At 69.3% G+C, this 55,202-nt stretch carries 56 protein-coding genes and 8 pseudogenes (2 of these 64 cut by a window edge); 41 read left to right on the forward strand and 23 right to left on the reverse strand.

Annotated elements, in window-relative coordinates:
- From KHP12_RS40745 to KHP12_RS51745, 8 genes are all read left to right on the forward strand, one after another.
- Positions 1-1,510, forward strand: partial view of a glycoside hydrolase family 27 protein gene (locus KHP12_RS40745; RefSeq protein ID WP_211834978.1) — the 3' portion only. It extends 92 nt beyond the left edge of the window; 1,510 of the gene's 1,602 nt are visible here — the last part of the coding sequence; its start codon lies beyond the left edge, outside the window; its stop codon occupies positions 1,508-1,510.
- A gap of 139 nt (positions 1,511-1,649) precedes the next feature.
- Positions 1,650-3,182 carry an arabinofuranosidase catalytic domain-containing protein gene (locus KHP12_RS40750; RefSeq protein WP_211834299.1) on the forward strand — a complete coding sequence of 511 codons (1,533 nt, stop codon included), beginning with the start codon at positions 1,650-1,652 and terminating at the stop codon, positions 3,180-3,182.
- 146 nt (positions 3,183-3,328) lie between these two features.
- On the forward strand, positions 3,329-4,918 hold the full coding sequence (locus KHP12_RS40755) for an RICIN domain-containing protein (protein ID WP_086883024.1): 1,590 nt from the start codon (positions 3,329-3,331) through the stop codon (positions 4,916-4,918).
- Between the two features lie 57 nt (positions 4,919-4,975).
- Entirely contained in the window at positions 4,976-6,286 is a 1,311-nt protein-coding gene (locus tag KHP12_RS40765; protein ID WP_211834979.1) for a ricin-type beta-trefoil lectin domain protein, read from the forward strand.
- A 1,076-nt stretch (positions 6,287-7,362) separates the two neighbouring features.
- Complete coding sequence (locus tag KHP12_RS40770) at positions 7,363-8,289, forward strand: hypothetical protein (RefSeq protein WP_308016995.1); 927 nt, start codon at positions 7,363-7,365, stop codon at positions 8,287-8,289.
- Complete coding sequence (locus KHP12_RS40775) at positions 8,226-10,685, forward strand: beta-glucosidase family protein (RefSeq protein WP_211834300.1); 2,460 nt, start codon at positions 8,226-8,228, stop codon at positions 10,683-10,685. Before KHP12_RS40770 ends, KHP12_RS40775 begins: the two co-directional genes overlap by 64 nt.
- A 263-nt stretch (positions 10,686-10,948) precedes the next feature.
- Positions 10,949-11,131 carry a carboxylesterase family protein gene (locus KHP12_RS53020; RefSeq protein WP_244202969.1) on the forward strand — a complete coding sequence of 61 codons (183 nt, stop codon included), beginning with the start codon at positions 10,949-10,951 and terminating at the stop codon, positions 11,129-11,131.
- A complete protein-coding gene (locus tag KHP12_RS51745) occupies positions 11,100-11,615 on the forward strand; it encodes a carboxylesterase family protein (protein WP_244202965.1) in 516 nt (171 codons plus the stop codon). Before KHP12_RS53020 ends, KHP12_RS51745 begins: the two co-directional genes overlap by 32 nt.
- Positions 11,616-12,150: 535 nt before the next feature.
- Here the strand turns inward: KHP12_RS51745 and KHP12_RS51755 are convergent.
- Together KHP12_RS51755 and KHP12_RS51760 are read right to left on the reverse strand one after the other, a co-directional pair.
- Positions 12,151-12,558: pseudogene (locus tag KHP12_RS51755) on the reverse strand (integrase); the annotation flags it as partial.
- Between the two features lie 172 nt (positions 12,559-12,730).
- Positions 12,731-12,876: pseudogene (locus KHP12_RS51760) on the reverse strand (phosphotyrosine protein phosphatase); the annotation flags it as partial.
- Between the two features lie 216 nt (positions 12,877-13,092).
- Between KHP12_RS51760 and KHP12_RS40790 the strand changes: the two are divergent.
- The 13 genes and pseudogenes from KHP12_RS40790 to KHP12_RS40850 all read left to right on the forward strand — a co-directional run.
- Positions 13,093-13,860 (forward strand): IclR family transcriptional regulator, encoded by a 768-nt coding sequence (locus tag KHP12_RS40790; protein WP_086883022.1) that lies wholly within the window; start codon positions 13,093-13,095, stop codon positions 13,858-13,860.
- A 100-nt stretch (positions 13,861-13,960) separates the two neighbouring features.
- Positions 13,961-14,410, forward strand: a complete 450-nt coding sequence (locus KHP12_RS40795) for a carboxymuconolactone decarboxylase family protein (protein WP_050800077.1) — start codon at positions 13,961-13,963, stop codon at positions 14,408-14,410.
- Positions 14,407-15,375, forward strand: coding sequence for a VOC family protein (locus tag KHP12_RS40800; RefSeq protein WP_086883021.1), 969 nt, complete (start codon positions 14,407-14,409; stop codon positions 15,373-15,375). The genes KHP12_RS40795 and KHP12_RS40800 overlap by 4 nt, the downstream gene beginning before the upstream one ends.
- Positions 15,372-16,196 carry a sugar phosphate isomerase/epimerase family protein gene (locus KHP12_RS40805; RefSeq protein WP_167442581.1) on the forward strand — a complete coding sequence of 275 codons (825 nt, stop codon included), beginning with the start codon at positions 15,372-15,374 and terminating at the stop codon, positions 16,194-16,196. The genes KHP12_RS40800 and KHP12_RS40805 overlap by 4 nt, the downstream gene beginning before the upstream one ends.
- A gap of 75 nt (positions 16,197-16,271) precedes the next feature.
- Positions 16,272-17,618 carry an MFS transporter gene (locus KHP12_RS40810; RefSeq protein ID WP_086883019.1) on the forward strand — a complete coding sequence of 449 codons (1,347 nt, stop codon included), beginning with the start codon at positions 16,272-16,274 and terminating at the stop codon, positions 17,616-17,618.
- 9 nt (positions 17,619-17,627) lie between these two features.
- Entirely contained in the window at positions 17,628-18,083 is a 456-nt protein-coding gene (gene aroQ / locus KHP12_RS40815) for a type II 3-dehydroquinate dehydratase (RefSeq protein WP_086883018.1), read from the forward strand.
- The gene (locus KHP12_RS40820; protein WP_086883017.1) at positions 18,080-18,493 is read left to right on the forward strand and encodes a Gfo/Idh/MocA family oxidoreductase; all 414 of its coding nucleotides are present in this window, start codon (positions 18,080-18,082) and stop codon (positions 18,491-18,493) included. Before aroQ ends, KHP12_RS40820 begins: the two co-directional genes overlap by 4 nt.
- The gene (locus tag KHP12_RS40825) at positions 18,490-19,389 is read left to right on the forward strand and encodes a shikimate dehydrogenase (RefSeq protein ID WP_208653087.1); all 900 of its coding nucleotides are present in this window, start codon (positions 18,490-18,492) and stop codon (positions 19,387-19,389) included. Before KHP12_RS40820 ends, KHP12_RS40825 begins: the two co-directional genes overlap by 4 nt.
- 10 nt (positions 19,390-19,399) lie before the next feature.
- Positions 19,400-20,305, forward strand: coding sequence for an acetaldehyde dehydrogenase (acetylating) (locus KHP12_RS40830; protein ID WP_086883016.1), 906 nt, complete (start codon positions 19,400-19,402; stop codon positions 20,303-20,305).
- Positions 20,302-21,333 (forward strand): 4-hydroxy-2-oxovalerate aldolase, encoded by a 1,032-nt coding sequence (gene dmpG / locus KHP12_RS40835; RefSeq protein WP_086883015.1) that lies wholly within the window; start codon positions 20,302-20,304, stop codon positions 21,331-21,333. Before KHP12_RS40830 ends, dmpG begins: the two co-directional genes overlap by 4 nt.
- Entirely contained in the window at positions 21,330-22,118 is a 789-nt protein-coding gene (locus KHP12_RS40840; protein WP_086883014.1) for a 2-keto-4-pentenoate hydratase, read from the forward strand. The genes dmpG and KHP12_RS40840 overlap by 4 nt, the downstream gene beginning before the upstream one ends.
- Complete coding sequence (locus KHP12_RS40845; RefSeq protein ID WP_086883013.1) at positions 22,115-22,879, forward strand: 2-keto-4-pentenoate hydratase; 765 nt, start codon at positions 22,115-22,117, stop codon at positions 22,877-22,879. Before KHP12_RS40840 ends, KHP12_RS40845 begins: the two co-directional genes overlap by 4 nt.
- 338 nt (positions 22,880-23,217) lie before the next feature.
- Positions 23,218-23,577: pseudogene (locus KHP12_RS40850) on the forward strand (cytosine permease); the annotation flags it as partial.
- 163 nt (positions 23,578-23,740) lie between these two features.
- On the opposite strand, the pseudogene KHP12_RS40855 reads toward KHP12_RS40850, so the two are convergent.
- The 3 genes and pseudogenes from KHP12_RS40855 to rpmF all read right to left on the reverse strand — a co-directional run.
- Positions 23,741-23,860: pseudogene (locus tag KHP12_RS40855) on the reverse strand (integrase); the annotation flags it as partial.
- 201 nt (positions 23,861-24,061) lie between these two features.
- On the reverse strand, positions 24,062-25,282 hold the full coding sequence (locus KHP12_RS40860) for a GTP-binding protein (RefSeq protein ID WP_086883011.1): 1,221 nt from the start codon (positions 25,280-25,282) through the stop codon (positions 24,062-24,064).
- 7 nt (positions 25,283-25,289) lie between these two features.
- On the reverse strand, positions 25,290-25,460 hold the full coding sequence (gene rpmF / locus KHP12_RS40865) for a 50S ribosomal protein L32 (protein WP_086883010.1): 171 nt from the start codon (positions 25,458-25,460) through the stop codon (positions 25,290-25,292).
- A 481-nt stretch (positions 25,461-25,941) separates the two neighbouring features.
- On the opposite strand from rpmF, the gene KHP12_RS51765 reads away from it, so the two are divergent.
- The gene (locus tag KHP12_RS51765; protein ID WP_244202964.1) at positions 25,942-26,862 is read left to right on the forward strand and encodes a GTP-binding protein; all 921 of its coding nucleotides are present in this window, start codon (positions 25,942-25,944) and stop codon (positions 26,860-26,862) included.
- A gap of 170 nt (positions 26,863-27,032) precedes the next feature.
- Here KHP12_RS51765 and rpsN read toward each other — a convergent pair whose 3' ends face one another.
- Positions 27,033-27,338: a 30S ribosomal protein S14 gene (rpsN, locus tag KHP12_RS40875; protein WP_086883009.1), complete on the reverse strand. Its 306-nt coding sequence runs from the start codon at positions 27,336-27,338 to the stop codon at positions 27,033-27,035.
- The gene (gene rpmB / locus KHP12_RS40880) at positions 27,338-27,574 is read right to left on the reverse strand and encodes a 50S ribosomal protein L28 (protein ID WP_086883008.1); all 237 of its coding nucleotides are present in this window, start codon (positions 27,572-27,574) and stop codon (positions 27,338-27,340) included. Before rpmB ends, rpsN begins: the two co-directional genes overlap by 1 nt.
- Positions 27,575-27,662: 88 nt before the next feature.
- Between rpmB and rpmG the strand changes: the two genes are divergently transcribed.
- From rpmG to rpsR, 4 genes are read left to right on the forward strand one after another with little or no spacing between them, the layout of a single operon-like run.
- On the forward strand, positions 27,663-27,827 hold the full coding sequence (gene rpmG / locus KHP12_RS40885; protein ID WP_026252351.1) for a 50S ribosomal protein L33: 165 nt from the start codon (positions 27,663-27,665) through the stop codon (positions 27,825-27,827).
- Positions 27,828-27,832: 5 nt separating this feature from the next.
- Entirely contained in the window at positions 27,833-28,090 is a 258-nt protein-coding gene (locus KHP12_RS40890; RefSeq protein WP_086883007.1) for a type B 50S ribosomal protein L31, read from the forward strand.
- The gene (locus KHP12_RS40895) at positions 28,087-29,253 is read left to right on the forward strand and encodes a GTP-binding protein (protein WP_211834301.1); all 1,167 of its coding nucleotides are present in this window, start codon (positions 28,087-28,089) and stop codon (positions 29,251-29,253) included. The genes KHP12_RS40890 and KHP12_RS40895 overlap by 4 nt, the downstream gene beginning before the upstream one ends.
- Before the next feature lie 33 nt (positions 29,254-29,286).
- A complete protein-coding gene (rpsR, locus tag KHP12_RS40900) occupies positions 29,287-29,532 on the forward strand; it encodes a 30S ribosomal protein S18 (RefSeq protein WP_086883005.1) in 246 nt (81 codons plus the stop codon).
- Positions 29,533-30,050: 518 nt separating this feature from the next.
- On the opposite strand, the gene KHP12_RS40905 is transcribed toward rpsR, so the two are convergent.
- The 3 genes from KHP12_RS40905 to KHP12_RS40915 are packed head-to-tail and all read right to left on the reverse strand — an operon-like array spanning position 30,051 to position 31,783.
- Positions 30,051-31,103, reverse strand: a complete 1,053-nt coding sequence (locus KHP12_RS40905) for a GTP-binding protein (protein WP_167442580.1) — start codon at positions 31,101-31,103, stop codon at positions 30,051-30,053.
- Positions 31,104-31,373 carry a hypothetical protein gene (locus KHP12_RS40910; RefSeq protein ID WP_086883004.1) on the reverse strand — a complete coding sequence of 90 codons (270 nt, stop codon included), beginning with the start codon at positions 31,371-31,373 and terminating at the stop codon, positions 31,104-31,106.
- Positions 31,325-31,783: a Fur family transcriptional regulator gene (locus tag KHP12_RS40915; protein WP_211834302.1), complete on the reverse strand. Its 459-nt coding sequence runs from the start codon at positions 31,781-31,783 to the stop codon at positions 31,325-31,327. Before KHP12_RS40915 ends, KHP12_RS40910 begins: the two co-directional genes overlap by 49 nt.
- Before the next feature lie 173 nt (positions 31,784-31,956).
- Between KHP12_RS40915 and KHP12_RS40920 the strand changes: the two genes are divergently transcribed.
- Together KHP12_RS40920 and KHP12_RS40925 are read left to right on the forward strand one after the other, a co-directional pair.
- The gene (locus KHP12_RS40920) at positions 31,957-33,039 is read left to right on the forward strand and encodes a permease (RefSeq protein WP_086883002.1); all 1,083 of its coding nucleotides are present in this window, start codon (positions 31,957-31,959) and stop codon (positions 33,037-33,039) included.
- A complete protein-coding gene (locus tag KHP12_RS40925) occupies positions 33,036-33,836 on the forward strand; it encodes a TIGR03943 family putative permease subunit (protein WP_086883001.1) in 801 nt (266 codons plus the stop codon). Before KHP12_RS40920 ends, KHP12_RS40925 begins: the two co-directional genes overlap by 4 nt.
- Before the next feature lie 61 nt (positions 33,837-33,897).
- Here KHP12_RS40925 and KHP12_RS40930 read toward each other — a convergent pair whose 3' ends face one another.
- Complete coding sequence (locus KHP12_RS40930) at positions 33,898-34,290, reverse strand: SCO5389 family protein (RefSeq protein ID WP_086883000.1); 393 nt, start codon at positions 34,288-34,290, stop codon at positions 33,898-33,900.
- Between the two features lie 53 nt (positions 34,291-34,343).
- Positions 34,344-35,327, reverse strand: coding sequence for an ATP-binding protein (locus KHP12_RS40935; protein ID WP_086882999.1), 984 nt, complete (start codon positions 35,325-35,327; stop codon positions 34,344-34,346).
- Positions 35,328-35,572: 245 nt separating this feature from the next.
- On the opposite strand from KHP12_RS40935, the gene KHP12_RS40940 reads away from it, so the two are divergent.
- The 4 genes from KHP12_RS40940 (at position 35,573) to KHP12_RS40955 (ending at position 39,240) form a co-directional block, all read left to right on the forward strand.
- The gene (locus KHP12_RS40940; RefSeq protein ID WP_086882998.1) at positions 35,573-36,541 is read left to right on the forward strand and encodes a metal ABC transporter solute-binding protein, Zn/Mn family; all 969 of its coding nucleotides are present in this window, start codon (positions 35,573-35,575) and stop codon (positions 36,539-36,541) included.
- Between the two features lie 98 nt (positions 36,542-36,639).
- The gene (locus KHP12_RS40945) at positions 36,640-37,464 is read left to right on the forward strand and encodes a metal ABC transporter ATP-binding protein (RefSeq protein WP_211834303.1); all 825 of its coding nucleotides are present in this window, start codon (positions 36,640-36,642) and stop codon (positions 37,462-37,464) included.
- Positions 37,451-38,365, forward strand: coding sequence for a metal ABC transporter permease (locus tag KHP12_RS40950; protein ID WP_246643258.1), 915 nt, complete (start codon positions 37,451-37,453; stop codon positions 38,363-38,365). Before KHP12_RS40945 ends, KHP12_RS40950 begins: the two co-directional genes overlap by 14 nt.
- Positions 38,362-39,240: a metal ABC transporter permease gene (locus KHP12_RS40955; protein ID WP_211834305.1), complete on the forward strand. Its 879-nt coding sequence runs from the start codon at positions 38,362-38,364 to the stop codon at positions 39,238-39,240. Before KHP12_RS40950 ends, KHP12_RS40955 begins: the two co-directional genes overlap by 4 nt.
- A 20-nt stretch (positions 39,241-39,260) precedes the next feature.
- On the opposite strand, the gene KHP12_RS40960 is transcribed toward KHP12_RS40955, so the two are convergent.
- The 3 genes and pseudogenes from KHP12_RS40960 to KHP12_RS40970 form a co-directional block, all read right to left on the reverse strand.
- Positions 39,261-39,560 carry a hypothetical protein gene (locus KHP12_RS40960; RefSeq protein ID WP_086879199.1) on the reverse strand — a complete coding sequence of 100 codons (300 nt, stop codon included), beginning with the start codon at positions 39,558-39,560 and terminating at the stop codon, positions 39,261-39,263.
- Between the two features lie 109 nt (positions 39,561-39,669).
- Positions 39,670-40,441, reverse strand: a pseudogene (locus tag KHP12_RS40965) (class I SAM-dependent methyltransferase).
- 726 nt (positions 40,442-41,167) lie between these two features.
- Complete coding sequence (locus KHP12_RS40970; protein WP_244202449.1) at positions 41,168-41,737, reverse strand: TetR/AcrR family transcriptional regulator; 570 nt, start codon at positions 41,735-41,737, stop codon at positions 41,168-41,170.
- Positions 41,738-41,869: 132 nt separating this feature from the next.
- Between KHP12_RS40970 and KHP12_RS40975 the strand changes: the two genes are divergently transcribed.
- On the forward strand, positions 41,870-43,033 hold the full coding sequence (locus KHP12_RS40975; protein WP_086879201.1) for an epoxide hydrolase family protein: 1,164 nt from the start codon (positions 41,870-41,872) through the stop codon (positions 43,031-43,033).
- A 407-nt stretch (positions 43,034-43,440) separates the two neighbouring features.
- Here the strand turns inward: KHP12_RS40975 and KHP12_RS40980 are convergent.
- Positions 43,441-44,023 (reverse strand): annotated as a pseudogene (locus KHP12_RS40980) (integrase core domain-containing protein).
- Between KHP12_RS40980 and KHP12_RS53025 the strand changes: the two are divergent.
- Both KHP12_RS53025 and KHP12_RS40985 read left to right on the forward strand, forming a co-directional pair.
- Positions 43,931-44,155, forward strand: a complete 225-nt coding sequence (locus KHP12_RS53025) for a hypothetical protein (protein ID WP_244202450.1) — start codon at positions 43,931-43,933, stop codon at positions 44,153-44,155. The pseudogene KHP12_RS40980 and the gene KHP12_RS53025 overlap by 93 nt on opposite strands.
- A gap of 801 nt (positions 44,156-44,956) precedes the next feature.
- Positions 44,957-46,300: an endonuclease domain-containing protein gene (locus KHP12_RS40985; RefSeq protein WP_210609070.1), complete on the forward strand. Its 1,344-nt coding sequence runs from the start codon at positions 44,957-44,959 to the stop codon at positions 46,298-46,300.
- A gap of 613 nt (positions 46,301-46,913) precedes the next feature.
- On the opposite strand, the gene KHP12_RS40990 is transcribed toward KHP12_RS40985, so the two are convergent.
- Positions 46,914-47,318: a winged helix-turn-helix transcriptional regulator gene (locus KHP12_RS40990; RefSeq protein ID WP_086879203.1), complete on the reverse strand. Its 405-nt coding sequence runs from the start codon at positions 47,316-47,318 to the stop codon at positions 46,914-46,916.
- 144 nt (positions 47,319-47,462) lie between these two features.
- Between KHP12_RS40990 and KHP12_RS40995 the strand changes: the two genes are divergently transcribed.
- Positions 47,463-48,338 (forward strand): SDR family oxidoreductase, encoded by an 876-nt coding sequence (locus KHP12_RS40995; RefSeq protein ID WP_211834306.1) that lies wholly within the window; start codon positions 47,463-47,465, stop codon positions 48,336-48,338.
- A 93-nt stretch (positions 48,339-48,431) separates the two neighbouring features.
- Here the strand turns inward: KHP12_RS40995 and KHP12_RS53865 are convergent.
- Positions 48,432-48,509 (reverse strand): annotated as a pseudogene (locus KHP12_RS53865) (integrase core domain-containing protein); the annotation flags it as partial.
- Between the two features lie 77 nt (positions 48,510-48,586).
- Between KHP12_RS53865 and KHP12_RS53870 the strand changes: the two are divergent.
- From KHP12_RS53870 to KHP12_RS41010, 3 genes are all read left to right on the forward strand, one after another.
- On the forward strand, positions 48,587-48,853 hold the full coding sequence (locus KHP12_RS53870; RefSeq protein ID WP_425573812.1) for a hypothetical protein: 267 nt from the start codon (positions 48,587-48,589) through the stop codon (positions 48,851-48,853).
- Positions 48,854-49,372: 519 nt separating this feature from the next.
- Positions 49,373-50,212, forward strand: a complete 840-nt coding sequence (locus KHP12_RS41005; RefSeq protein WP_211834307.1) for a COG4705 family protein — start codon at positions 49,373-49,375, stop codon at positions 50,210-50,212.
- Positions 50,213-50,367: 155 nt separating this feature from the next.
- A complete protein-coding gene (locus KHP12_RS41010) occupies positions 50,368-51,279 on the forward strand; it encodes a COG4705 family protein (RefSeq protein ID WP_086879206.1) in 912 nt (303 codons plus the stop codon).
- Here the strand turns inward: KHP12_RS41010 and KHP12_RS41015 are convergent.
- The 5 genes and pseudogenes from KHP12_RS41015 to KHP12_RS41035 all read right to left on the reverse strand — a co-directional run bounded on the left by KHP12_RS41015 (position 51,260) and on the right by KHP12_RS41035 (position 54,535).
- Positions 51,260-51,922, reverse strand: coding sequence for a sensor histidine kinase (locus KHP12_RS41015; RefSeq protein ID WP_211834308.1), 663 nt, complete (start codon positions 51,920-51,922; stop codon positions 51,260-51,262). The two genes, KHP12_RS41010 and KHP12_RS41015, sit on opposite strands and share 20 nt — an antisense overlap.
- A pseudogene (locus KHP12_RS41020) lies at positions 51,919-52,580 on the reverse strand (response regulator transcription factor). The gene KHP12_RS41015 and the pseudogene KHP12_RS41020 overlap by 4 nt, the downstream one beginning before the upstream one ends.
- Positions 52,534-53,268, reverse strand: a complete 735-nt coding sequence (locus tag KHP12_RS41025) for a phosphatase PAP2 family protein (protein WP_211834309.1) — start codon at positions 53,266-53,268, stop codon at positions 52,534-52,536. Before KHP12_RS41025 ends, KHP12_RS41020 begins: the two are co-directional and overlap by 47 nt.
- A complete protein-coding gene (locus KHP12_RS41030) occupies positions 53,265-53,870 on the reverse strand; it encodes a phosphatase PAP2 family protein (RefSeq protein ID WP_086879209.1) in 606 nt (201 codons plus the stop codon). The genes KHP12_RS41025 and KHP12_RS41030 overlap by 4 nt, the downstream gene beginning before the upstream one ends.
- Positions 53,867-54,535, reverse strand: a complete 669-nt coding sequence (locus KHP12_RS41035) for a DedA family protein (RefSeq protein WP_211834310.1) — start codon at positions 54,533-54,535, stop codon at positions 53,867-53,869. Before KHP12_RS41035 ends, KHP12_RS41030 begins: the two co-directional genes overlap by 4 nt.
- A gap of 107 nt (positions 54,536-54,642) precedes the next feature.
- Here KHP12_RS41035 and KHP12_RS41040 point away from each other — a divergent pair, with 107 nt between their 5' ends.
- Together KHP12_RS41040 and KHP12_RS41045 are read left to right on the forward strand one after the other, a co-directional pair.
- Complete coding sequence (locus KHP12_RS41040) at positions 54,643-55,011, forward strand: BlaI/MecI/CopY family transcriptional regulator (RefSeq protein ID WP_086879210.1); 369 nt, start codon at positions 54,643-54,645, stop codon at positions 55,009-55,011.
- Positions 55,008-55,202, forward strand: the start of a protein-coding gene (locus KHP12_RS41045) for a M48 family metalloprotease (protein ID WP_086879211.1). 738 nt of this gene lie beyond the right edge of the window; only the first 195 of its 933 coding nucleotides appear in the window; the start codon lies at positions 55,008-55,010; the stop codon falls past the right edge of the window. The genes KHP12_RS41040 and KHP12_RS41045 overlap by 4 nt, the downstream gene beginning before the upstream one ends.

The raw sequence follows: 55,202 nt of genomic DNA on the forward strand, positions 1-55,202 counted from the left end.
CGCCGCACTCGGCAACGGGCTCGCGCTGACCCCGCAGATGGGTTTCAACGACTGGAACGCGTACGGCTGCAATGTCTCCGAGTCGCTCATCAAGTCCACCGCGCAGGCGATGCACACCAACGGCATGCAGGCGGCGGGCTACTCGTACGTCAACATCGACGACTGCTGGATGACCCACAGCCGCGACTCCGGCGGCCGCCTGGTGCCGGACCCGGCCAAGTTCCCGGACGGCATCAAGGGCACCGCGGACTACGTGCACTCGCTGGGGCTGAAGCTGGGGATCTACGAGGACGCGGGCACCGCGACCTGCGCCGGGTATCCGGGCAGCCTGGGGCACGAGACCACGGACGCGCAGTCGTTCGCTTCCTGGGGCGTGGACTATCTGAAGTACGACAACTGCAACAACACAGGGGCGCCCGCGCGGACCCGGTACACCGTGATGCGTGACGCCCTGGCGGCCACCGGCCGGCCGATCCTGTTCAGCCTGTGCAACTGGGGCCAGGAGAACGTGTGGACCTGGGGCGCGGGGGTGGGCAACAGCTGGCGCACCACCGGGGACATCAACGCCAGCTTCTCCAGCATGCTGTCGATCTTCCACAGCAACGTGGGGCTGGCCTCCTACGCCGGTCCCGGCCACTGGAACGATCCGGACATGCTGGAGGTCGGCAACGGCTCACTGACGGCCACCGAGAGCCGCAGCGAGTTCAGCCTGTGGGCGGAGATGGCCGCGCCGCTGATCGCGGGCACCAACATCCCCTCGGCCAGTGCGGACACCCTGTCCACGCTGACCAACTCCCGGGTGATCGCGGTGGACCAGGATCCCCTGGGCAAGCAGGGCACCATGGTCTCCTCCTCGGGCGGCCTGGACGTGCTGGCCAAGCCGCTGGCCAATGGGGACGTGTCGGTCGCGCTGTTCAACGAGACGGGCTCGACGGCGACCATCACCACCACCGCGGCCGCGATCGGGAAGTCCGGCGCGTCCGCCTACGCGCTGACCGACCTGTGGTCGGGAGCGTCCTCGACCACCTCCGGCTCGATCAGCGCCTCGGTGCCGGCACACGGCACGGTGATGTACCGGGTCGCGGGCGGCACCAGTAGCGGCGGCGGCACCAGCGTGACCGGCGCGCTGCACGCGGTGGGTGCCGGCAAGTGCCTGGACGTACCGGACTCGACCACGACCGCCGGCACCCAGGTGGAGATCTGGAGCTGCCACGGCGGGGACAACCAGATCTGGACGCACTCCACCTCCGACCAGCTCACCGTCTACTCCGGCAGCCGCCAGATGTGCCTGGACGCCTACGACAACCGGACCAGCCCCGGGACGAAGGTGGAGATCTGGTCGTGCAACGGCCAGACCAACCAGCAGTGGACGCTGAACTCGAACGGCACGATCACCGGAGTCCAGTCCGGTCTGTGCCTGGACGTCGCCGGAGGGGCCACGGCTGACGGCACCCTCGCCGAGCTGTGGACCTGCAACGGCAGCAGCAGCCAGCGCTGGACGCTGGGATGAGTCCCCCTCCGGCGCCTCGGCCCAGCACCGGCCGGGCCCTCCCGCGGGGCCTGCCCGCCACGGACAGCCGGGGCCTCCGCACCGACCACTGGCAGCTTCGGCGCCGCCGTGGGGCGGCACCGCCACAGAGGAGGTCGCCATGATCGAACCAGCCGCCCATCCCCGGCGAAGGAGAGGGAAAGCCGTACTCCTTGTCGCCCTGGCGATGGCCCTGGCCGCGTTCGGCGCGCCAGCGTTCGCCACATCATCGCACCCCCGGACCACCGCCACCATCCACCCGGCGGCCCACCGCGCGGCGGACGCGTCGCTTCCGTGTGACATCTACGCCGCGGGCGGTACGCCGTGTGTGACGGCGCACTCCACCACCAGGGCCCTCTTCGCGTCGTACAACGGGCCGCTGTACCAGATCCAGCGGTCCTCCGATCACAGCTACCGCGACATCGCGGTGCTCGGCGCGGGCGGATACGCCGACGCGGCTTCACAGGTCTCGTTCTGCTCGGGCACGTCGTGCACGATCACCAAGATCTACGACCAGACCACCGAGCACAACGACCTGCCCATCTCCTGGGGCGGCTTCTGGAAGGGCCCTGGCCCGGGCGGATCCGACGTCGGGGCGGACGCCATGGCCCTGCCGGTGACCGCGGCCGGCCACCAGGTCTTCGGCGTCAAGGTCAAGCAAGGTGTCGGCTACCGGATCGACCACGCGAAGGGTGTGGCCACCGGTTCCCAGCCCGAAGGCATCTACATGGTGACGTCGTCGAACTACACCAACCAGTGGTGCTGCTTCGACTACGGCAGCGGGGAGAACTCCCACACCGACACCGGCAACGCCACCATGAACGCCATCTACTGGGGCAACGCCTGCTGGTTCAACGGGTGCACCGGCAACGGCCCGTGGGTCGAAGCCGATCTGGAGAACGGCATGTACCACACCAACACCGGCTCCAACAAAGACCCCAACAACACCGGTGTGCACTACCCGTTTGTCAGCGCGTGGCTGAAGAACAACGGCACCAGCAACTTCACCCTCAAATACGGCAACGGCAGTAGCGGCGGCCTGACCACCACCTTCTCCGGTCCCCTGCCGGGCGGTTACTCACCGATGAAGCTCGACAGTTCGGTCCTGCTCGGCACCGGGGGCGACAACAGTGTCTCGGGTACCGGCGAGTTCTTCGAAGGCGCGATGACGGCGGGCTACCCCTCCGACGCCACCGAGAACGCCGTGCAGGCCGCCATCACCGCCGCCGGCTACGGGGTGGGCGGCGGCGGTGGCAACACGACGGGTGCGCTGCGCGCGGTGGGTGCGGACAGGTGCCTGGAGGTGCCGGGCGCGTCCACGACGCCGGGTACGCAGACCCAGATCCGCGACTGCGCCGGCGCGGCGAACCAGACCTGGTCGAAGACGGCCTCCCAGGAGCTCACCGTGTACTCCGGCGGCAGCCGGCTGTGCCTGGATGCCTCCGGCCGGGGGACCGGCCCCGGCACCAAGGTCATCACCTGGGCCTGCAACGGCCAGACCAACCAGCAGTGGAACCTCAACGCGGACGGCACCGTCACCAACGCCCAGTCCGGCCTGTGCCTGGACGTGACCGGCGCCGCCACCGCGAACGGCACCCCCGTCGAACTGTGGACCTGCAATGGGGGATCCAACCAGCAATGGTCACTGAGCTGACCTTGTGAGAGAGCCGCGCTCGACACCGGGGCGGCATCCGACCGCCGCCCCGGCGGGCCACCGCGCCGCACCGCCCGAGCAGGGGAGCGGGACCCGTCCATGACGCGCGCCGCAGCCCAGCGGTGCCGAACCGGGAGGAGGATCGGATGAGGACGAGAGCGAGGCCCGGTCGTCTGGCACTGACGGTCGGCATCGTCCTGGCGTTCGTGCTGTCATTGCTGTCGACGACCGCGAGCCGGGCCGCCGCGGGCGAGTCGCTGAGCGTGAATCTGGCATCGACGCGGGGACCGTCGACCGGCGTGGGGGAGGGGTTCCTCTACGGCTTCAGCGAAGACGGCAGCCGGCCGGCGGACCAGTTCCTCCAGCCGCTGGGGATCAACGCCTTCCGCGGCGGCGGATGGTTCTCCGGCGGCTGGATCAGGGACGGCTACCAGTACGGCTCGGCCACCCGGGCCGACGTCGACTCGATCGTCGCGCAGGCGAAACGGCTCACCCGGCCGCCCTACCACGCGCAGTACCAGGTGCTGGTGAGCGACATCTACGGCGCGAACGGCGGCCAGCCGTCGAACACGAGGTACCCGTGCGACAACGGCGACTGCTCCAACTGGGTTGGCTTCATCGACTCCACGGTGGGAGCGCTGCGGGCTTCGGGGCTCACGTTCTCCTACGACATCTGGAACGAGCCGGACATCTCCGCGTTCTGGACGCGGGGGGTCAACAGCGCCCAGTACTTCCAGATGTGGGACACCGCCTACCGGGAGATCCGGCGCACCGCCCCCGGGGCGCAGATCGTAGGGCCGTCCTTCGCGTTCACCCCGGAGCGCAACCCGGCTGAGTGGCGGACCGCCGGGGTGACCGCCTGGTACCTGGCGCGGTTCGCGCAGTCCGGGTACACCAACGCGATGCGCGGCAACTGGGTGTGCTGCGTCACCCCGAACCTGACCGGAGTCCTGACCCAGAGCGGGGGCAGCTGGCAGCCGACCGGCAACTGGTGGGCACTTCGGGACTACGCCGACATGACCGGCACCGTGCACCGCATCCCCGACCAGGCGCCGCTCAGTGCGCCACAGACCGTATACGACCAGAATATGGGCACCTCGGGCGGCTCGATCACCGTGCCGTTCACGTTCCAGGGCGAGCATGACGCGTTCTCCGTCTACCTGACACCGGCCTCTTCCGGCGGTGGCGCGGTCTACGCCACCCGCCCCTGGGCCAGTTATGGCGAGGGCCCCACCAAGATGGGCGGAGGCTCGTTCAGCGGACCGGTGGCCGGCAAACCACAGGACGTCCGGTTCACCCGCAGCCGGGACAACAAGGGCCTCTACGCCACCGCGCTGGGCTGGCAGGGCGGCACCATGACCATCGCGACGCTGAACTCGAACCAGATCAACCTCAGCAGCCTGACAGGCGCCACACTGCTCGACAACACCGCCGGCTCCTCCATAGACCTCGACCTCGGCAACGGCTACTACCGCATCATGAACCGCACCAACGGCATGGCCGCCGACAGTTGGGGCGATTCCGACAACGGCGCTCCTGCCCGGCAGGAGGCATGGAACGGAGGGGACAACCAGCAGTGGCAGCTGGGCAGCCTCGGCGGCAACCGCTACCAGATCGTCAATCGGGGCACCGGCACCGCCCTCGACGGCAGCGGCAGTACCACGGTCGGCTCGACCACGGTGATGTGGACACCGAACTCCAGCACCAACAACGAATGGACCATCACCGGGGCCTGAGCGGCCACAGCGGCAAGCTTCCGGAAGAAGGAGTACATGAAACCCAAACGCCTCTTCATGTCCATCGCGGCTGCCGTACTTCTCGTCCTGGCAGCCCCGGGCACCTCGTTCAGCAGCGGCCTCGGCGCGCCCGCGTCGGCCACGACCACCGGCGCCGTCCGGGCGACCGCCGGGTGCGGCAAGGCCCCAGAGCTGACGAGTGGTACGCACACGATGCAGGTCGGCGGCCAGACCCGCAGTTACATACTGCGGATCCCTGCCGGCTACGACAGCAACCACCCCTACCGACTGATCTTCGGTTTCCACTGGCGGGGCGGCACGGCGGGCGACGTCGACTCGGGCGGAAGCGACGGGTACAACTGGTCCTACTACGGTCTGCGGCGCCTGGCGGACGCGAACAACAGCACGATCTTCGTCGCGCCCCAGGGCAATGGCAACGGCTGGGCCAACCCCGGCGGCCAGGACGTGGACTTCGTCGACGCCATGGTCAGCCAGATCGAAGCAGGTCTGTGCGTCGACACCACCCAGGTGTTCTCCGCCGGATTCAGCTATGGCGCTGCGATGTCGTACGCCCTGGCCTGCTCGCGGGCGACGGTCTTCCGCGCGGTCGCGGTCTACTCCGGCGCGAACCTCAGCGGGTGCAACGGGGGCAACCAGCCCATCGCCTACATGGGTCTGCACGGCCTCAGGGACAACGTGCTGCCCATCGCGTCGGGACGGCAACTGCGCGACACCTTCGTCCGGACGAACGGCTGTACCCCGCAGAACCCGCCCGAGCCGTCCTACGGAAGCCTGACCCACATCATCACCACCTACTCCGGATGCAGGTCCGGATATCCCGTCGTCTGGGCCGCGTTCGACGGAGCGGGCCACGACCCCGGTCCCATAGACGGTTCCACCGGTGGCGGCTGGCGCACCTGGACGTCGGCAGCGGTATGGCAGTTCTTCACACAGTTCGGCTCGAATCCGCCGGCGCCCTCCGGCGACCAGGAGATCGTCGGCCAGCAGTCGGGGCGCTGCCTCGACATCAACAACTCCACCACGGCCAACGGCACGCAGGCACAACTGTGGGACTGCAACGGCGGCTCCAACCAACGGTGGACCCACACCGACGGGAAGCAGCTGGTGGTCTACGGCAACAAGTGCCTGGGCAGCTCCGGCCAGACGGGCAACGGCACCCCGGCGACGATCTGGGACTGTAGCGGGCAGGCAGATCAGCAGTGGAACATCAATTTCGACGGCACGATCACAGCGGTGCAGTCGGGGCTCTGCCTGGACGCCAACGGCCAGGGGACCGCCAACGGGACGAAAGTACAGCTGTGGAGTTGCACGGGCGGTACGAACCAGCGCTGGCACCTGGAGAACTGACACGCCGGGCCGGGCAGGGGCATCGTGCGGGCCTGGCGCCGCCCTCGAGCCTGAGGTTGCTTGGAGGGGACTGAACTCCCTCCAGGCAACCCACGTGGCCCCTCCGGAAGAGGCCCAGCTTCTTCGGCGAGTAGCTCACCAGCAGGTCCTTCGTCTGCTGGTGGTACACGTGCTACGGGCCCGGATCATGAAAGTGGACGAATGCGCCGGTGTGGCGTCGTGTCGTTCAGGGTCTGCTGTTCGGCGCGGCCGTCGCTCATCACTTCGATGAAGCCGGGGGGCGGCTCTGCCCGTAGAGACTGGAAGAACACCGGCTTGCGGCGCAGTGAGGCGGACAGGGCCTGCGCCGGGGGCCGCCGCGGCCCTTGCCGCTCAGGTGTGCTCGGGAGCGGTGGCGGTGGCTGTATCGGTGGCGGAGAGGCCGTCGGGGCTCCCACGATCCCCGGAAGTCGCCTGCACTCCGGCAGATGCTCTGGCCACCATTACGCCAGCCTTCGTCGAACCGGGGGCTGTGTACTCGGCTCCCGGCGTGCTGCGTCCCGAACCCCGCTCAGGTCGCCCGGCTGCTTGCCGCGGTCGAGGTCGCGGCCCGGGCGACGGCCGTGTAACGCCGCCAGTTGACGCAAGGTGGTCCACGGCCCACGAGTACAGGGCGCACCTGTGTGAATTGGTGCGCTTATCGCATGAACAGATCTCGGTTTGATGCTGGACACGGATCCGTTGGTGCTTCGACACTCTCGCGTAACACCTCGGTCTGTCCCAACCAGCCCCGCCCACCGCCGCCGAGGGCCGTCCCCGAGAAAGCGAGCGCCGCCATGCTGGCAGCCCTGGGCTCAGCCACCACCCTCGTCATGACCGTCGGTGCACTGGTGGCCGGTGCTTTCTCCTTGTGACCGGCGTCCCGGGCCCGAGCGGAGCCTCCGTCGGCCGCGGACACCGCACGTGCCGTTCGGGCCCACAACGTGCCGCCTGCTTCCGGGAGTCCGGAGTCGGGCGCCGGGGCCACACAGAGGCACTTGGTCCGGGTGCCCCACCGACTGAGACGAGGACCCATGAGAGGGATCACCAGAAGCACGGTGCTCACCGTCACGGCAGGTGCGGTCACGGCGCCGGCCGTGAGCACGGCGAACGCCTCGGCCGCCGACACCACGGCAGCGACATCCGAAGGACGGCGGGCGGCCTCCGGACCCCATCCGGTCTCGCGAACGGACCTCGTCACGCGGGTGACGCCGAGGAACAATTGGCTGGTGACAGCCGTCGCCATCCAGTACTCGCATCGCATCGACTTACGCGGCGGGGTGACCCCGCCCACCGAGGCTGGTCCGTTCGCGAGCCGGAACAACGAGATCATCGCTCCCGTGGTCGACGAATTCGCCGCCGGTTCCTTCACCGACTCCGCGGGTTTGGAACCGGACTTCCGGCTGTACCGGCCCGAGGGATTCGTACGCAATCCTCAGACGCGCACGCGGTACCCGCTTGTCGTCACCCTGTACGGCGGTGGCGAAGTCGCGGACAACAACATGACCCAGCCCACTTCCAACCGGATCGCGGTCACGTTCGCCAAGGGCGAAGCGACCCGAGGTGTTCGCGGCTGCCATGCCCACGGCCGGCTGGGGCGACGCGGCCGCCATGGAGAGGATCACGCAACGCGCTCGAGGCCGCCGGTGCACCGGTCAGCCGCGGAGAGTGGTAGCCGGCCGCACGCGGCGGTCACCCACGGCCCCGGCAACTCCGGCAGCGTCGGCGCAGTCTCAGCCCCCGGCAATCCCCTATCAGGCAGGAATTCCGGTCGTTTCTTTTTCCTCCCGCGTAGTGAGAGTTCGCCGCCTGCTCTCGATGTATCTCCCGGAAGCCCGATTCGCCATCTCAATTCCGTCCATCAGAGACATGAATTGTTCAGACTCAAATCGTCGAATACTTTCGTTGGTGAGGAGTCCGCATGGAGTTCAATCGGACATCGGTACGACGTCGCAGCAGAGGCCGGTTGCGCCGCACGGCCCTGATCGCGGGAGCGAGCGCGATGCTCCTTGCCGCGGGCACGGCCGTGGCCCCTGGCGCCTCGGGCGTGGGCGCGGGTGACGCTCGGGGCACCGTCAGCGTGTCTCCCCGCGTCGCTGCCCTCATCGCCCGGATGTCGCTGGACGAGAAGTTGTCCTTCGTCCATGGAGGCACCGATCCCCGTGCCCTCGGCCAGGCCGGATACATCCCCGGGGTTCCCCGCCTGGGCATCCCCGAACTGCGGCTCACCGACGGTCCGGCGGGCGTCCGGGTCAACGCGCACGCCACCGCGATGCCGGCGCCGGTCGCGCTCGCCTCGTCCTTCGACGACCGACTGGCCCGTACGTTCGGCCAGGTCATCGGACGCGACGGTCGTGCGCTCGGCCAGGACGTCCTGCTCTCACCGATGACGAACATCATCCGCGTGCCGTACGCGGGGCGGAACTTCGAGACCTTCAGCGAGGACCCGCTGCTCAGCTCCCGCATGGTGTCCGGCGAGATCGGTGGCGTTCAGAGCCAGGGCCTGATCGCCACCGTCAAGCACTACGCGGAGAACAACCAGGAGGACAACCGCATGGGGGTGAACGTCAACGTCGACGAGCAGACCCTGCGGCAGATCGAGCTGCCCGCCTTCGAGGCCGCCGTCAAGGCCGGCGCCGGTGCGGTGATGTGCTCATACAACTCGGTGAACGGCAGTCACGGCTGCGGCAGCGACGAACTGCTCAACTCGATCCTCAAGGAGCAGTGGGGCTTCCAGGGCTGGGTCATGTCGGACTGGAGCGCGGCCCACGCGACGACCGACATCGTGAACGGCCTCGACCAGGAGATGCCGAGCGGCGTCTTTCTGGGCGACAAACTGAAGACTGCGATAACGAACGGCACCATTCCGGTCTCGGAGCTCAACGACTCGGTCGCCCGCATCCTGGGTCAGATGAACACATTCGGTCTCCTCGACGGGACCGCGGGCCGGCGGCCCGCACGCGACCCGCAGGGCGGCGCCAAGGTCGCGCAGAAGGTGGCCGAGTCCGGCTCGGTCCTGCTGAAGAACACCGGCAAGGCGCTTCCGCTGACCGGCGAGGACACCGACATCGGACTCATCGGCCCGACCGCGAAGACACCGAAGGTCACCGGCGGCGGCAGCTCCAACGTCGTACCGGACTCCGCTGCCTCGCCGCTGGCCACCATCACGCAGCGGGCCGGCCGGAATGCCACGGTGCGCTACGCGGCCGGCGTCGACAACACCGGCGCCCCCATTCCCGCGACGGCCCTCAGCCCCGCCCTGCCGGTCGGCTCGGACGGCACGATCACCGTCACCCCGGCCGCCCCCTTCGACTACAGCGGCACCCTCACGGTGCCGGCCGACGGCGACTACTCCTTCGTCTACGACCTTCCCGCCGCGTACGGCGCGCTGAAGATCGATGGCAAGAGCGTCATCACCGGCTTCCTGGGCTCCAGCAGCGCCACGGTGCACCTCACGGCGGGAACGCACCGTTTCGCGGCCAACGCCCAAGTCATCCAGGGCGCACCGGCCAAGATCCGGCTGAACTGGGTCACCCCGCAGGCCGCGCAGGCCGCCCGGGAGCAGGCCGTGGCCCTGGCCCGCCAGGTGAAGACGCCCATCGTCTTCGCCCACGACGACGGTACCGAGGGCGCCGACCGGAAGAACCTCTCCCTGCCGGTCGACCAGGACGGGCTCATCTCCGCCGTCGCCGACGCCAACCCGAACACGATCGTCGTCCTCAACACGGGATCGTCGATCACCATGCCGTGGCTGTCCAAGGTCAAGGCGGTGCTCGACACGTACTACCCCGGGGAAAACGGGGCCGAGGCCACCGCCCGCCTGCTCTACGGCGACGTGAACCCGTCGGGCAAGACCACCCAGACGTTCCCCGCGAGCGAGTCCGCCACACCGGTCGCCGGCGACCCGCTCAGGTACCCGGGAGTGGACAACCAGGAGAACTACTCCGAGGGCATCCACGTGGGCTACCGCTGGTACGACAAGGAGAAGGCCGCCCCGCTGTTTCCCTTCGGCTACGGCCTGTCGTACACCTCCTTCGCCTACCGCGACCTCGCGGTTCGGCAGAGTCACGGCACGTTGACCGTCTCGTTCACGCTGAAGAACACCGGCACCCGCGACGGTGACGAGGTCGCCCAGGTCTACGTCGGTGCGAGCCCGGAGACCACCGCGCCCCAGGCGGTGCGCTCGCTCGGCGGCTACCAGAAGGTGCATCTGCGCGCCGGTCAGTCGAAGACCGTACGCATCCAGGTCGACGCACAGCAGCTGAAGTACTGGAACGCTTCCTCCCACGCCTGGAAGCTCGGCACCGGGCACCGGGAGGTGTGGGTCGGCTCCTCGTCGCGGACGCTCCCCCTGCACGGCGGCGTCGAGGTCACCCGCTGACCGCCCGGCTCGCGACATCGGCCGGGTGACGAGCGGCGTCTGATGCCGGGCCGGCCCCGGCCCGGCTCCTTCCCTCCACCACCAAGGGTGCCGGCCGCACCGTGCGGTCGGCACCCGGCCAGAGAGGTCCCCATCCATGACTGCCAGCAGAATCCGTACTGCCCTGGGCGGCGCGTTGGTCATGTCCCTCGCCGTCGTCGGGCTGCTGCCCGACGACGGCGTCCGCGACGGCGCCGACCGCGGTGGCCACCGACGAGGGCGCCGTGCGCGGCGCCACCTCGAAGGGCGTCGAGAGGTTCCTCGGCATCCCCTACGCGGCGGGGCCCACCGGCTCCCTGCGTTGGAAGCCGCCGCGGCCCGCGGCGCGGTGGACCGGCGTCCGGGAGGCGGCCGACTTCGGCCGCGCTGCGCTGGGTGCAGCGCAACATAGCCGCCTTCGGCGGTAACCCCGGTGAGGTCACCATCGACGGCGAGTCCGCGGGCGGCTGGTCCGTCTGCGGTCATCTCGTGTCGCCCGGCTCGCGCGGGCTGTTCGCCCGCGCCATGATCCAGAGCGGCCCCTGTCGCAGCGGGCCGCAGGCCCGGGCGGAGGCCGCCGGGACGGCGTTCGCCCGGCAGGCGGGCTGCGACGGCACGGCTCAGGCGGCCGTCCTCGACTGTCTGCGGTCGGCTTCGGCGGGTACGCTCCTCGACGCGAGCCGGACCTTCTCGGCCGGCTTCGTGGACGGAACTCCGACGTTCCCGACCGGACTACGCGAGGCGCTGGACAGCGGGGGGTTCACCCGCGTGCCCGTGGTCGTCGGTGCCAACCGTGACGAGGGCCGCACCTTCGCCGCGGGCTACATAGGCGCGGGCAAGGAGGCCTACCTCGCCGGGGAGCGTCGCGGGGATCGGCGGGTGCGGGCTCCGTTCGCTCGCCCGTACCCTTGAGCGGTACACCCCCACCTATGCGTACGAGTTCGACCACCGGACCGGCCCCGGCCTGACGCAGATCCCCGGCTACGTCTGGGGGCCGGCCACGCCGCGGAACTCGCCTACATCTGGCCCAGCTTCAACAACGGCACACCCATCGCCCCGCTGTTCAACGCCGACGAGCGCCGACTCGCCCGCGAGATGACGCGGTACTGGGGCGCCTTCACGAAGACCGGCCGGCCGATCGTCGCCCGGCAGACGGTCTGGCACGATCCCGGGCACGCAGCACTCCTGAGGAGGCCGGGGACTGGAATCGGAGCATCAGCCACCGCGCCAGTCCCCGACTCTGCTCACCCCCACTGTCTCGTGTCGACGTCGGATCCCGTACGAGGCAGGCGAACGGTTTGCTCGTGGTGAGAGAACCGCCGTGACCCGAGGGCTGAACCGGGCGTTTGGTCCGTGACTGGTCCGGAAGCACTGGTCAAGAGGGGTACGGCCGTGGGAGGAATGGGGCATTGGCGCGAGATGGCTCGGTCGAGAGCGGGCTGAGCGTTACCCAGGATGTGGTCGGGTGTGCGGTGGCGCCCACGATCCGGATGCGACGGCTGCTGTGTTCGATCACCGTGAGGACGTACATCCGCGTGCCGGACAGGGGGACCGTCTCAAGTCAGTCCAGGCCAGGAGGGTGTCGGCTTGGGAGCGCAGGAAGTCGGCCCACGTGCTGGAGCTCCCGTCGGTCGCCGGATCGACGCCGCCATCCTTCAGGCTCTTCCAGACGGTCGACGCGGCCGCCTTCACTCCCAGCACGAGCAGCTCGAGATGAAGGCGCCTGGCAAGGTCACGATGTCAGCGCAGCACCGTGTCAGGACGCACGAGCAACCGCACCTGCCGCAGAACCGGCAACGGCAGCCGGTGCAGCAGCGCCGCCAGGAACGCCCCGATTGCCCGGAGCGAACCGCACTCGGTCACCGCCGAGTTGGCGTTCGAGCCCCCGCTACGCGAGAGCGCCGACTCGAGCGACAGACCGCCAGTCCGGGTGCAGGCCTCCTGCCAGGGCGGATGACATTCTCGGCATGCGCAGCCTTGGCCTCGCGTGCGTCGTTGCTGCCGGGCATGGCGCTCAGCCCTCCGGCCTTCGCGTCGATCTCGGCGATCAGGGATTCGATGTGCTTGTGGATCTCGTCGCGGATGGGGCGGACGGCCTCGACGCCCTTGCCCGTCGGCTCTTCGAGGGCCAGTCGAGGCACTTCTTGCCGGGGAAGACCGGGCCCCGCGTACCGCTGCGGGAATTCGTGATGCCTGCGCCGGCCGCATCCCTGCCCATCCCAGTCTTGAGTAAGACTCTGGACACCAGCCTCACCGCAGCATTCCAATGGACCCGCCGGCTGCTCGCAGCTGGAACACCCACCTACGGCGAGAGCTGCGGGTGACGCGGGTCTGTCCAGTGAACGGCGTCTCTGGAGATGCCCGGGTTCAAGCGGTGAACGGAGGAACCATGGCCGAGATTCCAGGGCGCTCAGTAACGAGCAAGGTCGTCGCGCTTTTCGACGCCTTCGGCCCTGACTCCCCTGAGCTCACTCTCAACGAGCTCAGCGCCCGCACCGGGCTGCCCTTGTCGACGGCGCACCGGCTGGCCACCGAGCTCGTCGCGTGGGGCGGACTGGAGCGCTGTGACGGTGCCGGCTACCGGGTCGGGCTACGCATGTGGGAGCTCGGATCGCTCGCCCCTCGCGGCGAGTCGCTGCGCGACGTCGCCCTCTCGGTCATGCAGGACCTGTTCGAGGGGACCAAGGAGAACGTTCATCTCGCCGTCTGTCAGGACAGTCAGGCGCTTTACATAGAGAAGATCTCCGGGGCCGGTGCGCTGCTGGTGAAGTCGCGCCGCGGCGGGCGCCTGCCGCTGCATGCCACCGGGGTCGGCAAGGTGCTGCTGGCTCATGCGCCCAAAGAGGTGCAGGCCAATGTGCTGGCGGGGCCACTGGCCCGCTTCACCCGGCACACCATCGTCGAACCCGGCCGGCTCGTCCGGGTCCTCGACGACGTACGCGGGACGGGCGTCGCCTTCGCCTACGAGGAGCTCACGCTGGGGTCACTGTCGGTCGCCGCGCCCATTCGAGACGCCTCGGGAGCGGTAGTCGCGGCACTCGATGTCGTCCTGCACACCACTGGTGGACGTCCGGAACGGCTGGCGCCCGCCGTACGCACCGCCGCCATCTCTATTTCCCGCTCGCTACGTGACCAGCAGATTCGCTCCCATCCCTGACTTTTCCGCTCTGCACTCCCGTTCAGCGGGAACGCGGGCTTTCGCCGCACCTGCCGCAGCCGCGACTGTGACCTTTGCCACCGAAACGGGAAGGTCACCCATGACTGGCAGTACACCGGACGCCGAGGGCGCGGTCCCCACCACGGAGCAGCAGCACGAGATCGACCATTACCTGCAGACGTACCGCGAGATGGCGGGCTTCGTGCCACCGCGTATCCAGGCTCGTTTCGACAGCCTGGGCCGGACGAACCCAGAGCTGCTGCTCGCGCAGGAGAAGGTCCGCAACCTCGTCACCTACACCGATGTGCTGGATCAGAAGACCGTCCAGCTGATCCTGTTCGCCGTGCTGGCGGTGCAGCTGCGGGACGCGGCGAAGATCCACGGACATGCGGCCCGGCGGGCCGGGGCGAGCTGGGAAGAGCTGCAGGCTGCGATCAACCTCGCCTACCTCTTCGGTGGGGTCTCGATCGCCAATCACGCGCCGTCCATCCTGGAGGGCGTCGCCGAGCTGGAAGCCAAGGCCATCGCTGAGGAAGGCACGGTGCGATGAGCAGCCACCCGGAGCCGATGTACGACATCGCCCAGCTCGGCCACGCCGAGCTGCTCACGCCCCGGCTCGAGGAGTCCGTCGCGTTCTTCACCGAGGTCTACGGGCTGACCCTCGTCGGCGAGGACCCCGGTCGGGCGCACCTGCGTGCCTGGAACGACGACATCCTGACCTCACTCACCCTGACGGGCGCCCCCGAGGCCGGCCTGGGCCACGTGGCGTGGCGGGCGACCAGCCCGCAGGCCCTCGAGCGACGCGTCGCCGCGCTGGAGAAGCACGACGTCGAGGGCGCCTGGCATGACGGCGACTTCGGCCACGGCAAGGCCTACCGCTACACCGGCGTCGGCGGGCATATCCAGGAGGTGTACTTCGAGACCGAGAAGTACGTGCCGCCGCCCGGCGAGGCGCCGGCCCTTCCGAACCAGCCGCAGCGCTTCGCCCCCAAGGGCGCCGCTGCTGCGCGCATCGACCACATCAACCTGCTGGTGCCGGACGTCGCCGAGGCGAGCCGCTTCCAGCAGGAGGTCCTCGGGTTCAAGCTGCGTGAGCGGCTCGTCCCCGCCGGGGGCGACGAGGTCGGCGCTTGGCTGTCGGTCATGACGAAGGCCCACGACCTCGCGCTCACGAAAGAACCCGCCCCCACCACCGGACGGCTGCACCACCTGGCCTACGCCGTGCCCGAGACCTCGGATGTGATCCGCGCCGCCGACGTCTTCCTCGAGAACGACGTGTTCATCGAGTTCGGTCCCGCCAAGCACTCGCGCACTCAAGGTTTCTTCCTCTACGTGTACGAGCCCGGCGGCAACCGCGTCGAGGTGTTCACCGGCGGGATCCACATCTTCGCGCCGGACTTCGAGACCGTCACGTGGGACACCGAGTCGAAAGGCCGCGGCACCGCGTGGGGCCTGGGCGTGCCGGAGTCGTTCCACACCCACGCGACCCCGCCGTTCGGAGGGGCGTCCGCGTGACCGGGCTGACCGCGAGCTACGTGACGCTGCACGGGGCCGGGTTCACCGATCCCGCGCGCACTCCTTTCGCCGCGCGGGCCGCCGCTGCCGCGAGGGCGGGATTCACCGGGATCGGGGTGCAGTTCGCCGACCTCGCGGCGCACGGCGGGGTTGGTGCCGTGCGCACCGTGGCCGCCGATACCGGGCTCGCCGTCACCGAGGCCGAGTTCCTTGGTGGGTGGGCGCTCGCCGAGTCGGTTGCGGCGCCGTCGGACGCCGAGGTCACGCTCGCTGAGGCTGCGCGCGCCTGGGGGCCGCTCCGGGTCACCTCCGGCGAGTTCGCCGCCGGACCGGCCGATCCCGGACGCGCGGCCGACCGCCTCGCCGAGCTGGCTGCCCGGTTGGCCCCCCTGGACGTCACTCTGGCGGTGGAGGCATTCGCCTGGGGCGCCCTGTGCGACTATCCCACCGCGCTCGACGTGGTCCGGCGCAGCGGGGCGCCGAACGCGGGGGTGATGATCGACATCTGGCACTGGTTCGCCACCGGTGCCGACGCCGCCGTGCTCCACGACATCGACGCCCGGGAAGTCGCCGGCGTCCAGCTCAACGACGGTCCCCGGGTCCGCCCGGACGACCCGGACATGCTGTACAAGGCCCGTTCGACCCGGTTACTGCCGGGCAGGGGTGAGCTCCCCGTCCGCGCGCTGGTCACGGAGCTCCGCAACCTCGGCTACACCGGCCCCTGGTCAGTCGAGGTCAACGATCCGTGGTTCCGCGCCCTGCCGGTCGACGAGGCCGCCCGGCAGGCCTTCGATTCCGCCACCGCCGTTCTCAACGGCTGATCCGCGGACCTCCGCCTCGCCCCGGCGTGAATCTGTCACACATTCCAGCTCGAACCTGACACAAGGAAGTGTCTCGTGTCCCATACGAAGACAACGGGCCAAACACCCGGGAAGGCCGCGCTCGCGTCTTTCCTGGGCAGCATGGTCGAGTATTACGACTTCTTCATTTACGGATCGGCGTCGGCGCTGGTCTTCAGCCATGTGTTCTTCCCTGACGCCGGCGCGACCACCGGCACGCTGGCCGCGCTGGCGACCTTCGCGGTCGCCTACATCGCCCGGCCGATCGGCTCGTTCTTCCTCGGCCACTTCGGCGACCGGATCGGCCGCAAGCGCGTCCTGATCTTCACGCTGGCCACCATGGGCGGTTCGACCTTCCTGATCGGCTGTCTTCCCAGCTACTCCGTCATCGGCGTCTGGGCACCGATCCTGCTGGTGCTGTGCCGTGTGGCGCAGGGGTTCTCCGCCGCAGGCGAGCAGAGCGGCGCGAGCTCGATGACCCTGGAGCATTCTCCCGAGGGCAGGCGCGGCTACTTCACCAGCTTCACTCTCTCCGGGACCCAGGCCGGGCTGGTCGTGGCGACACTGGCCTTCATCCCGGTCGCGGCCCTGCCGACCGAGGCCCTCTATTCCTGGGGCTGGCGGGTGCCGTTCTGGGCCAGCGCCATCGTGGTGGTCGTGGCGATGTTCGTGCGCCGGACGCTGGAGGAGCCGCCCGCGTTCGAGGAAATGAAGGAAAGTCAGGAGGTCGTCAAGTTCCCGCTGATGGTCTTCATTCGCCACTACTGGGGATCGTTCCTTCGGATCGTCGTCTGCCACCTCTACGGCACGATCTCCACCACCGTGACCGTGTTCGGCCTGGGGTACGCGGTGGATCAGTGGGACATCTCGCGCTCGTCGATGCTGTGGACGATCGTGATCTCCAACATCGGCCAGGTCGTCACGATCCCGTTGTGGGCCAGGCTGTCGGACAAGATCGGCCGCCGCCCGGTGTTCGCCGTGGGCGCCCTGGGCTGCGCCGCGTCGGTGTTCGTCTACTTCTGGGCCATCACGACCTCGAACTGGTCACTCGTCGTGTTCGCCTCAGTCCTGCTGGGCTCGGTGTGCTACGCCGCGCCGAACGGCGTCTGGCCGTCCCTGTACGCGGAGATGTTCGACGCCCGGGTCCGCTACACCGGCATGGCTGTCTCGACCCAGTTCGCAAACGTGCCCCAGGGCTTCCTGCCCACCATCGCCGCGCTCATGATCGGCACAGGTGCCTTCGGCTGGGTCCCGCTCGCGATCCTGCTCGCCGTGCTCTGTCTGCTCGCCGCGGCCGCGGCCCTCGCGGGCCCCGAGACCGCTCACGTGCCGCTCGACCAGCTGGGACACACCTCCCGTCCAGCCGCAGAGACCCCCGCCGCCCGTCTGACCACCACCATCTGAGGAGCCGCCGTGCGACACGGTCGCCTACTGATCCTCAACGGCCCGAACCTGAACATGCTCGGGACCCGTGAGCCCGCCCTCTACGGTGCCGACACCCTCGCCGACGTCGAGCGCATCACCGCGCAACGCGCCGAGGCGATCGGATACAAAGCCGAATTCCTGCAGAGCAACTGGGAAGGCGCGCTCATCGACCGGCTCCACGAAGCCCGCGGAGTCACGGACGGCGTCGTGGTCAACCCGGGCGCGTTCACCCACACGTCCGTGGCACTGCGCGACGCGCTGCTGGCCTCCGAACTGCTCATCGCCGAGGTGCACATCACCAACGTGCACAAGCGCGAGGAGTTCCGGCACCACTCCTACGTCTCCGACATCGCCGAAGCCGTCTTCGTCGGAGCCGGCATCCAGGGCTACGTCTACGCCGTGGAGACGCTGCACCGTGCCCTCGAACGGAGGGACACCCCATGAGCGCGCTGCGGATCGGCATCGTCGGAACCGGGATCGCCGGACTGGAAGCGGTGACGGTGTGCACCCCGCGCCCGTCGCACGGGCGTGTGGTGGTCGCCGCCCACAGGCACGCTGTGTATGTGCTGTGCGAGAAGCCGATCGCGGTGCCCCTCGCCGAGGCCGACCGCGTGGGATCCGGGCGAGGGTCGTCGAGAAGTCGCTCGCTGCATCCTCGGCCGAGGCGCGAAAAGCCGGCGACCCCGGCCGAACGGGCCGGAGTACCGCCGGTGCGGCCCCGGACACATGGCGGCGAGCTCGCCGCGTCCCCACGCAAGAACGGTCCGGTGCCGGTCACCACACGTTCCGCGGTCGCCACGATCCGGATGATCGAGCCCGTGCTCGCCTCGGCCGACCCCAAGGGGGAATCGTGACGACTCTGCTGACGGGCCTGATCGGAAGCGGGATCGGGTCCTCGCTGTCCCCTGCGATGCACGAGCGGGAGGCTACAGTGCTCGGCCTTGAGCTGCGCTACGACCTGTGGGACCTCCACGCCCTGGGGGCCTCTCCGGGTGATGTCGGCGACCTGCTGCTGCGGGCCAGGGATGGCGGCTACCGGGGCCTCAACATCACGCATCCCTGCAAACAGCTGGTCCTCGCGCACCTGGACACCCTGTCCCCTGATGCGGCAGCGATCGGCGCGGTGAACACCGTGGTCATCGGTGAGGACGGCTTCGCGGGCCACAACACCGACTGGACCGGCTTCCGGCGCGGCCTCGTCGACGGGCTCGCGGGCGCCCCGCTGGACCGGGTCGTCCTCGTCGGCGCGGGCGGGGCGGGCGCCGCGGCAGCCTACGCGCTGCTCGACCTCGGTACTGAGCGACTCGACGTCGTCGACGCCGACCCGGACCGGGCGGCTCGCCTCGCCGCCGACCTCGACCCGTACCGGGTCCGCGGTGGCAGACTCACCGAGCTCCCGACGCTGCTCGGACACGCGCACGGGGTCGTGCACGCAACCCCGGTCGGGATGGCTGATCACCCCGGCCAGGCAGTGCCCGGCAACTGCCTGCGGCCCGACCTCTGGGTCGCCGAGATCGTGTTCCGGCCGCTCCACACCGCTCTGCTCGCGGCCGCCGCCGAGGCGGGCGCGGTCTTCCTCGACGGCGGCCGGATGAACGCCCACCAGGCCGCCGATGCCTTCCGGCTGTTCACCGGCCTGGAACCGGATCCCTCGCGGATGTACGCCCACCTGCGCGAACTCGTCGCCCCTGAAGTCTCCCGAGCTCCGCTGAGCGGGGCGCTCTCTCCCCACCCGATCGAGAGGATGTGACGGTCCCACCATGGGGCAGCAGAAGATCCCGGCGGCCATAGTCGGCCCCGGGAACATAGGCACCGACCTGCTGGCGAAGCTCGCCCACAGCCAGGTGATCGACGTCCGGTATGCCGTGGGCATCGTCGAGTCCGACGGTCTGGCCCGCGCCCGCGCCCGCGGCATCGAGGCCAGCGCGGAGGGGGTGGACTGGCTGCTCCGACAGGACCCGCTCCCGCAGATCGTGTTCGAGGCAACCTCGGCCAAGGCCCACGCCGCCAGCGCCCCGCGCTACGCGGAAGCGGGCATCCAGGCTGTCGACCTCACCCCGGCGCACCTGGGCCCCATGGTCTCGCCGGCCGTCAACGGCGCTGACCACATCGCGTCGCCCAACATCTCGATGATCACCTGCGGCGGCCAGGCCACCATCCCGATCGTGCACGCCGTCTCCCGGATCACACCGGTGCCCTATGCGGAGATCGTCGCATCCATCGCGTCCCGCTCGGCGGGTGCGGGCACCCGTGCGAACATTGACGAGTTCACGCACACCACCGGGCAGGCCGTGGCCGAAGTCGGTGGCGCGACCCGTGGCAAGGCGATCATCATCCTCAACCCGGTCGAGCCGCCGATGATCATGCGGGACACCGTGTTCTGCATGATCGGCGACGACGCCGACCGAGCAGCGATCACCGCCTCGGTCCACGAGATGGTCGCCGCGGTCCAGGAATACGTGCCCGGCTACACACTGCGTGCCGAGCCCCAGTTCGACGAGCCGACCGAGGCCTGGGGTGGGCACGCCCGGGTCGCGGTGTTCCTCGAGGTGAAGGGCAACGGCGACTACCTGCCGCCCTTCGCCGGGAACCTCGACATCATGACCGCCGCGGCTGCCCGGATCGGCGAGCTGATGGCCCGCGCCAAGCTGGAGGTCTCCGCATGACCCGCCCCGTGCTGCGCGACGACGTCCGCATCATCGACACCACCTTGCGCGACGGCAGCCACGCCGTGGCGCACCGCTTCACCGAAACCCAAGTCCGCGACACTGTCCGCGCGCTGGACGCCGCCGGGATGGAGTGGATCGAGGTCAGCCACGGTGACGGCGTCGGCGGTTCCTCATTCAACTACGGTTTCTCCGGCACCGACGAGATGAGCCTGATCAACGCCGCCCGCGAGGAGGCCCGCCGGGCGAAGATTGCCGTCCTGCTGGTCCCCGGCATCGGCACGGTCGACGACCTCAAACGTGCCCACGACGCCGGCGCCGAGATGGTCCGCGTGGCCACCCACTGCACCGAGGCCGACGTCTCCCCGCAGCATTTCGCCGTGGCCCGGGAGCTGGGCATGGAGACTGCCGGGTTCCTGATGATGGCCCACAAGACCGACCCGGAGAACCTGGCGAAGCAGGCCCGGATCATGATCGACGCCGGCTGCCAGGCACCGTACGTCACCGACTCCGCCGGCGCTCTGCTCATGGACGACGCGCGCGCTCGCTTCGACGCCCTGGTCGCCGAGGTCGGTGACGAGGCCTGGGTCGGTTACCACGGTCACCAGAACATGGGTTTGGGCGTCGCGAACTCCGTGATCGCGCACGAGGCCGGCGTCCGCTACATCGACGGCTCACTGTGCGCGCTCGGTGCCGGCGCGGGAAATTCCCCCACCGAGGTGCTCGGGGCGGTGTTCGACCGGCTCGGCGTCGCGACCGGGCTCGACGCCGGGCTGCTGCTCGACGCCGCCGAAGAGGTCGTCCGGCCGTACCTGAGCCGGTGGCCGAAGATGGACCGCAACGCGATCGTGCAGGGCTGGGCAGGGGTCTACTCGAGCTTCCTGCTGCACGCCGAGCGTGCGGCCGAGCGGTACAAGGTCCCCGCGCACGCCATCTTGCGCCGCTGCGGCGAGCGCGGCTACGTCGGCGGCCAGGAGGACATGATCATCGACATCGCCATCGCGCTGGCCGAGGAGCAGACCACATGACCGATACGACGGCCAAGGCCCACGCTCTCTACGAGGCCCGGCGCACCCGTACCGCGATCCCGCCGTTCACCGACGCCGAACCCGGTCTCGGCATGGACGACGGCTACGCCATCCAGCAGGAGCTTGTGCACCTCCTGCTCGCCGACGGCGATCGGGTCGTGGGGCACAAAGTCGGGCTCACCGCTGCCCCGATGCAGAAGGCGCTCGGCATCGACACTCCCGATTACGGACCGGTTCTGGCCTCCACCGCCTACCGCGACGGGGACGCGGTCCCGCTCGACGCGTTCGTGGCACCCAAGGTCGAGGCCGAGATCGTCTTCGTTCTGGGCGACCGGCTCGAGGGCCCGGGTGTCACCGTCACCCAGGCCCGGGCCGCCATCGCGGGTGCCGTGGCCGGGATGGAGATCATCGACTCCAGGATCGCGGACTGGCGGATCAAACTCGCCGACACCGTCGCCGACCTGGCGTCGAACGGCGCCATGGCCACCTCGAGCCGCATCGTGCCTCTCGACGACGGTCCGAACGGCTGGGATCCCCGGCTGGTCGGGATGGTTCTGACCCGCAACGGCGAATTGGTCGACACGGGCGCCGGCGCCGCCGCGCTGGGAGACCCGGTCGCCGTCGTCGCGTGGCTGGCGAACACCCTGGGCGAGCACGGAGTTGCCCTGGAGCCTGGGCACCTGATTCTGACGGGCGCGCTGCACGCGGCCCTTCCCATGAACCCGGGCGACGTGTTCCGGGCCGAGTTCGACCGGCTGGGCCCGGTGACAGTGAGGATCGCATGAGCGTGAACGTAAGCGAGTTGGCCGCCCGGCTGAGCAAGGCCGTTGCGGATCGTACCGCCATCACCAAGCTGACCGACGAGTTCCCCGAACTCGACATCCCCACCGGTTATCGAGTGCAGCGCGAGCTGCGCTCCGCCGCCGGTGAGATCGCCGGCTGGAAGCTCGGCGTCACCTCACGTGCCAAGCAGGCCCAGGTCGGAGTGGACAGCCCGATCTACGGCTTCCTGCCGGCCGCGGGGGCGGTGGACCTCGGCGAGCCACTGGACACCTCGGCGCTCATCCAGCCTCGCTGCGAGCCCGAGATCGTATTCACCCTCGGCCGGGACCTCAAAGGCCCGCACATCACCGCGGCCGATGTCGTCGCCGCGTCGTCGGGGGTCGCCGTCGGTATCGAGGTCCTCGACTCCCGATTCGTGGACTACGGCTTCACCATGGCCGACGTTGTCGCGGACAACACCTCGGCGAGCCGGTTCGTCGTCGGGGTGCCGGTACCGCCGTCCGGGATCGACCTGCGCCTGGTGGGCGTCCTCCTGGAGAAGAACGGTGAGGTGGTCGCGACCGCCTCCGGAGCGGCGTCGCTGGGCCACCCGGCAGCCGCGGTCGCCTGGCTCGTCCGGCAGCTCGCCGCCGAGGACGAAGGCCTGGCCGCCGGGCAGATCGTGCTCTCCGGCGGACTCACCGCCGCCGTCCCGGTCAGGCCCGGGGATGTCGTCACCGCGACCATCGATCGCCTCGGCTCAGTAGAGCTGGGCTGCCGGTGACCCAACGCTGCAAGCAGGGCGAGCACGTCGCGGGCCCAGCCTCCGGGCGGTTCAGATGTAGGCGGTTGTCATCGGGGCGGGAAATGACTGGGTCCGCCCGAGTTCGAGGAGGCCCTTCGCGCCGCCCGGGAGGCTGTACGAGATGAAGCGGCTCGGACGGGACGCCGCCGAGCTGGCCGCATTGCCTCGGTGATCAGATATGCCCCTTCTCTGAGCTGTTCGTCTGTCCAGCAGGTCACGTCCAGTAGCAGTGCCGTTCCGCTACCTATGGGGCAATTCTGGTACATCTTCAAAGCCAGACGAACTGCAGCAACAGAAGAGAGCGAAACCGGGTGAGCATGGGTGTGCGCGGTGCACAGTTCCCCGCACTGGTGCGGGCTGTCGTCGCCATCTTCTGGTGCGGGGTGCAGACCTACTTCGCCTCCACGGCGATCACGCTGCTGATCACCGCGCTCACCGGGTACTCGGAGCCGGAGGGCGGGGACTTCCTCGGCCTGAGCTCTGTCGCCTGGATCTCCTATTTCATCGTGGTGGTGTTCCAGCTAGGACTCTTCCTCCGGGGTATCGACTGGGTAATCCGCTACCTCAACTGGGCCGCTCCCGCGGTGTACCCGGTCATGGTGGCGCTGGTGGCGGTGATCTGGATCCATGCGGGGAACCGACTGCTGCCCGAGCTCGGGAAGGTCATTGCCGGAGACGGTGATGAGGGCGGCGCACCGGTCTCGGCGTTCGTGAGCGTGGTCGGCACGATGGTGGCCTTGCGCTTGCCGAATACCTCGTCCGTGCAGGTCACGCGGCATGTTTGTACGCGTGGAGGATGCCGCCAAGGCGGTCGTGGCGTCGTATGCCGAGGTGACTCAGCTTCGCAGCCTGGGTTACCCAGGATGTGGTCGGGCGTGCGGTGGCGCCCAGGATCCGGATGCGGCGGCTGCTGTGCTCGATCACCACGAATATGTACATCCGCGCGCCGGACAGGCCGACGACCGCGGTTCCGATACAGGCCTCCGACCAGGGCATCCCAAGCATCGGCGATCATGATGTCGATGTACTCGGCCGACCGTTCGTAGGGGTCGTTCATCATGGCTCCTCGGCGAAGCGGTGGTGGATCAGTGTGCGGGGTGAACCGGACCCGGCCCGACCCCGCACGTGGCGCCGCTCGGAGCCTGCCGGGTGTGCTGAGTTTCAGGGCACCGGTACGGGTTCGGCCTCGTGTGGACCGTGCTCGTGGTCACACGTCTCGTCGAGGCCGTAGGTCTCCCAGACGGGGAAGGGGTCGTGCCAGGCCGACCAGCCCTGAACGCCCCGCGCGTGTTCATCGTCGGTGAGCAGGCATGCGGAGAGGGCTCGGTGCAGGGCGGCGGGGCGCAGTCCGGTGCCGATGAAGACGAGTTCCTGGCCGCGCTCGGCGGCTTCTCCGGCCTCGCTGTGGCTCTCGCGTGCTCCGGAGGGTTCGAACCGGGCGACGGCGCCGGCCTGTGACCACAGTCCGGTCACGCGCGGGCGGGTGGCCAGCCAGAAGAAGCCCTTGGAGCGCAGGACGCTGCCGTAGGCCCCGGTGTCCAGGCCCGTGGTGACGAAGTCCCACAGTCGGTCGGGGTGGAAGGGCCGGGTGGCACGGAAGACGGTGCTGGAGATGCCGTACTCCTCGGTCTCCGGTACGTGGTCGCCGTTGAGCTCCCTCACCCAGCCGGGGGCCTGCTGGGCGCGTTCGAGGTCGAAGCGGCCGGTGCCGAGCACGTCCGCCGGTTCCACCCGGCCGTGTGTGGCGGGTATGAGACGGGCGGCCGGGTTGAGCCGGGACAGCGCCGCCGCCAGCCGTTCGGCCGTTTCCGGGGCGACCAGGTCGAGCTTGTTGAGGACGATGACGTCGGCGAACTCGACCTGGTCCATGAGGAGATCGCTGATGGTGCGCTCGTCGTCCTCGTACTGGTCCAGGCCCCGCTCGACGAGTTCGTCACCGCCGGTCAGCTCGGGAAGGAAGTTCGCGGCGTCGACGACGGTGACCAGGGTGTCGAGGTGCGCGACCTCGCCGAGCGTGGCGCCGTCGTCGCGGGGGAAGGCGAAGGTCGCGGCGACGGGCATGGGCTCGGAGATGCCGCTGGACTCGATGAGGAGATAGTCGAAGCGTCCCTCCCTGGCGAGCCGGTCCACCTCCTCGAGCAGGTCGTCGCGCAGGGTGCAGCAGATGCAGCCGTTGACCATCTCGACCAGGCGCTCTTCGGTGCGGGAGAGGGCCGCGTCGCCGTCGCGGACGAGTGCGGCGTCGATGTTCACCTCGCTCATGTCATTGACGATGACGGCGACCCGTAGCCCGTCGCGGTTGTTGAGGAGGTGGTTGAGGAGGGTGGTCTTGCCGGATCCCAGGAATCCCGACAGGACCGTCACCGGCAGCTGATCGGCCATGGCGTGGTCAGTCCTCGGGGTGCAGCAGGCCGCGCCGGTAGGCGGGGACGAGCCGCCGCGGTACCTGGTGTTCGCGGCCGTCGATGGTGATGGTCACCAGTTCCGGCGGGCCCGCCTTCCACTGCGCGCGGCGGTGGCGGGTGTTGCTCCGGGACATCTTCCGCTTGGGCACGGCCATGTCGTGTGGGCCCTTTCCTGGTCGGCGTTGTTCCCGCGACCGTACATGAAAATGAGTACCGTTTCCATGTAGTGTGCTGACTGCTGTGAGGTCGTCGCTGAGGAGGAGAAGTGCCGCCGTTGGTGATGTTGCGGGTACGCAGGACCGCTTATGCGCTCGTCACTGCCATCGGACGGGGGCAGGGGTGAGGGCTGGGGGTGAGGGAAGGGGGCGCGGCCTGCTGGGCGTGGTGTCCGGCAACACCCCTGAAGCGCGAGGCCGCGTTCTGGACCTGCTGCGGTGTGCCTCGCCCGACGCGCTGGTGCTCTCGGTCTCGGTCCATGGAGACGTGGCGGGGCGGTACCCCTTTGTGCAGCGCTTTGCCGTGGGTGGTGATGAACGGCAGCGGGCCTCGTTGTCTCAAGTGGCTACGGGTGACCCGTCAGTGATTATCCGTCAGGACCTAAGTGCCATTGCCAGGGCCGCCCCGCGCCCGCATGTCGTGCTCGCGCTCCCTGACAACGTTGACGCCCTGCCGTTTCTGGCGGAGCTGTGGCGAAGCCCGCTGGGAAGGACTCCGCTGTCGGATTACTACGATCTCGCACCCCTCGCCGTCGGCGTCGACCCCGGCCGACTGCTGAGCGACCTGCGCTGTGTGCACCGCGCCGCCCACCTCTTTGGCGACCATCCGCAGGCTGTCCCCCTTACGCTCGCCGAGGCCGCGGCCCGGCAAGTGGAGGCTGCCCACGTGATGGTCCTGCGGGACGGAGGAGTGGAAGACGACGGCCGCCTTGACGGCTCCCGTGCTCTGCTCGCCCATCTCAACCCGTCCGCCCTGGTCCTCCTCGATGGGGATGAACGTGGCAGCGCCTTGCTGACGCCTTTGACACGGCCCGGTTCCGGGTGGGCCGCGGCCGGACCGGCCGACCGGCTCGACATCGTCGCCCCCGCCATACGCCGCCGTGGCATCGACCGTGGCGTGGCCTCGGCGCTGTGGCGGTCCCGGCGTCCGTTGCACCCCCAGCGGCTGGCGGAGAGCCTGCCCCAGGTCATGCCCGCGGTGGTGCGCAGCCGAGGGTACCTGTGGGTGGCCACTCACCCGGACGCGGTCATCTCCTGGCGCTCGGCCGGCCGTCATCTCGAACTGCGGCAGGCGGGGAGCTGGTTGGAGGACGGGGATACGGGCGCGTGGCGCGCCGCGTCGTCCGAGCGTCGGACCCTGGCCTCGTGGCACTGGGATGACCGCTACGGCGAGCGTCGCAACGAGATCGTGTTCATTGGAGCGGAACTGGACGAGGACCGGCTGCGGGCCGCGCTGGACACCGCCGTACTTGACGACGGCGAACTGGCACTCGGCCCCGACCGCTGGGCCGACCTGCCCGATCCGCTGCTCGGCACCGCGGCCCGGGGACCCCGGGGCTGAACCGAAGGTGGCAGGGCCGTGTGGCAGACGGTAACACCCGTTGATCATTGCCAAATTTGCTGCCGGGTAGACCGCCGGCGCGAGTGCGAACGCGGCGGGGGCCGCGGTGCGGACGCTGCGGGCCGGAATGCGGCATGCGGCGTCCGCCCGCGCCCGGTGGCCGGGTGAGGTTACCAGCTGCTCTTGGTCACGCCGGGGAGTTCGCCCGCGTGGGCCATTTCGCGCAGCCGGATGCGGGACAGTCCGAAGGCGCGCAGGTGGCCGCGGGGGCGGCCGTCGATGGAGTCGCGGTTGCGTACGCGGGTGGCGCTGGCGTCGCGGGGCTGGCGGCGCAGCTCCCGCTGGGCGTCGAGCCGTTCCTCCGCCGACGTCCGGGGGTCGGCGATGACCGCCTTCAGTTCGGCCCGGCGTTTGGCGTAGCGGGCCACGACCACCCGGCGCTTCTCGTTCTTTGCGATCTTGCTCTTCTTGGCCATCAGACCTTTCCTCCCCGGGCGCGGATGCGGGCTACGGCGGCCTCGATGCCGATGACGTCGATGGTCTTGATGGCCTTGGTGCTGAGGGTGAGCCGGATGTGGCGGCCCTCGCTCGGCAGCCAGTAGCGCTTGCGCTGGACGTTGGGGTCGAACCGGCGCTTGGTGCGGCGGTGCGAGTGGGAGATGTTCTGGCCGAAGCCGGGCTGTCGGCCGGTGAGTTGGCAGTGGGCGGACATGGTTCCTCCTGCTTCTGGTGGATCTCCGACGACAGCACGGTAGCACCTTGATGAAAATGAAAACCAAATCTATGTATGCTGTCGTTTCATGGCCCGGAACGAACTACGCCCGATCATCAAGCTGAGGTCCACCGCGGGCACCGGCTACACCTACGTGACCCGCAAGAACCGGCGGAACGACCCCGACCGGCTGACCCTGCGCAAGTACGACCCGGTCGTCGGCCGCCACGTCGACTTCCGAGAGGAGCGCTGACCGCCATGAAGCCCGGCATCCACCCCGCGTACCGGCCCGTCGTCTTCCGCGACCGGGCCGCCGACTTCGCCTTCCTCACCCGCTCCACCGCCACCAGTGACAAGACCGTCGAGTGGCAGGACGGCAACACCTATCCGGTCATCGACATCGAGATCTCCTCGGCGAGCCACCCCTTCTACACCGGCAACCAGCGCGTCGTGGACACCGCGGGCCGCGTCGAGCGGTTCGAGCGGCGCTACGGACACCGGGGGAGGGGCCGGTGATCACGGACGAGAACCGGCTGGCCGTGGCGGTCGTGGGCGGACTGCACGCCGACGCCCGCCGCGCCGCCGTCGAGGAGATCCTGCGCACGGTGCCCGGCTCCGTGGCGCTGCACCACGATCTGTCCGCCGCCACCGACCGCGCGGTGCGCCGCACCGTACGCGACGCCTCCGGGCCGCTCGGCGAGGGCGAGGCGCCGCTGGTGAACGACTGCGCGTGCTGTGCGCTGCGCGAGGACATGGTCCCCGAACTGCTGCGCCTCGCCACGGGCGGCGGGCACCGGCTCGCCGTGGTCGAGTTGTGGGACTCGGTCGAGCCCCAGGCCATGGCCGCCGTCATCGCGGCCGAGGGCGCGCCGTTGGAGCTGACCGGGGTGGCCACCGCGGTCGACCCGGCCCTGATGGTGCCGTATCTCGCGAACGGTGACGATCTCGCCGAGGCCGGTCTCGCTGCCGCCCCGACCGACCAGCGCACCATCGCGGACACCTTCGCCCGGCAGCTGGAGTACGCCACCGTGATCGCCGTCGCCGAGGACGAGACATCCGAAGCGCCCGCGGACGACGGCGATCTGGCCCTGCTCACCCAACTCACCCCGGGCGCACGGCAGATGCGGCTCGGCGAGAGTGCCCTGGGGCCCGCCCTTCTCGAGGGCTTCGACATCGCGGCGGCGGCCGCCCGGCAGCACCCGGCCTGCGCACTGTTGCCACAGGACAGCGAAGAGCACGGAGTGAGCACCCTCGTCTGGCGGCGCCACCGTCCCTTCCACCCGGGCCGTCTCTACGAAGCACTGGAAGACTTGAGCTGCGCCGCGGCCCGCAGCCGGGGCCGCTTCTGGCTCGCGGACCGGAGCGACACCCTGCTGTCGTGGGACGCCGCGGGCGGGGCGCTGTGTGTGGAGTCGGCCGGACCGTGGCTGGCCGCGCTGCCGGACGCCGCCTGGGAGATGGTCCCGGCGGAGCGGCGGGTGGCCGCCGCGCTCGACTGGCACCCCGACCACGGCGACCGCTGTCAGCACCTCACCTTCACCTCACCCGGCCTGGACCGCGACGGGCTGCTGGCCCTGCTCGACTCGTGTCTGCTGACCGACGCCGAGTACGCGGCCGGGCCGGACGCCTGGAGCCGGCTGCCGCACGCCTTCGACGAACTGCTCGACCCGGTCGCCTGACGGCGCCTCACGCTCAACGGACAGGACTCACTCATGGCCCGCCGCCCCACCATCACCGACCGCCGGGGAGCCAAGCGCCCCCGCGTCAACCCGCTCGACGCCGCCGGCATCACCTATGTCGATTACAAGAACACTGACCTGCTGCGGAAGTTCATCTCCGACCGCGGCAAGATACGCAGCCGCCGGGTGACCCATGTGACACGACAGCAGCAGCGCCAGATCGCCCGCGCCATCAAGAACGCGCGTGAGATGGCCCTGATTCCCTACGGCTCCCGATAGCCGTCCAGTTGCGCCGACTTGGACGATCGCCTCAGCTGCCGACGGAGGAGCCCTTATGCCACATGGACCGGACGACCCTCCGAACCGCCCCTTCACTCTTGTCGTCTGCGGGAGCTGTCGCGGGGGATCCGAGGGCGATGAGGTGATGGAGAGCCTGCGCAAGGCTGTCCAAGGCTCTTCGCACGGCGTCCTCGTTTCCACTGGATGTCTCGGCAAGCTCCTGGACTGCCGTCGTCGCCACGGGCTGTACGCTGCCGTCCAGCCGTGTGCGGTGGATCGCAGGCCCAGCGGACCTGTGGCGCGGCTGGGACCGATCGCCACCGTGGCCGACGCCGAGGCGCTGAGTGCGTGGCTACGGAGGGGGATGCCGGACGATGGCACGCTTCCCGACCGGTTGCGTGCGGTTCCTTCTCCGGCGGGAGCCGCACACCTCAACTGACAGCCTCATATGTCTGGCGAGGGCGCATTCTCCACACCGAAGCGGGGCCCGACGGTCGTGTCGTCGGGCCCCGCTTCGGTCAGGGTGTGCCGCGGATGCCGAGGCGTAGGTGCTCGATGTGGTGAACGGCCTGGTCGAGGAATTGGGCCGCGTGGCCGTCATAGAGGCGATTGCGGCCGTCGCGGCGCCCGGTGACCAGACTGAGGGTGCGCAGGAGACGGAGTTGATGGGAAACGGCGGACTGCTCCATGCCGACCTCGGTGGCCAGTTCGGTGACAGAGTGGGGCGCCCCGGCGAGGGCGAGGATGCCCTTGGAACGGAAGATGTCGACGCCCTTGGTCCGCAGCAGAGTTCCCAGCCACCGGTTGAGGCGTTCCTCGTCGAGCTCGCCGGTCAGGTCGATGCCGACGGAGGTGACGGTGGTGTCGTGCTGGTGCTCGGTCTCGGTGAGGAAGCTCGGATCCTCGGCGAGCACCCGTTCCAGGTCGAACGCGCCGACGTCCAGCACCTGGGGGAGGTAGATTTCGGCGTGCTGGGCGGGGATGATCTGCACGCCGCTGTTGATCGCGCGGATGCGGTCGGTGATCTCGGCGATGGCCGACTCGTCCACCAAGTCGGTCTTGTTGAGCACGATCCGGTCGGCGAAGGCGATCTGCTCGACGGCCTCGTTCTCCACGCCCTCGGGCTTGACCTCGTCCAGGTGCTGGAGGACGTGCGCGGCGTCGACCAGGGTGACGATGGCGTCAAGCCGCAGTTGGGCGGCGATTTCGTCGTCCATGAAGAAGGTCTGGGCGACGGGGGCGGGGTCGGCGAGACCGGTGGTCTCGATCAGGATGTGGTCGAACTTCTCCCGCCGTCGCATCAGCGCGCCCAGGATGCGGATGAGGTCTCCGCGCACGGTGCAGCAGATGCAGCCGTTGTTCATCTCGAAGATCTCTTCTTCGGAGTCGAGGACGAGGGCGTCGTCGACGCCGACCTCGCCGAACTCGTTCTCGATGACGGCGATGCGCAGTCCGTGCTGCTCGGTGAGGATGCGGTTGAGCAGGGTGGTCTTGCCGGAGCCGAGGAAGCCGGTCAGGACGGTGACGGGGACGCGCTCGTCACGGGGCTCCTCGGGGGTGGGCGTGGTCATTCAGGCTCCTTCGGGGGACGGGGTGAGCAGGGCGGTTCGCAGGTCGTCCTCGGTGATCTCTTCGGCGGTGGTGTGCAGGGCCCATCGGCGGGCCTGGCCGTTCATGGGAAGGACGGCGATGACCGTCTCCAGGGGTGGGCAGCCGGGTTCGGCGCAGGCGAGTTGCCGGATGACGACGGCTGTGTCGTCGTCGAGTCCGAGCAGGCGCCGTACGGACTGCCTCAGCTCGCGCAGCTGCGGGCTCTGCCCCGGGCGGGCTCCCAATGGCATGGTGGCGGTTCTCCTTCGTCGGTGGCGGGTTGACAGTCGCCGCAGATGCCGGTGAGTTCGACGGTGTGCTCCACCGCGGCGAATCCGGTGTCCGCTCCGACCCGGTCGGCCCATCGCTCCACGATCTCGGAGTCCACCGGCCGACTGCGGCCGCAGCAGCGGCAGATCAGGTAGTGACGGTGTCCGTCGGCGGGCCGCGGGCGGTAGAGCCGTTCTCCCGCCTCGTCGCGTACGACGTCGACGCCACCCGTAGCCTCCAGATCCCGCAGGGCCCGGTATACCGTGGTCAGCCCGATCGGAACGTCGGCCGCGGTCAGCAGCGCGTGCAGTTCCTGCGCGGAGACGAAGTCCTGACAGCCGGTGAGGACGCGCAGGACGGCGGTTCGCTGCCGGGTCCTCCGGCTGCTCACGGCGGATCACCTCACTGGCGCTCGGCGGGAAGCGGTATGCGTAGACTCTAGATGAAAATGAAATCCATGACCATGTGATTGCCCCTTCATGCGTGATGGTGTGTCTGCCGCCCGTCCGCCGCCGCTAAGGTGAGCCCGGATGCCGCCGTGACGAAAGCCATATGAGGAGACGAATGGACAGTGATGTCGATATAGCGCCGCCGCCTGAGAGCGGCAGCGGCCGGACGCTGCCGCGGCGCCCCGACGGAGCGGACGGGGCCGACGAGTCCGGTGGACTGCGCACAGCGGCGCGCGTCGCGGTTCAGGCGCTGATCGCTGGGGCCCCGGTGGTGCTTCTGGGCGGAGTCGCGATCGTGCTGGGGCCGGACATCACCACAGCGCTCGACGATCGGGCGGTGGCGGCGTGGCGGACGGTGTTCACCGCGATCGTCATCCAGGGCGTGCCGTTTCTGCTGCTGGGCACGGTGGTGTCGGCCGCCATCAGCGCGTTTGTACCGGCGTGGGTGTTCACCCGGGTGCTTCCGCGCAATCCGGTGCTCGCCGTACCCGTGGCCGGTGCCGCCGGGGTGGTGCTGCCGGGGTGTGAGTGCGCTTCGGTGCCGGTGGCCGGGAGTCTGATGCGGCGCGGGGTGGCCCCGGCGGCGGCGCTGGCCTTCCTGCTGTCGGCCCCGGCCATCAATCCGATCGTGCTGGTGGCGACCTATGTGGCCTTCCCCGGCAACCCCTGGATGGTCGCCGCCCGTCTGATCGCCTCGCTGCTGACCTCCGTGGCCATGGGCTGGCTGTGGATCCGGGCGGGCCGTGAGGAGTGGCTGCGGCTGCCGAAGGGGCCGGCCGGGCACACGCCCGGCGCCAGCCGCGCGGAGGAGTTCCGGCTCTCGCTCCAGCACGACTTCCTGCACGCCGGGGGCTTCCTCGTGGTCGGCGCGGCGGCCGCCGCCACGTTCAACGTCGCGGTGCCGCACTCCGTACTGCGGCTCTTCTCCGACTCCCTGTGGCTCTCGCTGCCCATGCTGGGGCTGCTCGCGGTGGTCCTCGCGGTCTGCTCGGAGGCCGACGCGTTCGTCGCCGCCTCGCTCACCGGGTTCTCCCCGACGGCTCGGCTCGCCTTCATGGTGGTCGGTCCGATGGTGGACCTGAAGCTCATCGCCCTCCAGTCCGGCACCTTCGGGCGCGCCTTCGCGGTGCGCTTCTCGTCGGCCACCTGGGTGGTGGCGGTGGCGTGCAGCGCTCTGGTGGGGTGGTGGCTGCTGTGAAGCGCAATGTCCAGGTGCTGCTGCTCCTCTTCCTCGGGGTCGGTCTGCTGCACATCTCCCTGCTGACCGATCTGTATCTGCGCTATGTGCGCCCGGGGCTGCGGCCCGCGCTCATCGCCTCCGGGGTGCTGCTGATCGCGCTCGGCGCGGTGAGCGCCGCCCGCGACGGCTTCCCGTTCAACCGCCCCCGTACGGACGGCGACCAGAGCCACGACGGCGACCGGAGCAATGGCGACGGCCACGGCGAGGGACACGGCCACAGCCACGCGGGCGGTCCCAAGGTCGCCTGGCTGCTGTACGTACCGGCCCTGACCATCCTCTTCCTGGCGCCGCCCGCACTCGGCTCGTACACCGCCTCCCGCGACGACGCCAAGGCCCCCAAGGCCCCCGCCTCCACCACCGGTGAGAGCCTTTTCGCGGACCTGCCCGACAAAGGCGTTGTCGAGATGTCGCTGAACGACTTCAGCTCCCGGGCGGTCTGGGACACCGACCGCACCCTGAAGGGCCACACCGTGCGCCTCACCGGCTTCGTCACCCCGGGCCGCCACGGCACCTGGTACGTCAGCCGCCTGGTCATCAGCTGCTGCGCCGCCGATGCGCAAGTGCGCAAGGTGCGGGTACACGGGCCCGCCGCTCCGCCCGCCGACACCTGGGTGACGGTCACCGGCACCTGGCACCCCACTGGAAAGCTGGGCACCGACGATGCCAGCCCGGCCCTCGACGTCTCCACCGTCGACCGCGTTCCCGCGCCCAAGGACCCTTACCACGACGTGGTGGTCACCCCGGACAGTCGCTGAAGGGGCGGTGGCACACGTGAGCCCCGGGCCGTTGGCCCGGGGCTCAGATGCGCTGCGCGGCTCAGCAGTCGCGGAACTCGGGTGACTGGTTGAGGATCTGGGAGCGCGTGGAGGTGAACTTCGCATAGGTGGCGCCGTGTTCGTACCCGGGCCGGAACGCGGCCACCCGGTGGCAGTTCATGAAGGCCAGGGTGATGCCGAAGTGGCGTTCCAGGCTGCCGCGGATGGCGTTGCTGGCCAGGGCCCGCAGCAGCTGTCCGCGTTCGGCTTCCGACGGGGGCGGGGTCTGGTTGTCGGCGAACTCGGCGTCACCTTCGCGGAGCTTGTCCGCCAGGCCGGCGATGAGGTCGTAGGCGTAGGGCAGTGACTCGCGGACGGTGGCGACGAAGTCCCGTTCCTGGATCTCGCCCTGTTCGGCCTGGGCGAGGAGCTCTGGTGCGACGTTCAGTGACATGGGATGCGGGTCCTATCGACTGGGTTGCGGATGCGGATGCGGATGGGCGGGGTTCAGCTCGATGCTGTGGGGGCGGCGATGGGTGCCTCGGACAGAGCTGCCGGTCCGTGCTGGAAGTCGGGGTCGACCTGGGTGCTCAGGTCCTGGCCGGTGGCGCGGTCGGCCCAGGCGCGGGCGTTGCGCAGATGGAACTCGACCGCCTGCCTCTGGAAGGTCTCCCAGTCCTTGGTGCGGCCGTCCACCGCGATGCGCAGCTCCTCCAGCGCCAGGCGGTGCTCGGGTTCCAGCTCCCCGGTGTGGCGGCCCTGTTCACGGGCGCGGACCCAGTCGGAGTGGCCGAAGCAGACCAGGAGGTCGTCGCCGACGTGCTCCTTGAGGAAGAGCCGGTCGTCCTCGCCGGTCACCTTGTTGCCGACCACGGCGAGAGGCACACCGAACTCGGCGGCGTGCTCCTTGTACTGGTGGTAGACGGACACCCCCTTGCGCGTGGGCTCGGCCACCAGGAAGGTCATGTCGAACCGGGTGAACAGCCCGGAGGCGAAGGAGTCCGCGCCGGCGGTCATGTCGACCACGACGTACTCACCGGGGCCGTCCACGAGGTGGTTCAGATACAGCTCCACGGCGCCGAGCTTGGAGTGGTAGCACGCGACACCGAGGTCCTCCTCGGTGAACACGCCGGTGGTCATCAGCCGGACTCCCGCGATGTCCCGGACGTGGCGGGTGTGCACCGGGTCGGGCCCGAGCGGCCGCAGCAGGCGGGAGCCGCGCCCCGGGGGAGTGGTCTTCACCATGGCGTCGGCGGAGGCGATACGGGGATTGTCGCCGCGCAGATACTCCTTGATCCCGCCGAGGCGAGTGCTGAGCGGGACGACCTCGCGCAGTGCGTCCTCCTCCAGCCCCAGGGCCACCCCCAGATGCTGGTTGATGTCGGCGTCGATGGCGACGACGGGCGCGTCTGAGCGAGCCAGGTGTCGGGCGAAGAGAGCGGACAGCGTGGTCTTGCCACTTCCGCCCTTGCCGACGAACGCGGTGCGCATGGCTGCGCATCACCTCCAGGTGAATATGAATGTCATGTGCGAGGTTTGAAGACTTCCCGGATCACGGCTTCCCTGTCAAGTTGCCGCTGGTGAAGGGGAGATGGGGTGTGGAGCGTCGCCGTTTGTGCGGCGGGGCGGGGTCAAGTTCTGGCAATGATTTTCATCTCGGACGGTGACGAGTGGTTCTGGAAATCATTTTCATCTAGCCTCGTGGTGTTCGTTCCGCCCCTGAGGAGTCCCCTGCCATGAGATCTGCCATAGCCCACCGCATACGTCCCCGCGCCCTCACCGGATGTGCCGCCGCCGTCGCTGTGCTCGCCGGCGCCAGCGCCTGTTCCACCGCTTCATCGGACACGTCCGACGGCTCCGCCTCAGGCAAGAGGGCGTCCGGCAAGGTGATCCCGATCGTGGCGGCGGAGAATTTCTGGGGCAGCATCGCGCAGCAGCTGGGCGGCAGCCACGTGCACGTCAAGAGCATCATCGACAACCCCGCCGCCGACCCCCACGACTACGAGCCGACCGCCGCCGACGGGCGCGCCGTCGCCACCGCCCGGTACACGATCGTCAACGGCATCGGCTACGACGCGTGGGCCGACAAGCTGCTCTCCGCCAACCCGGGTAGCGACCGCACCGAGCTGAAGATCGGTGACCTGGTCGGCCTCAGGCCGGGCGGAAACCCCCACCGCTGGTACGCCCCGGCCGACGTCCACAAGGTGATCGAAAAAATCACCGCCGACTACAAGAAGATCGACCCGGACCACGCCGCCTTCTATGACGCGCGGAAGAAGACCTATCTGGACACCACCCTGGCCCCCTACAGCCGGCTGGTGTCCGGCATCAAGTCCACTTACGCGGGTATGTCCGTCGGCGCTTCCGAGTCCATCGTCACCCCGCTCGCCCAGGGCCTCGGCCTGAAGATAGCCACCCCCGAGTCGTTCCTCGACGCCATCAGCGAGGGCACGGACCCCACGGCGAAGGACAAGACCGCCATCGACCAGCAGATCAAGAACAAGAAGATCAAGATCTACGTCTACAACAGCCAGAACTCCACCGCGGATGTGCGGGCTCAGGTGAAGGAGGCCAAGGCGGCCGGTATCCCGGTGGCTACGGTCACCGAGACCCTTACCCCGGCGGGTGCCTCGTTCCAGAACTGGCAGGTCCGTCAGCTGAAGGGCATCCAGAAGGCCCTGGCCCGCGCCACGGGCAACAAGTAAGGGCTGTGATGACGATGGCCCGGATACGGGAGGCGGCGCGGCACCGCGTACCACCGCAAGCCGCCACTACCGGAAGTCGCCAAGGCGGTGAGGGCGTCGTGTCCCTGCGCGGCGCGGCCGTACGGGTCGGCGGACGTAGCCTGTGGTCCGGGGTGGATCTGGAGGTTGGCGCCGGGGAGTTCACGGCCGTCCTCGGACCGAACGGTGTCGGCAAGTCCACCCTGATCAAGGTGGTTCTCGGGATCCTGCCGACCGCCGCGGGCGAGGTACGGGTCCTGGGTGAGGCTCCCGGCCGTGCCGGGCACCGGATCGGCTATCTGCCGCAGCGCCGCAACGTCGACCCGTCCTTGCGGATCCGCGGCATCGATGTCGTGCGCATGGGCCTGGACGGCGACCGCTGGGGTGTTCCGCTGCCGCTGCCTCTGCGGTTCAGCGCGCGGCGCCGGGCGGCCCGGGATCGTATCGCCGAGGTCATCGACCTGGTCGGGGCGAGTGCGTACGCCCATCGGCCGCTCGGGGAGTGTTCCGGGGGTCAGCAGCAGCGGCTGCTGATCGCCCAGGCGCTCGTCCGCAGGCCTGAACTGCTGTTGCTGGACGAGCCGTTGGACAGCCTGGACCTGTCCCATCAGGGTGGGGTGGCGGCGCTCCTCGGGCGGATCTGTCGTGCGGAGGGGGTCAGCGTGGTGATGGTCGCGCATGACGTCAACCCGATCCTTCCCTGGCTGGACCGGGTGCTGTACCTCGCCGAGGGTGCCGCTGCCGCGGGCCCGCCACAGCAGGTCATCACCACACAGACGCTCTCGCGGCTCTACGGCGCGCCGGTGGAGGTGCTGCGCGCGGGTGACGGGCGGCTGGTGGTCGTCGGAGGCGGGCACGGCGCAGGGGGAGGGGGAGGTCATGGTCACCACCATGAGCTTGACTGACACCTACCCGGTCTGGTCGTGGAATCCGGTGACCGATCTGCGGGCGATGTGGGCGTTTCCGTTCATGGTCAACGCCTTCCGGGCCGGTACTGTCGTCGCCATTCTCGCGGGTGTCATCGGCTGGTACATGGTGCTGCGCCGGCAGAGCTTCGCCGGCCATACGCTGGCCCAGGTCAGTTTCCCGGGCGCGGCCTGTGCCACCCTGCTGGGCATCACCCCGGTCGTCGGCTACTTCGCTTTCTGTGTCGGCGCCGCCCTGGTCATCGCCGCCATCCCGCGCGCCGGGCAGGGCGGCAGCGGCCAGGAAGCGGCCCTGACTGGGACGGTCCAGGCGTTCGGGCTGGCCTGCGGGTTCCTCTTCGTCGCGCTCTACAAGGGCTTCCTCGGTGGGATCAACTCCCTGTTGTTCGGCAGCTTCCTCGGCATCACCACCACGCAGGTGGCCGTCCTGACGGCTGTGGCGGCGGCGACGCTGGCCATGCTGGCGCTGATCGCGCGGCCGCTGCTGTTCGCCTCGGTCGATCCCGATGTCGCCGCCGTACGCGGGGTTCCGGTACGTGTCCTGTCCGTGGCGTTCCTCGTCCTGCTCGGTACGGCAACCGCGGCGACCAGTCAGATCACCGGCACTCTGCTGGTCTTCGCCCTGTTGGTGATGCCCGCCGCCACCGCCCAGCAGCTCACCGCCCGCCCCGCGGCGGGACTGGCCGTCTCGGTGCTGGTGGGGCTGGCCGTGACGTGGACCGGCCTGATCGCCGCGTATTACTCGCCATACTCGATCGGGTTCTTCGTGACCACCTTCGCTCTGGGTGTCTACGCTTTGGCCCGGCTCGCGCGTGTCCTCGCACAGGCCCTCGCCCGGCGTGCCCCGGCGTCCGTCCGCCTCTCCGGGAGTGCGGTGTGAGCGTGTTCACCGCCTTCGACCACCCGTACTTCACGCATGCGCTGCTGGCCGGGACGGGGATCGCCGCGGCGGCGGGTCCGGTGGGGTACTTTCTGGTGCTCCGCGCTCAGGTGTTCACCGGGGACGCGCTCGGCCATGTGGCGTTCACCGGAGGGCTGGCGGCGCTCGCGCTCGGCTACGACCTGCGGCTGGGATTGTTCGCGGCGACCGTGGTGTTCGCCGTGCTGATCGGCGCGCTCGGGAGACGGGGCCGCTCCGACGATGTGGCCATCGGCAGCGTCTTCGCCTGGATCCTGGGCCTGGGCGCCTTCTTCCTCACCCTGTACAGCACCCGCGGTGCCGCTCATGGCACCGCGGGGGTGAGCGTGTTGTTCGGCTCGATCTTCGGCCTGTCGGCGGGACAAGCGGGGGTGGCGGCGCTGGCGGCCGCCGTGATCTGCGCGTCCGTGGCGCTGATCGCACGGCCGTTGCTGTTCGCCTCGGTCGACGAGACGGTGGCCGCGGCGCGCGGTGTGCCCGTACGGGTGCTGGGCCTGGCGTTCCTGGTTCTGGTGGGGGCCTGTGCCGCCGAAGCCACCCAGGCGGTCGGCTCCCTGCTGTCGCTCGGCCTGCTCGCTGCCCCCGCCGGAGCCGCCCACCGGCTGACCGCCCGCCCGTACCACGCCCTGGCCTTGTCGGGCGGACTGGCGGTGGCCGAGATGTGGGCCGGGCTGGGGCTGAGCTACGCCGCGCCACGGCTGCCGCCCAGCTTCGCCATCCTGGCCGTCGCCACCGCCGTCTACCTCGCGACGCTCTTCACCGTGCGGCCCCGGCGGGGCCGCACGATGACATCGCGGGCGGTACGGGGCAACGTACCGGGGCGGCCACGGCTCTGACCGGCACGTGGCGGAAGCGGTCAGTGGTCGTCCCAGTGGTCCTGGTGCTGGGCGTGGCGGTGTCCGTCGTGGACGTAGTCCACGTGGTCGCCGTGCGGGACGGCGACATGGCCGCAGCCGTCCCGGTGCTGGTGGTCGTGGCCTTCATGGACGGTGTGACCAGCGGTTTCGCACTCGTCGACGTGGTCGTCGTGCGTGCGGTGCAGGTGGCCGTCGTGGACGTAGTCGGTGTGGTCCTGATGCGGTACCGCGACGTGGCCGCACTTGCTGCCGTGCTCGTGTGCGTGGTCGGTGTGGGGTGTGTGCGTGGAGGCGGTCATGAGGGCCCTTCTTTCTCCCCCCTTCCTCGTCCTCCCTGGCATTGTGCATCCGGACCACTGTCGATGCCATTCTCCGATCACCGAGACCTGGTCGGCCCGGCGCGCCGTGCTACCGGATGGCGACGAGGACGTGGCTGCTCCCGGATTGGATTGCCAGACCGGGCCGACTTTGGCGAATCCCGCCTGACGCAGCAGCTTTTCGTGCCGGGACAGGGACAGACCGTTGTGGCCGCCGCCTCCGTGAGGTGCGGGCGGTTGCTCTCTGCGGCGCTCGGCGAGCAGGCCGACCAGCTCCGGATCCCTCACGGTGGCTGCCCACCAGGATTCCCAGTCCTCGTGGCGAAGGCGCGCAGCCGCTCGGCCCGCCGGTTTCCCACATGGGCGGCGATCTGCGTCGGCTGCGTGTCGTCGGGGGGAAAGTGGTCGGCATTGACGAGGACACCGCCGGGGCGCAGCAAGTCCGCGAGCTGGTGGTAGGTACGCCGCAGGGAGTCTTCGGCGAGGCAGTGCAGCGCCGTCGTGGAGACGGCGGCGTGCGGCGGCCTGTCCAGGCCCAGTGCGTCGATCCATCCGGCCTCACCGATAACCGTCTCGACGTAGCGGGCCGCGTCGGCGTGGCGGGTGCGGGCGAGCTCCAGCAGCAGTGGGTCCATGTCCACCGCGATGACCTCCGCCTCGGGCAGCCGTCCGGCCAGCCGTGCGGTGAGTGAGCCGGGGCCGCAGCCGAGCTCGATGATCAGGGGCCGCCGCCGGCCGTTGGTGACCTGCTGCACGACGTCGGCGATCACGGTGAACCGTTCCTCGCGGTCGATGGCATAGCGCTGCTGCTGGCGGTCCCAGCGCCGTACCCATCGCTCCGCTGCGGCCATGCTCAGCCCCATCGGGTCGTACCACCTCTGCCGTTTCCGCATCGTCTGCCGGGGATGCACCCGAACCTACATCTGGAAACGGTTTCCATTCACATCTGGCTGAAGATTCCACCCGTTTCACTGAAGGGTACGCAGCACGGCGAGCAACTGGTCGATCTCCTCAGGAGTGTTGTGGAGGTGCCCCTGGAGCCACCCCATCGATTCGGATGCTCTCTACATCGAGAGGCATAAGGAGCCCTTGTCGGCTCTCGAGCACCTTTCGCGGTGGGAGCACGGTGTCGTGCTCCCCATGCGACAGGGGGAGGGCGGACCGGCGAGGATCTCTCCGGCCAGTGGACCCTGCTGCGAGTGGCTCCCTCCTCCCGCAGCCAACTCACGTACTCCTCCATGACCCTGCCGTCGCACGAGAGCAAGGTGTCCAGACCCTGCTTGTGCATCCAGGTGGCCAGTCGGCGCCAGAGCCACACGGTCTGGTAGATGGTGGGGGCGCTTGTGCGACTACGCCAGGTCGCCGAGCGCTCGCGGAGGAAGCTGGCCGTGAGCGCGCCGTTGATCATCCTCCAGGCGATCAGGCGGAACTCTTCGCGCAGGCAGGGAAACTGTTCCAGTGGATGGCGTGGGCGTCGGCGCTCGGGTTGCTGTTCCGGCCATCAGGGGCGTTACGAGATGCGGGAGATCGCCAACGCGCCGCGGTACCAGAACCGGACTGGCTCCGCGGCTCCGTCCGAGTACTGCGGGTCAGGGCTGGTCGCCCACGAGAGCGATGGCGCGCGTCTCGGGAACTCCCAGCATCAGCAGGCTCGTGATCGTGGCTGCTCGGGCGCCGAGGGACCCGTTCGACAGGTCGCTGTCCGCGATGGCGAACACGACGCCGTAGGCGACCTGGCTCAGAATGCCCGCCGGCAGGTGCTGTGCGAACACCTCGGTGTCCTGGCCCCGTTTCACGAGGTCGGCGAGGAGCTCATCGACTGGCCCGAGCAGGCCGTGGATCGCCTCGCCGTACTCGCCACGGCGCAGCGCCAGCAGCACTCGGTACCGGTGCGCCACCGGCCAGAGGCGGGCGATGAATTCGACCCACGTCGCGTCGGCTTCCGCGTCGGAGGCGTTGACTTCGGTGAGCACGGCTGTCATCTCGGTGACGGCCCGTTCCGTGAGTGTCCGGACCAGGTCGAGACGCGAGGGGAAATGGTCATAGACCGTGCGACGGACGACACCGGCAGCGGAGGCGATGTCGCCCATTCCGGCGTCGGGGTTCTCTCCCAGCACATCGAGGGCGACGTCGAGGATGCGATCGCGTGTCTCGTTCATCGAGCGCACACGGGAGGACTTGGTGGACACGGCACCAGTATTGCACACCGGTGTACAGTGAGATTGGCTGTACACCAGTGTGCAGCGGAGAGCCGCGCTGTGCTTCGAAGCTCAGGAGAAGGGAAGAAGGCCATGACCGCACCGACGCCGCCTACCTCGGCCCTCGTCCGCCCGTTCACCGTCTCGATCTCGGAATCGGCGATCGACGACGTCAAGCAGCGACTGGCCAGGACTCGATGGCCGGATCCGGAAACGGTGGGCGACTGGTCGCAAGGGGTTCGTGTAGAGAACGCCAGATCTCTGGTCGACTACTGGGAGCGCGGATACGACTGGCGGCGCTTCGAGTCCGAGCTCAATCGCTTCCCCCAGTTCCTGACCGAGATTGATGGGCTGGACATCCACTTCATCCACGTCAGGTCCAAGAATCCCCACGCGATGCCGCTGATACTCACGCATGGATGGCCGGGCTCGATCGTCGAGTTCCTGAAGCTGATCGGCCCGCTGACCGATCCGGTTTCGTTCGGAGGAGACGCTGCCGATTCGTTCGACGTCGTCGTCCCGTCCCTCCCCGGGTTCGGGTTCTCCCAGAAGCCCACGGAGACCGGGTGGACTGTATCGCGCATCGCAAGCGCGTGGGAGGAGCTGATGAAGCGTCTTGGCTACACGAGATGGGCCGCGCAAGGCGGCGATTGGGGTGCCGTCGTCACCACCGCCCTCGGGGCCATGCAACCCGAGGGGCTTCTCGGAATTCATCTGAACACCCAGTACGCCTTTCCCGCACAGATACCCGACACCTTGTCGCCCGAACAGCGCTACGCCGTGGAGACCCTCGCCCTCTACACCGGCGATCTCGGTGGATCCAACCACCTTCAGGGCACGAAGCCGGAGACGGTGGGATTCGCCCTGGCGGACTCTCCCGCCGGCCAGGCAGCCTGGATCTACGAGAAGTTCCAGTCCAAGACCGACAACCACGGGCTCGCCGAGGACGCTCTCAGCATCGACGACATGCTCGATGCGATATCCCTCTACTGGTTCACCAACAGCGCAGCGTCGTCCGGCCGCATCTACTGGGAGAACAAGTCGCTCACTTTCGCCGGCCCGAAGGTGACGCTTCCGGTCGCGGTGACCGTCTTCCCGAGGGACATCCCACGCGTGCCACGTAGCTGGATCGAAGACACCTACAGCAATCTGATCCACTACGGCGAGGCCGACAAGGGCGGGCACTTCGCGGCCTTGGAACAGCCCGAGATCCTTGTCAGCGAAATCCGCACCGGCCTGCGCACTCTTCGTTTCTGACGCCAACGCGCGAGCTCAGCGGGCAATAAGCGAGTCTTCTCATGTTTTGCCCTTGGTCTGGATCGGAGTTGCTGGTCGGCGGGGGCTGTCGGGGCCTGAGGGCCGGGCTGTGCGAACAGTCCGGGTTCGGTCTCGTCGAGGAATCCGAGGCTGACCAGGCGTTTGAGTTTCGCGCGGGTGCCTTCGACGTGCTTGGGCATCAAGGGCAGGTCCAGCGCGAGGCATAGGTCGCGGGCGCGTAGCGGTCGGCGTTCGTGCTCGAATACGTCCATGATCTGCTGGTAGGCCGCGCCGTCCGGCAGCGCCGGGGTTGGCGGCCGCTCGAGGTTGAGGTCGGCGGCCATCGCGCGGACGGTCTTGGCCGTGGTCGCCAGGGCTGCGCTTGCCGAATACTTCATCCGTGCAGGTCAGGCTGCATGTTGGTATGCGTGGAGGATGCCGCCGAGGCGATCGTGCCGGCGTATGTCGAGGCGGGCCAACGCATCGGGATCGTCGATCGGCGGGGGTAAGGGGTGCAGCGGTCTGGCGTTTGCCATGCTTTGGTGTGGTCGGTGTGTGTTGTAGAACTGCTCGAACTCGCGCAGGGTGTGGAGGAGGTGTCGCTGGTTCCAGATCAAGGTCCGGTCCAGGAGCTCGCGGCGACAGGTCTGTATCCACCTTTCCATGATCGAGTTCATTCTTGGCATCTGGATGCCGCTGAGCACGACGTCGATCCCTGCGTCCTTGAGGGCGGCATCGAAGAGGGTGGGGAACTTCCCGTCCCTGTCCCGGATCATGAATGCGCGGTCGTCCTGGGCGTTTGGGGCGGCAGGAGGCGGCATGGCGGCGTTTGACGAGGTTGCGGTGCCAACGCAGGACTGTGTCGGGGCGTACGAGCAGCTGTGATCGTCGTAGGACGTGCAGTGGCAGCCGGTGCAGCAGCGCCGCCAGGAATGCCCGGTCGCTGGGCGTGAACCGGATCTTGTCCTTGCCGAGTTGGCGTTCCAGCACGGTGATCTGGTGGCGCAGGGCGAGGATCTCCGCGTCCTTGTCCCGGTCGGTCATCGGCAGCAGGCGGAGCATCGCGAACGCGTTCGTCACACCTGGGTAAGCCAGTCGCAGCAGCACGACCGATCATCATGACGCGTGGCCCACCGACTACGCGAGAGCGCCGGCTCGAGCGACCGAGGTCGGTGGCTGTGGAGCGCGGTGCAGGCCCCCGACCAGCGCGGATGACATTCTCGGCAAGCGCACAGTCCGCTGGGTTCATGTCCTCCGTGATCGTGTCCTTGCTGTACAAGGTGCCCCGGAAACTGCTCACTGTTCCATCGGTGGGCGGACTTCTCACGGACGGTCTGGAGGACGAGCGGGACGCCGGGTTTCTTCATTCCGGCGGTCTCGTGGGGAATGCCGGCCTGGCCGTGCAACGAGATGGCGACGCCGGTGCGAGCCGTCCCGTCGGGGAAGGTCAACCGCGGTCGCTTGCCGCGCAGGCCGATCGGTCCGCTGCAGGGCAGTAGCAGCATGCCGCGACCCCTGGCACTGACAGGCCGGGCGAGCACGTGCAGCGTCTCGGCACCGACGGGCAGCGGCACCAGGGTGCGGTGATCTTGGAGCGGGGCGGTGGGGTCGGGAGACGGGGGCTGGGTAGCGGCGATGATGCCGCCTTCGCCGCCTTCGCCGCCTCCGGCGCGGCGCGTGGCGGCGGGTGCGGGCGGTGCCCCGCTTTGTGGGCAGAGTCAATTCGTCTGGGGTCGGGGACCGCTGATACACAAGGTTGCCTGCCTGATTTTCGGCATTCTGGTGGCGAGGCCGCGGGCACGGGACTGACGAACCAAATGCTCGGGAATAAGGAGTTACGGGCGGCGGAGGCGGCGTGGGGCGGTCCGGCTGACCGAGGCGTTTGGAACCCGTTGCCGCGTTGCGGGCCGTTAGCCTGTCGGTATGTCAGAGCGTGTCATGCCCGGTCGCCCGGACGGCCTGATCACCCTGGGCGCCGCGGACGCTCTGTGGGTCGATGTGACGGCCGACAGTGCTGTGCCGACGGCTTCTGGGGCATTCACCTGCTCTCCTGCCCATGCCCGGATGGGGTACGTCCTGCTCGGCGGTCATGTGGTGGCGACGGTGAGGGCGAGCGGCGGTCAGTGGACTGTTCCGGAGGCTGAGGTGCGCCGGGCGGCCGCGGAACTGAACGCGGTGGCGATGGATCGGCAGGACCTGGTCCGCATCGGTCCGTTTCGTGGGGCGCCTAGACAGGACTGCGACGAGGAAACGCAGCTGCGCTGGCGCCGGCGCATCGCGGGGGAACTGCGGGAGCCGAGCGGCCCCGAGCGGGCAGCACGAGGTGAAGTCGGCCGGCCGTACCATCTGGCGGGGATCGACTGGCGACAGATACTCGTGGAGCAGACCCGCGACGGGACGCAGCGGACGTGGTGGCTGCCGCGCGCCGTGGTCAGGCTGCTCGACGCGGCCGAGCACGCCGAAACACGGTGGGTGCACGCCGCGCGGACCCGCCAGGCAGGCGCAGCCGCCACCGAGCCGCCCTCCCACCCCCGGCAGGCCCAAGACGCCGACGGTCGGCAGACGACGAACCCCGAGGGCCCCACCGCCTCACCGCGCCCGTACAACGGAGAGCTGGAAGGCCAGCTGTACTCGGTGCTCAGCAGGAAGCCCGGCACCTCCCGCAGGGTGGCCGGGTGGGTGTGCGCCGTCTGCCGCACCGCGCCCGCCACCGTGCTCGACCACTGCCACGAACACGGCTACGTCCGAGCCCCTGTCTGCCAGTCCTGCAACACCCAGGAACGCCCCGACCACCTGTACAGCAACGACATCCGCGTGGCGAACCGCTACACACGCCTCTTCGACACCGGCGCCGACGACTGGCTTCGCCACTGGCACCGCTGCCCCGGCTGCCGCGCACGCACCACCTTGCCCCTGCCGCACCTCGCCGCATGGACCGCCCACATAGCCTGCCGATCGCTGCGCCCGACCCACCGCGCCCCCGGCGGGCGCGAGCCCTGCGGTGTCCTGCGCGTGTCCTGGACGGGCAGTCAGAACGCGCCCCGTGCCTGCCTGCTCACTGTCGCAGTCGATTTCTGCCCCTCCGGCGAGCACCGTGTCCTGGCGCGAGTCCCCTACCGCGAAGCCGCCGAGCGGTTTCGTCTCTGGTTGGCCGAAACGGCTCCTGCTGTGGCCGCCGCGGCCGGTCCTGACCGCCTGGACGGCCTCCCTGCCCAGTTCCGGCCAGTCATCGCGGACACCAGCGGCGAGGGCCTGGCACTGTTCTGAGTGGGCACCGGGAGACCGGAGAAGTGACGCCCGCCGGAGATGTGGCGTGAGTTGTTGTCGATGTCGCCTTGCCCCGTGTGAACCGGGCCCGAGCTGTCCTTGATCACGGTGCCCACATCCCCGGTGATGTCCCGGCCCTGTACCACCGGGCCGTTGAGCAGTTGCTGGCGGGTCCGCGGGTCGGCGTGGGTGGACGTCTCCCGCAACGTGTGCGTCTGCGCGATGAGGCCAGGGAGGAGGAACCCCGGACCGACCGTCTGGCCGAGGCGCCGATAGTGGTCGAACAGCGAACGGGACACCTCCAGCACCTGCGCGCCACCCGGTGCGGACAAGGCCTCCGAGCTGCCCGCACCCAGACTCATCAGTGAGGCGGCGCCCGCGCTCACCATCTGCCTGCGAGGCACGGGCTTGAACCAGCTCCGCCGTCAGTGGACAGCTGCATCAGCCATACCTCCTCGTCGAAACCATCTGGCTCCTCAGTACGGGCGTCGGTGGGCGGGTCCTGCAGACTGAGGTTGAACTCGTGATGTCGCCGGGTTGCTCAGGTGAGTCTGATTTTCGGGGCGGTCTCGGCGAGGCAGCGGTCTATGACCAGACCGCCGGCCGCCGCCGATCACCGGGTGCGCTCAGTGCGGTCGTCGTACTCCTCACGGGCGGTGATGACTTCTTCGATGTGCAGCACGGACCACTCCGTGAGCGCCTTCAGCGGTTCCCGCAGCGTCTGGCCGAGCGCGGTCAGCTCATACTCCACGTGCGGCGGCACCTCTGGGTAGACGGTCCGGCTGACCAGCCCGTCGCGTTCGAGGGTGCGCAGCGTCTGGGTGAGCATCTTCTCGCTCACGCCCGCCAGCGCCTGCCGGAGCTGGCCGAACCGGGAGGTCCCGTTCCGGCCGAGTTCGCCCAGCACGAGGACCGCCCACTTGCTGCCGATCTGGTCGAGCAGGTCCCGCGACGGGCAGCCGCGCTCGTACGGATCGAATGACGGTATGGGCCCGGTCACTTTCTCGGCAGTAGCCACAGGGCTCACCTCAATGCTATCGGTCGGGTAAGTACCGTACCAACAAGTGGCTACTCCCCAATAGAGAGTCTCCAGGTCATTCTTGTGTCCATCCCGCCGCGGACAAACCGCGGCAAGCGTGTGCGGCACGCACGGAAGGAAGGAATGACCATCATGTCGATCGTCGTCACCGGAGCCACCGGCCAGCTGGGCAGGCTCACCGTCGAGGCACTGCTGCGGCGCGGGATCCCGGCTGCGGACATCATCGCGACCGGCCGGGACATCGCCAAGATCAAGGACCTGGCCGACCGAGGCATCACGGTACGCCGCGCCGACTTCGCGGGCACCGACGGCCTGGCCGAGGTATTCGCGGGGGCGGACAGGCTGCTGCTGATCTCGGCCTCGGTCCCTGTGGGCGAGCGGGTCGCCAACCACCGCCGCGTGATCGACGCCGCGGCGTCCGCAGGCGTGTCGCTAGTGGCGTACACGAGCACGACGCACGCGGACACGGCCACCACCGTCATCGGTGCCACGCACAGCGAGACCGAGGACTATCTGCGGGACCGCGGAATCCCCAGCGTGCTGCTGCGCAACGGCTGGTACTTGGAGAACTACACCAGCCAGCTGCCGCAGATCCTGCAGAACGGCGCCGTCGTCGGTGCCGCAGGCGAGGGGCGGATCAGCGCAGCGTCCCGCGCCGACTACGCCGAGGCCGCAGCGGTCGTCCTCACCGCTGAAGGCCACACCGGCGCCGTGTACGAGCTCGGCGGCGACGAATCCTTCACCCTGACTGAGCTCGCCGCCGCGATCTCCGCTGCGGCCCGGAAGCAGGTTACCTACGCTGACCTCCCGGTGGCCGAATTCGCCCAGGTACTGGCCACCGCGGGCCTACCCGCCGAGCTGGCGGAGGTCCTCGCTGACGCTGACCGCGGCATGAACCGCGGCGAGATGTACACCGACTCCGGCGACTTGCGCCGCCTGATCGGCCGCCCGCCCGTGACCCTGGCCGAGGCCCTCGCGGTCGCCGCCCTGCATTACTGAGGTTGAACTCGTGATGTGGCCGGGTTGCTCCGCCTGCTCCAGGGTCCTGTGCGGGCGGTGCTCCTTGTAGAAGGATGCGTACTCGTGCAGGGCGTGGCGAAGGTGGTTCAGGTTCCAGATCAGGGTCCGGTCCAGAAGTTCCCTGCGGCAGGTCTGTATCCAGCGCTCCATGAGTGAGTTCGTCCGTGGTATCCGAATGCCGGTGGGGTGCGTGGGCGTCCGCGTCGCTTGGGTACGCAGGTCGCGGCATGGCGCCGCCTGAGCAGGTCGCGATGCCGGCGCAGGACCGTGTCGGGGCGGACCAGCAGCAGAAGGTGCCGCAGTCTGTCTTTGGGGAGGTGGTGGAGCAGGCCGGCGAGGGTGGCACGGTCGCTGTCGGTGAAGGTCGGCTTGCCGACCCGGCGTTGCAGGGCCAGCAGTTGGTGCCGGAGTACGAGGACCTCGACGTCCGGAGCCGGATCCCCTGTGACCTCGACCCACGCCTGGAGCGCGTTCTCCAGGAGCATTGTTGGTGAGGTGCCGACGGCGACGGGCTCTGCTGTGCGCGGGCGCGATTTGTCTGTTCTGCGGGGATGGGGGACTTGCTTCTTTCGCTGCCTGGGCCAGGAGTCTCGCACTGCGAGCTCGACATCGTCAGCGTTTTTGGCAAGCCCCCGCAAGCCGACGGCAGCTACTACGCGAGAGTGACGTCATGGCAGGGCTGGGCTGAGTCCGTCTGGCGGGCAGTGAGTCGCGCACGAACCGAGCACCAAGAACTTCACCCCGCCAGATGCCCCCCCATACGAGAGCGGGTCTCGGCGTCGGTCGAACACCCGCCGCCGACGGCGGGGTCGGCCGGCGGGCGGGAGGCAGTCGGATCGGACACGGCGGCCCTTTCCGTCACGAGGCCGGGGCGCGGGGCAGAACGCCACCATGTGCAGGGAGCCGGCGCAACAATGCATGAGCTCGTCGTGGCCGGGTGACAGGCGGGGACGGGGTTGACCGCCTCGCGCAGTCAGGATGCTTTCAGGCAGCCGATGGCACGGTCGGGCCTCATGACGCATGAACTGTCTGAGACTCCCCAAGCCGCACCGGGCGGCACCACGCCCGCTCGGCACGGACATCGTCTGCGCTGGAACAAGGTGCCCGAGGTCACCGCCTACTTCTGGATCATCAAGGTGCTCTGCACCACGGTCGGCGAGACCGCTGCCGACCTGCTCAACGAGAAGGCCGGGCTGGGCCTGACCGGCGTGTCGGTGCTGATGAGCGTGCTGCTGGCGGGCGTGCTCGTCGTCCAGTTCCGTACGACCTCCTATCGCGCTGGTGTGTACTGGCTGGCCGTCGCCCTGATCAGCGTGGTCGGCACCCTGATCAGCGACAACCTCACCGACAACATGGGCGTCCCGCTGGAGACGAGCACCACGGTGTTCGCGCTCGTCCTCGCGGTCGTGTTCGTGGTCTGGTACCGGCGCGAGCGCACCCTGTCCATCCACAGCATCGACACCACCAGCCGCGAGTCGTTCTACTGGCTGGCGGTGCTGTTCACCTTCGCCCTCGGTACGGCGGCCGGCGACCTGGCCTCCGAGGGCATGAACCTCGGCTATTCGCTCTCCGCGGTCCTGTTCGCCCTCGTCATCGCGGCGGTGGCGGTCGCGCACTTCGCACTGGGCCTGGACGCGGTATGGAGCTTCTGGATCGCCTACATTCTCACCCGCCCCCTCGGCGCCTCGATCGGCGACTACCTCTCCCAGCCGAACGCAGCTGGCGGTCTTGGCCTTGGCACCGTCGTCACCAGCGTGCTCTTCCTGGCGGTCATTCTCGGCCTGGTGGTGTACCTGACGGTGACCCGCAGGGACGTCGTCGAGCCGGAGAGCGTGGCACGTCAAGCGGCCTGACCAGTGCAAAAGGCGTTCAGGATGCGTTCAGGAGGCATTTGGCAGGGTTGCGTGCCTTGCCCGCCGTCTGCGGTCGGCCGAGGCAGCAGGGCGCCCACTCCACTGGGGGCGAGCGCCCTGTCGTCGTCCCCCCACTCGACAAGGAGTATCCGACCTTGGAGAATCCCGAACCCCTCACCGACCTCGACGTCGCGAGCACGCACCAGTCCGCGGCGAGCAGAACCAAGACGGTGATGAAGAAGCTGCCGGAGGTCACCCTGGCCTTCTGGGTCATGAAGATCGCCGCGACAACGCTGGGCGAGACGGCCGGTGACCTGTTCGCGCAGACGCTGAAGCTGGGTTACTTCCTCACCACGATCGCCCTGTTCTTGATCTTCGTGGTGACTCTGGTCGTCCAGCTTCGATCGCGGCACTACAACCCGTTCTTCTACTGGACCGTGATCTTGTCGACCAGCATGGCCGGTACCACGATGTCCGACTTCATGAACCGCGATGCCAGCGCCAAGTTCTTGTCGAACGGCGCCAAGTCTCTCGGCTGGGGCCCGCAGGGCCTGGGCCTGGGCTACCCGACCGGCGCGGCGATCCTGATCTCGATCCTGCTGGTCATCTTCGCGGTCTGGAAGGTATCCGGAATGACCTTCCAGATCCGCGACATCGTCACGTTCCGCGGCGAGGCCCTGTTCTGGTCGGCGATCCTGGTCTCCAACACCCTCGGCACCTCCATGGGCGACTTCCTGTCCGACAGCTCCGGCCTCGGCTACCTGGGCGGCGCCCTCCTCGTCTCCGGAGCACTCGCCGTCCTCCTCGCGCTGATGAAGGTGCCGATGGTGCCGAACGTGCTGCTGTTCTGGATCGCCTTCGTCCTCACCCGCCCGCTCGGCGCCACCGCCGGTGACTTCCTCACCAAGCCGGTCGCCAAGGGCGGCCTGAACCTCGGCACCGCCGGCTCCTCGGCCGTCCTGCTGGCCGTCCTGTTCGGCCTGATGGCCTACGCCCACATGCAGGAGAAGAAGCACGCGGTGACGCGCTCCGAGCAGGAGCAGGCCCTCACCCGGCAGGCAGGGTGACCGTGAACCGGGCCCCTGGCGCGTGCCCGGGATCGTAGGACACCTCGCCGCCGACGGCGCGGGCCAGGCGTCGCGCGAGCGGCAGCCCCAGTCCCGCGCCGTCGTGCCCGTCCGTGGCGGCGGCGCGTCGACCCGGCTGGAACAGCTCGCCGGCGAACGCCTCCGGTACACCGGGCCCGTCGTCGACGATGTCGATCAGAACAGAGCCGGGCCTGCGGTGCGCGGACACGGTCACGCACGAGCGGGCGTATCGGACGGCGTTGGCGAGCAGCGGGCTGACGATGCGTTCGAGCAGAGCCGGCGTGACACCTGCCTCCAGCTGTGGACAGACCGCCTCCACCGTGGCCTTCACCGGATGCGGTGCCTCGAGCTGCTGGGCAAGACGGCGCAGAACGGGGACGACACCGGTCGTACCGGGGACCATTGAAGGGCTCCGCGCATTGTCGCGGGCGTCGTTCAGCAACGTGTCGCAGATCGTGAGCATGGATTGGGTGGCCTCGGCTATCACCTGATGACTGGCACGGGTCTCCTCGGTGGAGCGGGGGCGTCCCCGCCACCAGTCGAGTTCCGTGATGATCCGGCTGATGAGCGAGAGCCGGCCCCGCAGCGTGCGTGGAGCCAGGTGGCCCGGAAAAGACCTCATGACAGCCGGTGGCCGATCCCGCGTGCCGTGCCGATCGTCAGCGTGCTGCCGACTTCGCGCAGCTTGCGGCGCAGCCGGGTCAGGTACTGGTCGAGGGTGTTGTCGCTGACCTGCGTGCCCTCGGGCCAGCCGACCCTGACCAGGTCGCGACGGCGCACGAGGTCTCCGCTTGCGGCGACGAGCGCGGCCAGCAGTCGGAACTCTGTCGGGGACAGGGCAACGAGGGTATCGCGAACGGTCACGCTGTGCCGGACCGCGTCCAGCGTCAGGTCTCCGACTGCGGCCGTGGAACACGGAGAGGACCGCTTGAGTGCGGCTCGCAGTCTGGCGGCGAGTTCGGCGAGGTGGAACGGCTTCGGCAGGTAGTCGTCGCCCCCGCGGAGAACCCGGACAGCCGGTCGGTGATGTGGTGCCGAGCGGTCAGGAAGATCACTGGGGCGAGGAACCCGTTCGCGCGGAGGGCCTGGCACACATCCCGTCCATCCGCGTCGGGCAGGCCGATGTCCAGCACGGCTGCCGCCACGTTCGCCGTGGCCAGCCGCAGGGCGGTGGTGCCGTCGGCGGCGGGAACGGGATCGAAGTCCTCGTCGTACAGGCCGCGGCGCAAGACGTCACGCAGGGCGTGATCGTCCTCGACGACCAGGATTCTGGGGCCCATGGTCCTCCTCCGCCGGCCGTGCGGCCGGGTGGGTCGAGTCGCTGAGGAAGGATGCGGGCAGCCAGCGGGCCGCGGCGCACAGGCACACTCCGAGCCAGCCGACGGCGAACAGCCAGCCGCCGACGACGTCGGTGAACCAGTGCACCCCGAGGTAGGCGCGGGTGAGTCCGACCAGCAGGCCCCAGCAGCCGACGGCGACGCCAAGCGCCGTCCCGCCGCGCGGGGCGCGCAGGCTCAGCGCCACGATCAGCAGCCCGGCGGTCAGTGCGGCCGTGGTGGTGTGCCCCGACGGGAACGCCCAGCCGCTCGCGTGCGTGGCCCAGCCATCCCGCGGCGGCCGGGCCCGGTCGATGAGCTCCATCACGCCGAACCGAAGCGCCTGTCCCGCACCGAGGCAGGCCGTGCAGAGTGCGGCGGCGAGCAGCCTGCGCCGCGCCGTCCGCACCATCACGACGCCCGCCAGTACGGCGAGGACGTACGGGATGACACCGGTTCCGGTGGCCGTCAGCCCGCGTGCCAGGGCCGGCGCCACATCGGGGCGGTGGCCGACGGACCACGAGAGAAGGCCGTCGTCCAGCCACAGCGGAGCGCCACCGCCGCCCACGACCACCATGGTCAGCACTCCCAGCACCGTCCAGGCGCCGAGGCCCGCACTGCCCGCCAGCCCTGCGGCGTCCCTGCGGTTCACGGGGCAGCCAGGAGCGGACGCAGCACAGTGGCGCTCAGGCGACGGGCAAGTGTCTGCGCCCACCGCCGCAACAGGATCATCGCAGCGGAGGCCACGAGCACGCCCACGAGCACGCCGACCGCGACGTCGTGCGGGTAGTGCACGCCGACCCAGGCCCGGGAGGCCGCCATGGCGAGCGCGGCAACGGCCGCGACCGCTCCCAGGCGACGTGAGACGAACACCAGCGCCACGGCGGTCGCCGCAGCGATCGCCGCGTGATTGCTGGGAAAGGACCAGTCACCCGGCGCCGGACATGCCTCCAGCGTCCTCACGCGCAGGTTCCGGCACGGCCTGTCCTCACGCACCACCAGCTTCAGGACGGCATCCACGCCGTACGCCAGGACCACGGCCACCGGCGCGGCCAACGCCGTCACCGCCGTCACCGCTCCTGTCCGCCGGGCCTGCCACCAGCCCAGGACCATCAGCAGAGCGAACACCGCCAGCCCGTACGCCGACCACGCCGCCACCGCGGTGTCCACCCAGCCGGGCGAGCGCCCCGCCAGGTCCACCACATCCGTGTACGCGGAGCCGTCGATCGACGCTCCGCCGAACGCGAAGGTCATCGGCGGGCCGCCTTCGCCCTGGCCTGCCTGCGGTTGCGGTGCAGCTCGGCGGCGAGCGGAATCAGCGAAACCACCACGATCAGCGCCACCAGCGGCAACAGATAGCGGTCCACGCCGGGGATCGCGGAGCCCAGCGCGTATCCCGCCAGGGACAGGCCGACGCTCCACACCAGGCCACCGACCACCTGCCAGACGGTGAACACCCGGACGGGCACGTCCAGCGCCCCTGCCAGCGGATTGAGGACGGTCCGCACCATCGGCACGAATCGCGCCAGAACGATGGCCTTCGCATGCCCGTACCGCGCCAGCAGCTCCTCGGCCCGCTTCGCCCCCTCGTGCAGCCGGGCGGAGCGGCTGCGAGCGAGCAGGGCACCGCCGGCCCGGCGCCCGATGAGATAACCGCACTGCGCACCCGCCAGCGCGCCGAACGCCGCGGCGGCCAGCAGAGGGCCCAGGGACAGCCGTACGCCGTGCTCCCCCGCGCCCGTGCACAGCAGGCCCGCCGTGAACAACAGGGAGTCGCCCGGCAGGAAGAAGCCGATCAGCAATCCCGTCTCAGCGAACATCACCGCGCCGACACCCAGCACGCCGAACGCGGCCAGCAGCGAGTGCGCGTCGAGCGGGTTCACAGCGAGCTGCGACGATAGAACCACGGGTGTGGTCATCGGCATGAGTCCTTTCCCTGCGGACAACCGGATGCATACCCCGACCGACTACAATCCTGTAGACGGTCTGCGTCACTGTAGACGATGGTGGGGTGAGAATCGTTCCCATGACCGACGCGAAGGACGAGCGCCGACCCGCGGGTGAGCTGGAGGCGGCCGTGATGGCCGCCCTGTGGGCTTCGGACACGCCGCTCACCCCGGCCCAGGTCCAGGCCGAGCTCTCCTCCGGCCTGGCGCGGACGACCGTGACGACGATCCTTTCCCGCCTGTATGAGAAGGGGACCCTGGAGCGGGAGCGGCAGGGCCGCGGCTACGCCTACCGCCCCATACAGGACCCGCACGGCCTGACCGCGCTGCGCATGCACGGCGAACTCGACCGCGACAGCGACCGGGAGAGCGCTCTGGCCCGCTTCGTCGCCCAGCTCACCCCGGACGACGAGCAGGTCCTGCGGCGACTGCTGGAGGAGGGCCTGTGACGATCACGCTCCTGCTGATCCCGCTCCTTCTGCCCTGTGCGTCGCCTTTCCTGGCCCGCCGGATCCTCGACCACCGCTCGCCGGTGGCCGCTCTGTGGACCCTCACCGTCTCCGCGCTCCTCCTCGCAGCCGGTACCGTCGCGGCACTCGGCACCTTCGCGGTGACCGGCCTGCTCAAAATCCCGGCCTTT

The organism is Streptomyces asiaticus, assembly GCF_018138715.1.
Lineage (GTDB): Bacteria > Actinomycetota > Actinomycetes > Streptomycetales > Streptomycetaceae > Streptomyces > Streptomyces asiaticus.

What these genes read in the sequence shown, in the direction of transcription:
- KHP12_RS40750 (WP_211834299.1), top strand. Translation starts at nt 1,650, where the DNA reads ATGATCGAACCAGCCGCCCATCCCCGGCGAAGGAGAGGGAAAGCCGTA.
- KHP12_RS40755 (WP_086883024.1), top strand. Translation starts at nt 3,329, where the DNA reads ATGAGGACGAGAGCGAGGCCCGGTCGTCTGGCACTGACGGTCGGCATC.
- KHP12_RS40765 (WP_211834979.1), top strand. Translation starts at nt 4,976, where the DNA reads ATGTCCATCGCGGCTGCCGTACTTCTCGTCCTGGCAGCCCCGGGCACC.
- KHP12_RS40775 (WP_211834300.1), top strand. Translation starts at nt 8,226, where the DNA reads ATGGAGTTCAATCGGACATCGGTACGACGTCGCAGCAGAGGCCGGTTG.
- KHP12_RS40790 (WP_086883022.1), top strand. Translation starts at nt 13,093, where the DNA reads ATGGCCGAGATTCCAGGGCGCTCAGTAACGAGCAAGGTCGTCGCGCTT.
- KHP12_RS40795 (WP_050800077.1), top strand. Translation starts at nt 13,961, where the DNA reads ATGACTGGCAGTACACCGGACGCCGAGGGCGCGGTCCCCACCACGGAG.
- KHP12_RS40800 (WP_086883021.1), top strand. Translation starts at nt 14,407, where the DNA reads ATGAGCAGCCACCCGGAGCCGATGTACGACATCGCCCAGCTCGGCCAC.
- KHP12_RS40820 (WP_086883017.1), top strand. Translation starts at nt 18,080, where the DNA reads ATGAGCGCGCTGCGGATCGGCATCGTCGGAACCGGGATCGCCGGACTG.
- KHP12_RS40830 (WP_086883016.1), top strand. Translation starts at nt 19,400, where the DNA reads ATGGGGCAGCAGAAGATCCCGGCGGCCATAGTCGGCCCCGGGAACATA.
- dmpG (WP_086883015.1), top strand. Translation starts at nt 20,302, where the DNA reads ATGACCCGCCCCGTGCTGCGCGACGACGTCCGCATCATCGACACCACC.
- KHP12_RS40840 (WP_086883014.1), top strand. Translation starts at nt 21,330, where the DNA reads ATGACCGATACGACGGCCAAGGCCCACGCTCTCTACGAGGCCCGGCGC.
- KHP12_RS40845 (WP_086883013.1), top strand. Translation starts at nt 22,115, where the DNA reads ATGAGCGTGAACGTAAGCGAGTTGGCCGCCCGGCTGAGCAAGGCCGTT.
- KHP12_RS40860 (WP_086883011.1), bottom strand. Translation starts at nt 25,282, where the DNA reads ATGGCCGATCAGCTGCCGGTGACGGTCCTGTCGGGATTCCTGGGATCC.
- rpmF (WP_086883010.1), bottom strand. Translation starts at nt 25,460, where the DNA reads ATGGCCGTGCCCAAGCGGAAGATGTCCCGGAGCAACACCCGCCACCGC.
- rpsN (WP_086883009.1), bottom strand. Translation starts at nt 27,338, where the DNA reads ATGGCCAAGAAGAGCAAGATCGCAAAGAACGAGAAGCGCCGGGTGGTC.
- rpmB (WP_086883008.1), bottom strand. Translation starts at nt 27,574, where the DNA reads ATGTCCGCCCACTGCCAACTCACCGGCCGACAGCCCGGCTTCGGCCAG.
- rpmG (WP_026252351.1), top strand. Translation starts at nt 27,663, where the DNA reads ATGGCCCGGAACGAACTACGCCCGATCATCAAGCTGAGGTCCACCGCG.
- KHP12_RS40890 (WP_086883007.1), top strand. Translation starts at nt 27,833, where the DNA reads ATGAAGCCCGGCATCCACCCCGCGTACCGGCCCGTCGTCTTCCGCGAC.
- rpsR (WP_086883005.1), top strand. Translation starts at nt 29,287, where the DNA reads ATGGCCCGCCGCCCCACCATCACCGACCGCCGGGGAGCCAAGCGCCCC.
- KHP12_RS40905 (WP_167442580.1), bottom strand. Translation starts at nt 31,103, where the DNA reads ATGACCACGCCCACCCCCGAGGAGCCCCGTGACGAGCGCGTCCCCGTC.
- KHP12_RS40910 (WP_086883004.1), bottom strand. Translation starts at nt 31,373, where the DNA reads ATGCCATTGGGAGCCCGCCCGGGGCAGAGCCCGCAGCTGCGCGAGCTG.
- KHP12_RS40920 (WP_086883002.1), top strand. Translation starts at nt 31,957, where the DNA reads ATGGACAGTGATGTCGATATAGCGCCGCCGCCTGAGAGCGGCAGCGGC.
- KHP12_RS40930 (WP_086883000.1), bottom strand. Translation starts at nt 34,290, where the DNA reads ATGTCACTGAACGTCGCACCAGAGCTCCTCGCCCAGGCCGAACAGGGC.
- KHP12_RS40935 (WP_086882999.1), bottom strand. Translation starts at nt 35,327, where the DNA reads ATGCGCACCGCGTTCGTCGGCAAGGGCGGAAGTGGCAAGACCACGCTG.
- KHP12_RS40940 (WP_086882998.1), top strand. Translation starts at nt 35,573, where the DNA reads ATGAGATCTGCCATAGCCCACCGCATACGTCCCCGCGCCCTCACCGGA.
- KHP12_RS40950 (WP_246643258.1), top strand. Translation starts at nt 37,451, where the DNA reads ATGAGCTTGACTGACACCTACCCGGTCTGGTCGTGGAATCCGGTGACC.
- KHP12_RS40960 (WP_086879199.1), bottom strand. Translation starts at nt 39,560, where the DNA reads ATGACCGCCTCCACGCACACACCCCACACCGACCACGCACACGAGCAC.
- KHP12_RS40970 (WP_244202449.1), bottom strand. Translation starts at nt 41,737, where the DNA reads ATGAACGAGACACGCGATCGCATCCTCGACGTCGCCCTCGATGTGCTG.
- KHP12_RS40975 (WP_086879201.1), top strand. Translation starts at nt 41,870, where the DNA reads ATGACCGCACCGACGCCGCCTACCTCGGCCCTCGTCCGCCCGTTCACC.
- KHP12_RS40985 (WP_210609070.1), top strand. Translation starts at nt 44,957, where the DNA reads ATGTCAGAGCGTGTCATGCCCGGTCGCCCGGACGGCCTGATCACCCTG.
- KHP12_RS40995 (WP_211834306.1), top strand. Translation starts at nt 47,463, where the DNA reads ATGACCATCATGTCGATCGTCGTCACCGGAGCCACCGGCCAGCTGGGC.
- KHP12_RS53870 (WP_425573812.1), top strand. Translation starts at nt 48,587, where the DNA reads ATGGCGCCGCCTGAGCAGGTCGCGATGCCGGCGCAGGACCGTGTCGGG.
- KHP12_RS41005 (WP_211834307.1), top strand. Translation starts at nt 49,373, where the DNA reads ATGACGCATGAACTGTCTGAGACTCCCCAAGCCGCACCGGGCGGCACC.
- KHP12_RS41015 (WP_211834308.1), bottom strand. Translation starts at nt 51,922, where the DNA reads ATGAGGTCTTTTCCGGGCCACCTGGCTCCACGCACGCTGCGGGGCCGG.
- KHP12_RS41030 (WP_086879209.1), bottom strand. Translation starts at nt 53,870, where the DNA reads ATGACCTTCGCGTTCGGCGGAGCGTCGATCGACGGCTCCGCGTACACG.
- KHP12_RS41035 (WP_211834310.1), bottom strand. Translation starts at nt 54,535, where the DNA reads ATGACCACACCCGTGGTTCTATCGTCGCAGCTCGCTGTGAACCCGCTC.
- KHP12_RS41040 (WP_086879210.1), top strand. Translation starts at nt 54,643, where the DNA reads ATGACCGACGCGAAGGACGAGCGCCGACCCGCGGGTGAGCTGGAGGCG.